The organism is Calidifontimicrobium sp. SYSU G02091, from assembly GCF_022631395.1.
GTDB lineage: Bacteria > Pseudomonadota > Gammaproteobacteria > Burkholderiales > Burkholderiaceae_C > Calidifontimicrobium > Calidifontimicrobium sediminis.
The window spans coordinates 1-52351 of record NZ_JALBGB010000015.1 but is presented as its reverse complement, the minus strand read 5'-3'; the positions used below and the strand labels follow the sequence as shown (position 1 = coordinate 52351).

At 68.6% G+C, this 52351-nt stretch carries 62 protein-coding genes and 1 tRNA gene (1 of these 63 cut by a window edge); 32 read left to right on the top strand and 31 right to left on the bottom strand.

All coding sequences use genetic code 11. The features are described 5' to 3' along the window. A protein-coding gene (locus tag MOJ79_RS10840) for a DUF3489 domain-containing protein (RefSeq protein WP_241924175.1) crosses the window boundary here: on the top strand, positions 1–191 show its final stretch. 403 nt of this gene lie to the left of the window's left edge; the window shows 191 of its 594 coding nt (coding positions 404–594); the start codon falls outside the window, past its left edge; it ends in the stop codon at positions 189–191. On the opposite strand, the gene MOJ79_RS10835 is transcribed toward MOJ79_RS10840, so the two are convergent. The 16 genes from MOJ79_RS10835 to MOJ79_RS10760 all read right to left on the bottom strand — a co-directional run bounded on the left by MOJ79_RS10835 (position 161) and on the right by MOJ79_RS10760 (position 12880). After that, positions 161–1411, bottom strand: a complete 1251-nt coding sequence (locus tag MOJ79_RS10835) for a site-specific DNA-methyltransferase (protein WP_241924174.1) — start codon at positions 1409–1411, stop codon at positions 161–163. The genes MOJ79_RS10840 and MOJ79_RS10835 overlap by 31 nt on opposite strands. 330 nt (positions 1412–1741) lie before the next feature. Further along, entirely contained in the window at positions 1742–2164 is a 423-nt protein-coding gene (locus MOJ79_RS10830; protein ID WP_019560056.1) for a DUF6362 family protein, read from the bottom strand. A 1-nt stretch (position 2165) separates the two neighbouring features. Then, on the bottom strand, positions 2166–2642 hold the full coding sequence (locus tag MOJ79_RS10825) for a crossover junction endodeoxyribonuclease RuvC (RefSeq protein ID WP_019560057.1): 477 nt from the start codon (positions 2640–2642) through the stop codon (positions 2166–2168). Between the two features lie 139 nt (positions 2643–2781). Then, positions 2782–5073 (bottom strand): phage/plasmid primase, P4 family, encoded by a 2292-nt coding sequence (locus MOJ79_RS10820; protein ID WP_241924173.1) that lies wholly within the window; start codon positions 5071–5073, stop codon positions 2782–2784. Beyond that, complete coding sequence (locus MOJ79_RS18965; RefSeq protein WP_019560059.1) at positions 5066–5662, bottom strand: sigma-70 family RNA polymerase sigma factor; 597 nt, start codon at positions 5660–5662, stop codon at positions 5066–5068. Before MOJ79_RS18965 ends, MOJ79_RS10820 begins: the two co-directional genes overlap by 8 nt. 201 nt (positions 5663–5863) lie before the next feature. Further along, positions 5864–6598 (bottom strand): PD-(D/E)XK nuclease family protein, encoded by a 735-nt coding sequence (locus MOJ79_RS10810; protein WP_019560060.1) that lies wholly within the window; start codon positions 6596–6598, stop codon positions 5864–5866. Next, on the bottom strand, positions 6595–7095 hold the full coding sequence (locus MOJ79_RS10805; protein WP_019560061.1) for a DUF6511 domain-containing protein: 501 nt from the start codon (positions 7093–7095) through the stop codon (positions 6595–6597). Before MOJ79_RS10805 ends, MOJ79_RS10810 begins: the two co-directional genes overlap by 4 nt. Next, positions 7092–7949, bottom strand: a complete 858-nt coding sequence (locus MOJ79_RS10800; RefSeq protein WP_026330034.1) for a P63C domain-containing protein — start codon at positions 7947–7949, stop codon at positions 7092–7094. Before MOJ79_RS10800 ends, MOJ79_RS10805 begins: the two co-directional genes overlap by 4 nt. A gap of 11 nt (positions 7950–7960) precedes the next feature. Beyond that, positions 7961–8587 (bottom strand): hypothetical protein, encoded by a 627-nt coding sequence (locus MOJ79_RS10795; protein WP_241924172.1) that lies wholly within the window; start codon positions 8585–8587, stop codon positions 7961–7963. Positions 8588–8592: 5 nt separating this feature from the next. After that, on the bottom strand, positions 8593–9435 hold the full coding sequence (locus MOJ79_RS10790) for an ATP-binding protein (protein WP_241924171.1): 843 nt from the start codon (positions 9433–9435) through the stop codon (positions 8593–8595). Then, on the bottom strand, positions 9432–9914 hold the full coding sequence (locus MOJ79_RS10785) for a hypothetical protein (protein WP_241924170.1): 483 nt from the start codon (positions 9912–9914) through the stop codon (positions 9432–9434). Before MOJ79_RS10785 ends, MOJ79_RS10790 begins: the two co-directional genes overlap by 4 nt. Next, the gene (locus MOJ79_RS10780) at positions 9911–10237 is read right to left on the bottom strand and encodes a helix-turn-helix transcriptional regulator (protein WP_241924169.1); all 327 of its coding nucleotides are present in this window, start codon (positions 10235–10237) and stop codon (positions 9911–9913) included. Before MOJ79_RS10780 ends, MOJ79_RS10785 begins: the two co-directional genes overlap by 4 nt. Positions 10238–10396: 159 nt before the next feature. Continuing rightward, positions 10397–10873 carry a hypothetical protein gene (locus MOJ79_RS10775; protein ID WP_241924168.1) on the bottom strand — a complete coding sequence of 159 codons (477 nt, stop codon included), beginning with the start codon at positions 10871–10873 and terminating at the stop codon, positions 10397–10399. After that, a complete protein-coding gene (locus MOJ79_RS10770; RefSeq protein WP_241924167.1) occupies positions 10870–12237 on the bottom strand; it encodes a recombinase family protein in 1368 nt (455 codons plus the stop codon). The genes MOJ79_RS10775 and MOJ79_RS10770 overlap by 4 nt, the downstream gene beginning before the upstream one ends. Then, the gene (locus MOJ79_RS10765) at positions 12234–12695 is read right to left on the bottom strand and encodes a DUF2924 domain-containing protein (protein ID WP_026330036.1); all 462 of its coding nucleotides are present in this window, start codon (positions 12693–12695) and stop codon (positions 12234–12236) included. The genes MOJ79_RS10770 and MOJ79_RS10765 overlap by 4 nt, the downstream gene beginning before the upstream one ends. Beyond that, complete coding sequence (locus MOJ79_RS10760) at positions 12692–12880, bottom strand: hypothetical protein (protein WP_146126055.1); 189 nt, start codon at positions 12878–12880, stop codon at positions 12692–12694. The genes MOJ79_RS10765 and MOJ79_RS10760 overlap by 4 nt, the downstream gene beginning before the upstream one ends. A 124-nt stretch (positions 12881–13004) precedes the next feature. On the opposite strand from MOJ79_RS10760, the gene MOJ79_RS10755 reads away from it, so the two are divergent. The 4 genes from MOJ79_RS10755 (at position 13005) to MOJ79_RS10740 (ending at position 16753) form a co-directional block, all read left to right on the top strand. Next, entirely contained in the window at positions 13005–13502 is a 498-nt protein-coding gene (locus tag MOJ79_RS10755; protein ID WP_241924166.1) for a thermonuclease family protein, read from the top strand. 89 nt (positions 13503–13591) lie between these two features. Continuing rightward, positions 13592–13825: a LexA family protein gene (locus MOJ79_RS10750; protein WP_241924165.1), complete on the top strand. Its 234-nt coding sequence runs from the start codon at positions 13592–13594 to the stop codon at positions 13823–13825. Positions 13826–13860: 35 nt separating this feature from the next. After that, on the top strand, positions 13861–14649 hold the full coding sequence (locus tag MOJ79_RS10745) for a hypothetical protein (RefSeq protein ID WP_241924164.1): 789 nt from the start codon (positions 13861–13863) through the stop codon (positions 14647–14649). Then, positions 14639–16753 carry a 7-cyano-7-deazaguanine synthase gene (locus tag MOJ79_RS10740; protein WP_241924163.1) on the top strand — a complete coding sequence of 705 codons (2115 nt, stop codon included), beginning with the start codon at positions 14639–14641 and terminating at the stop codon, positions 16751–16753. The genes MOJ79_RS10745 and MOJ79_RS10740 overlap by 11 nt, the downstream gene beginning before the upstream one ends. 258 nt (positions 16754–17011) lie before the next feature. Here the strand turns inward: MOJ79_RS10740 and MOJ79_RS10735 are convergent. Then, positions 17012–17087: transfer RNA gene (locus tag MOJ79_RS10735), tRNA-Ala, on the bottom strand. Between the two features lie 246 nt (positions 17088–17333). Here MOJ79_RS10735 and MOJ79_RS10730 point away from each other — a divergent pair. From MOJ79_RS10730 to MOJ79_RS10720, 3 genes are all read left to right on the top strand, one after another. Further along, on the top strand, positions 17334–17753 hold the full coding sequence (locus MOJ79_RS10730; protein WP_119293462.1) for a rubrerythrin family protein: 420 nt from the start codon (positions 17334–17336) through the stop codon (positions 17751–17753). Between the two features lie 84 nt (positions 17754–17837). Then, the gene (locus tag MOJ79_RS10725; protein ID WP_241924162.1) at positions 17838–19181 is read left to right on the top strand and encodes a (Fe-S)-binding protein; all 1344 of its coding nucleotides are present in this window, start codon (positions 17838–17840) and stop codon (positions 19179–19181) included. Between the two features lie 34 nt (positions 19182–19215). Next, positions 19216–19794, top strand: a complete 579-nt coding sequence (locus tag MOJ79_RS10720; RefSeq protein WP_241924161.1) for a DUF3501 family protein — start codon at positions 19216–19218, stop codon at positions 19792–19794. Positions 19795–19806: 12 nt separating this feature from the next. Here the strand turns inward: MOJ79_RS10720 and MOJ79_RS10715 are convergent, their stop codons facing one another. Next, positions 19807–21186, bottom strand: coding sequence for a M48 family metalloprotease (locus MOJ79_RS10715; RefSeq protein WP_241924160.1), 1380 nt, complete (start codon positions 21184–21186; stop codon positions 19807–19809). A gap of 215 nt (positions 21187–21401) precedes the next feature. Between MOJ79_RS10715 and MOJ79_RS10710 the strand changes: the two genes are divergently transcribed. Continuing rightward, positions 21402–21935 (top strand): hypothetical protein, encoded by a 534-nt coding sequence (locus MOJ79_RS10710; protein WP_241924159.1) that lies wholly within the window; start codon positions 21402–21404, stop codon positions 21933–21935. A 12-nt stretch (positions 21936–21947) separates the two neighbouring features. Here the strand turns inward: MOJ79_RS10710 and MOJ79_RS10705 are convergent, their stop codons facing one another. Further along, positions 21948–22337, bottom strand: coding sequence for a YchJ family protein (locus tag MOJ79_RS10705; protein ID WP_241924158.1), 390 nt, complete (start codon positions 22335–22337; stop codon positions 21948–21950). Positions 22338–22409: 72 nt separating this feature from the next. Here MOJ79_RS10705 and MOJ79_RS10700 point away from each other — a divergent pair, with 72 nt between their 5' ends. After that, positions 22410–23348, top strand: a complete 939-nt coding sequence (locus tag MOJ79_RS10700; protein WP_241924157.1) for an alpha/beta hydrolase — start codon at positions 22410–22412, stop codon at positions 23346–23348. Positions 23349–23445: 97 nt separating this feature from the next. Here MOJ79_RS10700 and MOJ79_RS10695 read toward each other — a convergent pair whose 3' ends face one another. The 4 genes from MOJ79_RS10695 to MOJ79_RS10680 form a co-directional block, all read right to left on the bottom strand. After that, positions 23446–23676 carry a hypothetical protein gene (locus MOJ79_RS10695; protein WP_241924156.1) on the bottom strand — a complete coding sequence of 77 codons (231 nt, stop codon included), beginning with the start codon at positions 23674–23676 and terminating at the stop codon, positions 23446–23448. A gap of 167 nt (positions 23677–23843) precedes the next feature. After that, entirely contained in the window at positions 23844–24158 is a 315-nt protein-coding gene (locus MOJ79_RS10690) for a c-type cytochrome (protein WP_241924155.1), read from the bottom strand. A gap of 111 nt (positions 24159–24269) precedes the next feature. Then, entirely contained in the window at positions 24270–25202 is a 933-nt protein-coding gene (gene argF, locus MOJ79_RS10685; protein WP_241924154.1) for an ornithine carbamoyltransferase, read from the bottom strand. Beyond that, positions 25199–26416 (bottom strand): aspartate aminotransferase family protein, encoded by a 1218-nt coding sequence (locus MOJ79_RS10680; RefSeq protein WP_241924153.1) that lies wholly within the window; start codon positions 26414–26416, stop codon positions 25199–25201. Before MOJ79_RS10680 ends, argF begins: the two co-directional genes overlap by 4 nt. A gap of 172 nt (positions 26417–26588) precedes the next feature. On the opposite strand from MOJ79_RS10680, the gene MOJ79_RS10675 reads away from it, so the two are divergent. Next, positions 26589–26915 carry a DUF3579 domain-containing protein gene (locus MOJ79_RS10675; RefSeq protein WP_241924152.1) on the top strand — a complete coding sequence of 109 codons (327 nt, stop codon included), beginning with the start codon at positions 26589–26591 and terminating at the stop codon, positions 26913–26915. 77 nt (positions 26916–26992) lie between these two features. On the opposite strand, the gene rpsT is transcribed toward MOJ79_RS10675, so the two are convergent. Next, positions 26993–27295, bottom strand: a complete 303-nt coding sequence (gene rpsT, locus MOJ79_RS10670; RefSeq protein WP_119292686.1) for a 30S ribosomal protein S20 — start codon at positions 27293–27295, stop codon at positions 26993–26995. A 181-nt stretch (positions 27296–27476) separates the two neighbouring features. Here rpsT and murJ point away from each other — a divergent pair, with 181 nt between their 5' ends. From murJ to MOJ79_RS10630, 8 genes are all read left to right on the top strand, one after another. Further along, a complete protein-coding gene (gene murJ / locus MOJ79_RS10665; protein ID WP_241924151.1) occupies positions 27477–29033 on the top strand; it encodes a murein biosynthesis integral membrane protein MurJ in 1557 nt (518 codons plus the stop codon). A 33-nt stretch (positions 29034–29066) separates the two neighbouring features. Next, a complete protein-coding gene (locus MOJ79_RS10660) occupies positions 29067–29936 on the top strand; it encodes a SirB1 family protein (RefSeq protein ID WP_241924150.1) in 870 nt (289 codons plus the stop codon). A gap of 184 nt (positions 29937–30120) precedes the next feature. Next, complete coding sequence (locus MOJ79_RS10655) at positions 30121–31182, top strand: AI-2E family transporter (RefSeq protein WP_241924149.1); 1062 nt, start codon at positions 30121–30123, stop codon at positions 31180–31182. 10 nt (positions 31183–31192) lie between these two features. Then, positions 31193–31885, top strand: a complete 693-nt coding sequence (locus tag MOJ79_RS10650) for an HdaA/DnaA family protein (protein WP_241924148.1) — start codon at positions 31193–31195, stop codon at positions 31883–31885. Further along, a complete protein-coding gene (locus MOJ79_RS10645) occupies positions 31882–32550 on the top strand; it encodes an HAD family hydrolase (RefSeq protein WP_241924147.1) in 669 nt (222 codons plus the stop codon). The genes MOJ79_RS10650 and MOJ79_RS10645 overlap by 4 nt, the downstream gene beginning before the upstream one ends. Then, positions 32547–34127 (top strand): polynucleotide adenylyltransferase PcnB, encoded by a 1581-nt coding sequence (gene pcnB / locus MOJ79_RS10640; protein ID WP_241924146.1) that lies wholly within the window; start codon positions 32547–32549, stop codon positions 34125–34127. The genes MOJ79_RS10645 and pcnB overlap by 4 nt, the downstream gene beginning before the upstream one ends. After that, positions 34124–34612 (top strand): 2-amino-4-hydroxy-6-hydroxymethyldihydropteridine diphosphokinase, encoded by a 489-nt coding sequence (folK, locus tag MOJ79_RS10635; protein ID WP_241924145.1) that lies wholly within the window; start codon positions 34124–34126, stop codon positions 34610–34612. The genes pcnB and folK overlap by 4 nt, the downstream gene beginning before the upstream one ends. Positions 34613–34700: 88 nt before the next feature. Then, positions 34701–35330, top strand: coding sequence for a deoxynucleoside kinase (locus MOJ79_RS10630; protein WP_241924144.1), 630 nt, complete (start codon positions 34701–34703; stop codon positions 35328–35330). On the opposite strand, the gene MOJ79_RS10625 is transcribed toward MOJ79_RS10630, so the two are convergent. After that, entirely contained in the window at positions 35285–35737 is a 453-nt protein-coding gene (locus MOJ79_RS10625) for a hypothetical protein (RefSeq protein ID WP_241924143.1), read from the bottom strand. The genes MOJ79_RS10630 and MOJ79_RS10625 overlap by 46 nt on opposite strands. Beyond that, a complete protein-coding gene (locus MOJ79_RS10620; RefSeq protein WP_241924142.1) occupies positions 35734–36270 on the bottom strand; it encodes a GNAT family N-acetyltransferase in 537 nt (178 codons plus the stop codon). Before MOJ79_RS10620 ends, MOJ79_RS10625 begins: the two co-directional genes overlap by 4 nt. 197 nt (positions 36271–36467) lie before the next feature. On the opposite strand from MOJ79_RS10620, the gene rpsP reads away from it, so the two are divergent. The 6 genes from rpsP to MOJ79_RS10590 all read left to right on the top strand — a co-directional run bounded on the left by rpsP (position 36468) and on the right by MOJ79_RS10590 (position 40358). Then, positions 36468–36716, top strand: a complete 249-nt coding sequence (gene rpsP / locus MOJ79_RS10615; RefSeq protein WP_119292744.1) for a 30S ribosomal protein S16 — start codon at positions 36468–36470, stop codon at positions 36714–36716. A gap of 49 nt (positions 36717–36765) precedes the next feature. Beyond that, the gene (gene rimM, locus MOJ79_RS10610) at positions 36766–37332 is read left to right on the top strand and encodes a ribosome maturation factor RimM (RefSeq protein WP_241924141.1); all 567 of its coding nucleotides are present in this window, start codon (positions 36766–36768) and stop codon (positions 37330–37332) included. A gap of 16 nt (positions 37333–37348) precedes the next feature. Next, positions 37349–38128: a tRNA (guanosine(37)-N1)-methyltransferase TrmD gene (gene trmD / locus MOJ79_RS10605; protein WP_119292710.1), complete on the top strand. Its 780-nt coding sequence runs from the start codon at positions 37349–37351 to the stop codon at positions 38126–38128. Between the two features lie 128 nt (positions 38129–38256). Beyond that, positions 38257–38610: a 50S ribosomal protein L19 gene (rplS, locus tag MOJ79_RS10600; protein ID WP_119292712.1), complete on the top strand. Its 354-nt coding sequence runs from the start codon at positions 38257–38259 to the stop codon at positions 38608–38610. A gap of 24 nt (positions 38611–38634) precedes the next feature. Continuing rightward, positions 38635–39336, top strand: a complete 702-nt coding sequence (locus MOJ79_RS10595) for a CoA pyrophosphatase (RefSeq protein WP_241924140.1) — start codon at positions 38635–38637, stop codon at positions 39334–39336. 32 nt (positions 39337–39368) lie between these two features. Further along, positions 39369–40358 carry a CobD/CbiB family protein gene (locus MOJ79_RS10590; protein WP_241924139.1) on the top strand — a complete coding sequence of 330 codons (990 nt, stop codon included), beginning with the start codon at positions 39369–39371 and terminating at the stop codon, positions 40356–40358. Positions 40359–40650: 292 nt separating this feature from the next. Here the strand turns inward: MOJ79_RS10590 and MOJ79_RS10585 are convergent, their stop codons facing one another. Then, entirely contained in the window at positions 40651–41853 is a 1203-nt protein-coding gene (locus tag MOJ79_RS10585; protein WP_241924138.1) for a GGDEF domain-containing protein, read from the bottom strand. Between the two features lie 139 nt (positions 41854–41992). On the opposite strand from MOJ79_RS10585, the gene MOJ79_RS10580 reads away from it, so the two are divergent. The 6 genes from MOJ79_RS10580 (at position 41993) to ntrC (ending at position 48595) form a co-directional block, all read left to right on the top strand. Then, positions 41993–42883, top strand: a complete 891-nt coding sequence (locus MOJ79_RS10580) for an EI24 domain-containing protein (RefSeq protein ID WP_241924137.1) — start codon at positions 41993–41995, stop codon at positions 42881–42883. Continuing rightward, positions 42880–43677, top strand: a complete 798-nt coding sequence (locus tag MOJ79_RS10575; protein WP_241924136.1) for a competence/damage-inducible protein A — start codon at positions 42880–42882, stop codon at positions 43675–43677. Before MOJ79_RS10580 ends, MOJ79_RS10575 begins: the two co-directional genes overlap by 4 nt. 191 nt (positions 43678–43868) lie before the next feature. Next, complete coding sequence (glnA, locus tag MOJ79_RS10570) at positions 43869–45284, top strand: type I glutamate--ammonia ligase (protein ID WP_241924135.1); 1416 nt, start codon at positions 43869–43871, stop codon at positions 45282–45284. Positions 45285–45436: 152 nt separating this feature from the next. After that, a complete protein-coding gene (locus MOJ79_RS10565; RefSeq protein ID WP_241924134.1) occupies positions 45437–45961 on the top strand; it encodes a hypothetical protein in 525 nt (174 codons plus the stop codon). A gap of 8 nt (positions 45962–45969) precedes the next feature. After that, the gene (gene glnL, locus MOJ79_RS10560; RefSeq protein WP_241924133.1) at positions 45970–47067 is read left to right on the top strand and encodes a nitrogen regulation protein NR(II); all 1098 of its coding nucleotides are present in this window, start codon (positions 45970–45972) and stop codon (positions 47065–47067) included. Positions 47068–47083: 16 nt separating this feature from the next. Continuing rightward, positions 47084–48595, top strand: a complete 1512-nt coding sequence (ntrC, locus tag MOJ79_RS10555; RefSeq protein WP_241924132.1) for a nitrogen regulation protein NR(I) — start codon at positions 47084–47086, stop codon at positions 48593–48595. Between the two features lie 27 nt (positions 48596–48622). On the opposite strand, the gene MOJ79_RS10550 is transcribed toward ntrC, so the two are convergent. From MOJ79_RS10550 to MOJ79_RS10540, 3 genes are all read right to left on the bottom strand, one after another. After that, a complete protein-coding gene (locus MOJ79_RS10550; RefSeq protein WP_241924131.1) occupies positions 48623–49399 on the bottom strand; it encodes an exodeoxyribonuclease III in 777 nt (258 codons plus the stop codon). 104 nt (positions 49400–49503) lie between these two features. Continuing rightward, complete coding sequence (locus MOJ79_RS10545; protein ID WP_241924130.1) at positions 49504–50031, bottom strand: AAA family ATPase; 528 nt, start codon at positions 50029–50031, stop codon at positions 49504–49506. Positions 50032–50084: 53 nt separating this feature from the next. Continuing rightward, positions 50085–50417: a DUF2568 domain-containing protein gene (locus MOJ79_RS10540; protein WP_241924129.1), complete on the bottom strand. Its 333-nt coding sequence runs from the start codon at positions 50415–50417 to the stop codon at positions 50085–50087. Between the two features lie 96 nt (positions 50418–50513). Here MOJ79_RS10540 and MOJ79_RS10535 point away from each other — a divergent pair, with 96 nt between their 5' ends. Next, positions 50514–51503, top strand: coding sequence for an IS5 family transposase (locus tag MOJ79_RS10535; protein WP_241924128.1), 990 nt, complete (start codon positions 50514–50516; stop codon positions 51501–51503). Positions 51504–51732: 229 nt separating this feature from the next. On the opposite strand, the gene MOJ79_RS10530 is transcribed toward MOJ79_RS10535, so the two are convergent. After that, positions 51733–52107: a hypothetical protein gene (locus MOJ79_RS10530; protein ID WP_241924127.1), complete on the bottom strand. Its 375-nt coding sequence runs from the start codon at positions 52105–52107 to the stop codon at positions 51733–51735. Positions 52108–52351 lie beyond the last annotated feature (244 nt).

The following is a 52351-nucleotide window of genomic DNA, read 5'->3' as shown; positions in this document are numbered from 1 at the left end:
TGATCGCGATGCTGCGACGTCCTGGGGGCGCCACGATTCGTCAGATCATGGACGTCACCGGCTGGCAGGCGCACACCGTGCGCGGCGCCCTGGCCGGAGCGCTCAAGAAGAAACTGGGCCTGAGCATCGCGTCGGACAAGCCCCAGGGCGGCGAGCGCGTCTACAGGATCATCGAGCAGGACGCCGCCTGATCGAACGCCACGCCATCCGCCTCGCGGGTGGCTTGCTGGCCGGTGAAGTCCTCCCACCGGCGCACGATCACGTCCACGTACTTCGGATCGAGCTCGATCAGCCTGGCGATGCGGCCGGACTTTTCCGCGGCGATCAGCGTCGTGCCCGAGCCACCGAAGGGGTCCAGTACGACATCACCAGGGCGGCTCGAGTTTCGGATCGCCCGCTCGACGAGTTCCACCGGCTTCATCGTTGGGTGCAAGTCGTTCTTCTGCGGCTTCTTGATCTGCCACACATCGCCCTGGTCGCGGTCGCCGCACCAGTGGCGACTCGCCCCTTCCGGCCAGCCGTAGAGGATCGGCTCGTACTGGCGCTGGTAGTCGGAGCGGCCCAGCGTGAAGGTGTGCTTGGCCCAGATGATGAAGGTGGACCAGTGGCCGCCGGCGGCGCGAAAGGCCGATTGCAGCACGTCCAGCTCGCTGGAGGACATGGCCACATAGATCGCGCCGCGGCAGTGAGCGATGGTGGGCCTCAAGGCCGCCAGCAGGAAGTCGTGGAAGCCGTCACCCAGGTTGTCGTTGAGGATGGCGCGGTCCTTGCCGCGCAGCTTGTCTTTCGCTGAGTTCGCGTAGTTGACGTTGTATGGCGGATCGGTGAACACCATGTCCGCCACCGCGCCTTGCATCAGCCGCTCAAAGCTCTCGGCCAGGGTCGCGTCGCCGCACAGCAGCCGGTGCGGGCCCATGATCCAGACATCGCCGGGGCGTGAGATGGGCGTCTCGCCGACCTCGGGCACCGCGTCCTCATCGGTCTGGCCCTCAAAGTCTGGCTCGTCGCCCGCGATCAGTTCGGCCAGCGCGTCGGCGTCGAAGCCGGTCAGGTCCAGATCGAAGCCCTCGGCCTGCAGGTCTTGCAGCTCGATGCGCAGCAGTTGCTCGTCCCAGCCGGCGTTCTCCGCGATGCGGTTGTCGGCGATCACGAGCGCCCGGCGCTGGGTCGGCGTCAGATGATCGAGCACGACCACCGGCACCCGCTCCAGCCCGAGCTTGCGGGCGGCCGCGAGCCGCCCGTGTCCGGCGACGATCACCCCGTCGCTGCCTACCAGGATCGGATTGGTGAAGCCGAACTCGGCGATGGAAGCGGCGATCTTGGCGATCTGCGCATCGCTATGCGTGCGCGGGTTGCGCGCGTAGGGGATCAGCGCCTCGACCTGGCGGTACTCGACGTGCAGCGTGTTCAAGGGAGAAGTCCAAAAGCAAAACCCGCCGGGCCTTGCCGCCGGGCGGGTCATGTGAGTTCGGGTTCGGGTGGAGCGGTCACCGTTCTGCGGGGTGGTAACCGGGGCCGGTAACCTGGCCGGGTGGTAACCTGCTTTGCGCCCTGACGCTAAAAAAGCGTCGCGCTCGCGCCCCCCGCATCGCGCTTGGGCCAGGAAGGACCCGTGGATGTCCGGGCGGCTTCCTCGACCGTCACTGCTGTCCAGAAGATAGCTGAAATACTACCCCTGATCGGCCTGCGTTGTTGCAGGGGCAAAAGTCGCTGCTGGTTGCCAATGGCAGCGCATGACAGCCTATCCACGCCCATTCGCGTTCAAACACGATCCCTTGACGATGTGGCGGTTGAGATGGTCGGCTACTGTCTGCAAGGCCTTCTGCCACCGCCGCCATGCAGTCGTCCTGTCGCAGGCAAAGCGGATTGTGATGTCGCGCCAGCCGTAGCGCTTGGCCCGCATCCAAACCAGGTGGCGCTGCTCGACTTCCAGCCACTGCACCCAGCGCATCGTCTCCAGCATCCGGTCGATGGCCTCGGGGCTCGGTGGGTACGCGCGGTAGACCTTCTCGTCGGCTGCGAATGCCTCCCACTCTTGGCGGACGAAGGCCGGCCAAGTGTTGAAATAGCCTTGTACCCGCACCGGGGGCAGGCGTCGCCCAGTGCTGGCGGCCTCTTCGAAGCGGGCTGCCACGTCCTCAATCGTCCAGTGGTTGCGGGCCACATCACACCTCCTGACCAACGTCGTGGTGATGGACAGCCCAGGACAGCAGGGCCAGCGCGTCGGCTTCGTTGTCGTTGGCCGGGGCATGACCGCGAGCACGGGCGGACGCCACCATCTCGTCCTTGTTCGCGTTGCCCTTGCCGGTGGCGTGCTTCTTGATCGTGCCCACCGGGACGCCTTGGTACGGGATCTGGTGGTGCTCGCACCATGCGGTGAGGTGAGCCATGAACCCGCCGTAGGTGTGTGCCGCATCAACCCCGGCATGACGACGGACCTCCTCGAAGTACACGGCGTCGATACCGTCACAGGATTGCTTGATCTCGGTGAGCCAGCGTTTGAAGCGCAGAAAGCGCATGCCGCCGCCCTCGAAACGTTGTGGCCGGAAACTTTCCGATCCGCTGGTGATGTGGCCGTCGCTGCCGCGCAGCGCCCAGCCGGTGGTGGTGCCCAGATCGAGGGCAAGGATGGTCGTGGTCATAAGGTCAGTCCCGGTTTCTTGCCGATCTGACGCAACTGGCGCAGTCGCACATAACTTCTCTACACGTGCGTGCGCGCGCGTGTAGAGCGATTTAGTGCAAATGTGTCGGTTGTGTCAGGCGGCATGGTTTTCAGAGGAGTCATTCGTCCGCATAGGGCGTATAGGCAGGCATCGGCGGATGCTTGAGGCCAATGCCCCGGAATCCGCGCACGCCCATGCCGTTGCGCCACTTCTCGATTCCGCGGGTGATCAGCAGATCGGAGAAACGTCGCTGCGAGCCAATGAACTCGCCCGATGCCTCGGCCCACTGCTTCCAATCCGTGAACAGCTCTGCGGTCAGTGACTTGGCGTTGACCTCCCGCACACAGCGCTCGTCGATCCAGCGGCCCAGCGCGTCCTCGGACTCGAAATACTCCTCGGTCGCGGCTTGCACGCTGGCGGGCGGCTTCAATCCCTCGCGCTGCCAGGCAAGGCATCCGGCCACGGCCCATGCGAGGATGCCGTCCCGTTCGGCCAGCAGCTTTTCCGTCAAGCGCGGATCGCGCCGATCCGGCGGGATCGTCACCGTGAACGGAATCATGTGCAGCCGCCTGCGCATTGCCTCATCGATGTTGCGAATGGCGGGCTTGTGGTTGCCCACGATCACGGGCTTGAATTGCGGCGTGTATTCGAAGAAGTCCTTGTGCATGAAGCGCGCGGAGATCTTGTCGCCGCCGGTGATGGCCTTGACCTTGGATTCGTTCAGGCGTCGGCCTTGCTCGGTCTCGATGGCGGTCACGAAGCGCGCGCCACGTAGGCCTGCCAGATCGGTCGGATGGCGGTCTCCACGGGTTTCGACGAAAGTCTCCATCGATGCCGTGGCGGCGTAATTGCCGAGGATGGTGCTGATGACGTTGGCGAACACACTCTTGCCATTGGCTCCCGTGCCGTACAGGAAGAACAGCGCGTGGGCGCTGGTCACGCCGGTCAGGCAATAGCCGACCATGCGCTGCAAATACGACTGCAGATCAACATCGCCGCCCGTGATGTCGGACAGGAATGCCATCCACTGCGAACATTCGCCGTCCGGGGTGGCCGTGGTGATCTTGGTCATCCGGTCAGAGCGCTCATTTGGCCGCTTGCGTCCGGTCTTGAGATCGACCACGCCACCGGGCGTATTGAGCAGCCACGGATCGGCATCCCACTCGTCGGTGGTGGCCGCATGCCTGCGGTCGGCACGCGCCAGTCGCTCGACGCCGCCAACCGTACTGGCGCTGGCCAACTTGGCCGCGACCTTGGGGTTTTCAGCGCGCACGGCGGTCTGGCGGCAGACACTGCGGATCAGATCGGTGGCGGCCAGCGTGTCCTCGGTGCGCCAACGTTGGCCATCCCACACCAGCCAACGACCCCACGCCGCGACATAGCGCCAATCCCGGTGGTAGCGGCGGGTGAAGGCCAGCGCCAGCGCATCCTCCGTACCCCATACGGACTCATCGCTGCCGACCACCGGTTCGTCGACATCGGCCACGTCGTGCATCTGCAGACGCGGGCCGTGGGTGAGGAAGGTGGCGACGTCGAAGCTTTCGGCGATGGCGTCCGCCGCGTCCCAGCCCTCGGCGGCATCCTCGGGCGGGTAGAGGATGTGGCAGGACTTGGCACCGGCGGCCAGGATGGCCTGGGCCGCCTGCACGGCGTACTCCCAGCCCGGCTTGTCGCGGTCGGGCCAGATCAGCACAGCCTTGTCTTTGAGCGGCGACCAGTCGGTCTTGTCGACCGGGGCATTCGCCCCGTGCATCGCGGTGGTGGCCACGATGCCGACGTCGATCAGCGCCTGCGCGCATTTCTCGCCTTCGACCAGCACCACCTGTGCGGCGCTGATCATCCCCGGCTGGTTGTACAGCGGGCGCGGCTCGGGCGGCGTCATCTTGCGCCGCTTGGCGTCCCAGGGCCGGAACTCCTTCTTGCGTCCCGGTGGGTCGTAGCGGTAGACGACGGCGATGAGACGGCCCGCCTCATCGAGGTAATCCCACTTGGCGGTGGCTGGGCCGAGTTCGTCCACCGGCGCATCCTTCTTGCGGGATCGGCGTACTGGCATCTCGCGGGCGCGACCGAGCAGATCAGCAGCCGCACCCAGAACAAGACTGAACTCGGTATGGATATTGAGGCCAGAATGCCCGGCGATTAGCGAAAAGATGTCGCCGCCATCGCCCGTCGCGCGATCCGTCCACAGTCCGGCCTTCTCGCCATCGAGCACCACCTCGAGGCTATCGCCAGGACTGCCCAGCACATCACCGATCAGGAATTTGCCACGGCGCTTCTTACCCGCCGGGAACAAGGTGGTCAGAACGGATTCAAGACGCGCGAGCAGTTCGGCACGCAGTTCTTCGCGTTTGCTGTCATCAAGGATGCGCGTGGGCTCGACTGGTTTTGGGGTGTCATTGAAGTCAAGCATCGGCAGCACCTCCGATCACATCGGCGACACCGGCCAGCTCCTGCGGGATGCGAGATTCGTGACGCAACTTGCGCAGTGCCTTCCCCTCGATCTGGCGGACGCGCTCGCGCGTGACCTTCATCTTCTCGGCGATCTCGTCGAGCGACGCTCCGGCAAAGAAGCGCTCGCGGATCACGTCCGCCTCACGCGGCGTTAGCGAATCGATGGCATCCTGAATGATGCGGCCTGCCTGCGCGTGGCTGGCCAGCCGCAGCGGGTCGGCAGACGCCGTTCCACAGGTCAGGGCTTGCACGCTGTCTGCATCCAGATCGATGCTGGAATGGTTCTTTTCCAGCGGCTGGAGCTGTGCATCCGACCACAGATCGGAGGGAGATGCATTCAGGAAGTCGCACAAAGCCCATGCGCACTCCCGCAACAGCCCATCCGGTGTCAGCGGAGAGCGCGTGAGATTGAGGTAGGGCAGCAGTGCGCCGTAGTAGCTGATGCCAACGGCAGCGGCGAACCGCGCGCCTGGTCGGTAGCCTGCCTGCTCGATGGCGCGCAATAGACGGGCATTGCGTACGGAGATGCGCACACGGTAGTCAGTCATGGGCTCCTCCTTCTGCCGCTGCCCACGCGGTGAGCTCTGACATTCGGAACCGAACCATCTGGCCGATCCGATAGTGCGGAATGCGCTTGGAGGCGCGGCACCGTGGCTTGGTGAAGTAGTACGTGGGCAGATTGAGCAAACGGGCGGCTTGCCGTGTCCCTACCATCGGTTCCGCCTCTGGTGCGTGTGATTCGATATGGTTCATTGCGTCCTCCAGCACCGGTCCTGCCAGGGGCACATCCGGCATTCGAAGTGGGTCGGATCGACAAAGGCGCGCGGCAGCAATTCGCCTGTTTCAGTCGCGGTGATGACTTTCACCGCCCGGTCGGACATGCGCTGCGCAAGCCCAGCGTCGAACGGCACCCGCTCGGCGTAGATCTCCATCGTGTCGGCATTGAGCGCCGTGAAGATCGCCGGATGCTCGTGCAGTTCGAGATAGGCTTGGTAAATCGCCACTTGCGCGGCATAGATGGGCTTGGCGATGGCCAAGCCCTTTTTCTCCAGCTCGCGCCAGGACTTGTTGCTTAAGGCTTTGCACTCCCAGAGCGCTGGATAGGCAAAGCCCTCGGGGCCAGCGACGATGACGCCGTCGATGTGGCCCTGCAGTCGGCCATCGGCCACCGAGAAGCCGAACTGCTCGCCGTCCGCCTTGCGCGTGCGCAGGTCGAAGCCTGCGCCCCGCAGCCACGCGACCATGCAGTCCTCCATGACGTGGCCACGTTCGAAGATGCGCAGCATCCGGCCATCGGACTCGCGGCCCTGGTCGACGGGTGCTTGCGCGTACTCGAACTGCAGCGCGCGCTCACAGGCCACCCCGAGGCGCGAGGCCCCGAGGTACTGGCGCTCAGACTGGCGGGCGCGGGCCAACTGCAACCCGGCGTCGACCAGGGCGGTGACCTGGCCCGCGATACTCGATGAGGAATTGAAGTCGATCATGGCTTCTTCCCCTTCGGTTCATCCCAAGGCAGGTCGTCCTCCAGATCCGCGAAGGGATTGGCGGCATCAGGTGACAACGGATCAGGCGTGGGCGGCAAGCCCCGCACGGGCGGAAACTTGGTTTCCTCGTGGTGCGCGACCATTGCGTCCGACCAGCAAGTGACGATGGCGTCGATTACCCGCAGAGCTTCGGCTTCGGAGTAGTCGCCCAGCGGCTTGGTGAAGCCGATCTCGCTCGCTGCCTCGCCGAAGGCCTTGAGGCAATGACGCATTGCGGCCAGTTCGACATCAGACGGATCAATCATGGCGACCTCCGTCTTGTCGATGCGACCTTCCTTGGCCCGCTGCCAGTTGCCGTACAGCGCGTGAAATGCGTCCTGGCAGCGACGCGAGCAGAACACCCAGTCGATGGGATAGCGCCGGGGATCGCCCACACTGTGGCGGTTGTCGGTGTGGCCGTAGCCCCGGGCCTGTCGTTTGCAGACCCAGCATTTCATGCCCCCTCCTCGAGTTCATCGAGCAGCAGGCCCAACTGCAGGGCAGCGCCAGCAAAGGCGGCCTCGCAGCGGCGCTTGAAGTCGGGATAGCTCATCGAGCTGCGCGCAATCGCCGTGACCGCGTGAATCTGCGATTCCAAATGCGCGAGTCCCTGATCGGACAGCCACTGGTGATGCTTCTGCGAGATGCCCTTGCGATTGCGGATCTCATCCAGCAGCTCCTCTGGCAGCACCGGCCCGTAGACCCAGCGCAGCGTGATCTGGCCAACGACGTGCGGTGGGTTCTGGTCGTGGCCCTGGTACTTCCAGCCGAACAACCGATAGATGGCGCGGTAGTAGTCCGGGTGGAAGCGGCGCTCCCACGATGCGCAGGACTGGCGCAGCAACTTGGAGATCAGCTCCTGCAGCGCGTCCGGCGCACGGTGGTGCTGGTAGCCCGTGGCCTCGTCGATGAGAGCGACTTCGCCGGTGGTGGCCAGCGCCGAGAGAATCTTTCGGCAGTTGGGGATGATGTGCTGCCGCTTGGCATGCAAACGCCCCTGCAGCGCCGCGTCGATGATGCCCAGCGCCACATCGCTCAGGATGCCCGCCGGGAAGAACGTGCCGATCTGGCCGGACGGCAGGCGCACCTTTGCGTACCCTTTTTTTTCGAATACTGACAATGAGTTAGCGGAAAATTCGCGGATCAAAGCGCCGATTTGCGTACCCGGACTTTTGTCCCGCAGACCCAAGGCACGCGCCAGTTGGCGCTGGACATAGCCGCGCTCGCCGGTGGTGAGCACGACCGCCTCGCAGTCGAGATCTCCGAAATGCACGACGCCGTAGTGGCTGGCAGTGAGCATGGATGCGTTCATGACGGCCTCCCTCACTGTGCCCAGGACGGTTTGCCCGTCACGGGTGCGCGTTGCGTAGCCGAGGTCTGATACGCGGGTGCTGCCTGCGCCGGAGCGCCCGAGGTGCCGCCGCCGGTCTTGGCCTTGGGCGGCACGCCCATGAGCTTGGCGTACTCGGGGTGGTCGGGTTCGACCGCGAGCTTGACCACGTTGCGGTCCTGGCCCTTGGCGTCCTTCTCGATGTCCATGCGGGCCAGAAACTCGATGCCGTCCAGTTCATGGAAGCCCTGGATGCGCCGCGCGGCGGCGGCCTGCGGACTCATGTCCTGCGGGTGGACGTTGCGCGCGCTGTTGAGCACGGCGCGGATGAAGCTGCGGCCCATCTGGCCCCAGGTCGGGCCCTTCTTGGAGTGCAGGCCGATGTTCGACCACATCTTGCGCTTGGCGTAGTCGCCTGCCGTGACCACGAACTCGGCGGCGAGGTAGATCGAGCCGGTCTCGAAGGATTCGGTGGCGTAGCCGCCCGTCCATCCCTGCGACGGGTCGTCATAACCGCCTGGCTTGAGAGTCATGCGCACCGGCACCAGCGTGCCCTTGGGAATGAGGTCGAAGCCCTGTTGCTGTTCCGCATCGTTGAAGTCGTTCCAGTTGGTGGTCATGGCGATTACTCCTGAGATTCGATAGGGGTGGCGGCGCGTGCAGGCGTGGCGGTTGCGCCCGCGCACTTGGCGATCAGCGCGCCGAGATGCGGCGGCTCCAGCAGGTCGAGGCGACCACTGCGGTCTTTGGCCGGAAAGCCGTAGGGGTTGACGGTGTGGGTGACGAACGCGCGGTAGGCGCTACCGTCCTCGGCCTTGATCTCGGCCAGCGTCACGACCTCATCGACGATGCCGGGCAGTTCGAGGGCGGTCTTGCTGCCCTCGATCTGGGGCACGAACACCTTGCGGTTGTAGTCATCGAGGCGTTCGTCGAGGATGGCCACGAACACCACGTTCTTGCCGCGTGCGTGCTGAAGGTGGGTCAGCGCGGCGATCATTTCCTGACCAAGCAGGCCATAGGCTGCGCGCAGGTCTGTCTTGCCGGTGCGGTCGCTGACGGAGCCCGGCTGCGTCTTGCACCACGCGAAGCACTGACGCGAGAGCTGCGTGATCGAGTCGAGGAAGAAGGTCTGGTAGCGGTCGAGTTGCGCCGGGTCGCCAAACTTCTCGACGACGTGGTCGTAGTGCGCCTGCGAGAACGCGGCCTCCGGCGGCAGCGACTTGTCGGGACCCGCGAGGAACACGAAGAAGTCGCGGCTCTCCGGCCACGATGCCGGGCGGATGGTGTCGCCCGGCCAGTCAGCCACGGCAAGATCGCCCGCCTCGATGTCGAGGAACAGCGTGGTGGTCGGGTCGAGGTCCTTGAGCCGGGTGGTCTTGCCAATGCCGGACTTGCCCAGCATCAGCAGCTTCACGCCCTTGCGCTCGGCCATCCGCTCGATAGCGGACACGATGGGGAGCTTTTTCATGCGGCCTCCCCATCGAGCGTCAGGGTGATGACCGGCTTGCCTTCCTCGACCGTGCGGGCAGCCGCGAACTGCTGCTGCAAGGCCTGCGGCCAGTTGCTGTAGCGGGTCTCGGACACCGAAAGCTTGATGTCGATGTAGTCCTCGACCTTGTCGCCCGCAGCGACGATGCGCTCGGCCATCTCCTTGAGGATGATCTGGTTCCAGGTCACCCTTTTGGGGAGTTCGTACTTGATGTGCAGCGCCCCGTCGCGAATGTGGGCGGTGCCGAAATCGCGGCCAGATGCGCGCAGGGCCGCTCGAGCCTGCTCGCCGTACCGCTGGAGCTTGGCGGCATCCAGCTTGGCGCGCAGGTTCTTGAGGTAAGCGACGGCCTCATCGACATTTCGTTCGGCTGCGACGAAGTCGCTGATCGGTAGCGCTGCCAACTGGGGCGTGCTCATGGCCGCGAGGTCGGCTGGGTAGAGGGTCAGTTCTTTCATGACTGACCTCCCTTCACCGGCACACGTTCGGACGTCGAGGCGTAGACGTGGCGTTTCTCGTAATCGAGCACCCCGTTCTCGCCATCGAGGGGGTAGGCCACCTTCTTCGAGAACTTGACGAAAAAGGGGCCCTTTCCCATCCCGCGCCACCTGGTGAGGGTCTTGGGGGACATGCCCCAACGATTGGCGAGCTCGACCTCGCTCAGGAATCGGCGCTGGGACAGCGCCGTGCTTTCAGGGGTGGGCGTCGAACTGAAGCCGACGCCGGAATTGAGGGCCGGTGTTCCACCGGAGCCCCCAGCCAATGCCATGGAATAGGCCATTGCCGTGCTCCTTCCCGCTCAGGGATTCGGGCGCGACCGGTGGCCAGTCCTGTACTGGCCGTTGATGACCGATGCACGCCTTCATCGGGGAAGGCGCTACATCCGGCGTAGCAACAGCTACATTTGGCGTAGCGGAAAATTTTTTTGCTGGACCCTCTGCTACCCGAGGGACGCGATCAGACGGCGTTGCTCATTCCAGTCCAGGGGCACCTTGGCCCGCAGCAGGGCCTCCAAGGACACCGCCCGGGGCAGGCGTCCTTCGTATGCAGCCTGGACAATGTCAGGGGCGAGAAGCGCCAGCCGCAGCAGATCGTTGACCGTGGAACGGTGGATGCACTCCCGCTCGGCAATTTCGGCGCTGCTGGCCACCGTTCCGTTGTCGATCAACTGCTGCCAGTAGATACCGCGTCCCAGCGCCTTGAGCAGTGGGCGATCCTGTTCGGGGGTCAGTACCGGGGTACTGGTGATGGCAATTGGCTGGGTGACGCCTTCCGGGGCAACGATTACCTTTTTGATACCGCGCTTCTTGAAATGGAAGGGCACGAAAGTCGTGATCCGGACACCTCCCCCCTCCAGCGGATGGCGGCGCTCGTGGGGTATGCCATCGCCGATCAGCTTCTTGGACGTGCGGTTCATGGGGTCATCTCCATTTCCAGCAGTTCGCCGCCGATGCTGTCCGCCTGCAACTCACCGGCCAGTTCCCGCCATCCCGACTCGCGCCAGACGATATCGACGCCATCGGAGAGAAGCTGGACGCGCTCGATCAGCAGATTGACCAGCCGCACCTGCTCAGCGGGGAACAAGGCTTTCCAGACCTCTCCGAGACGGCGCATGGCCAGCAAGGTCGTGGGCTCATCGATCTCCGGGTACTTGCTGCGCACCGCGTTCCAGACTCCCTGGATGCTTTCTGGCGACTGGAGCGCCCCCACAATCAGGTTCACCACCACCTCCTCGATTTGGTCGGCCGGGATCATCCCGGTGGCGCTGCTGCGGTAGCCGTAACGGCTGTCTGCCTTGGGGATGTAGTAGCGGTACTTCTTGCCGGATGGCTTCTTGCTGTAAGTGATGTGGTATTTGCCGCCATCAGGGCCGAACATCAGGCCACGCAACAAGGCATCGGTCTTGTGCCGGGTCTGGGTCTTGCCCATGCGCTGATGGGCATCTTCGGCAAGGATGGCCTGCACTCGGTCCCACAGCTGGCGCGTGATGATGGGCTCGTGTTGCCCGGCAAACACCGCTCCCTTGTGGCGAATTTCGCCGACGTAGATCGGGTTGCGCAGTACCTTGGAGATGTACTTCTTGTCCATTGGCGTGCCGTTACGCACGCAGCCATCCTTCAGGCGGTTGGGCTTGGTGGTGATTCCCTCCAAGGCCATTTCGCGGACGATGTCTGTGATGGAGCGTGTCTCGGTAAATCGCATGAAGATTCGCCGGATGACCTCCGCATCTTTTTCCACAACAACGAGCTTGCGGTCTCTGACCTCGTAGCCCAGCGGCGTGTATCCCCCCATCCATAGACCCTTGCGCTTGCTGGCGGCGATCTTGTCGCGGATGCGCTCGCCGGTGACCTCGCGCTCGAACTGGGCGAAAGACAGCAAGATGTTCAGCATCAGCCGCCCCATCGACGTGGTGGTGTTGAATTGCTGTGTCACCGACACGAACGACACCTTGTGGCGCTCGAAGAGCTCCACCAGCTTGGCGAAGTCGGCCAGGCTGCGTGTCAAGCGGTCGATCTTGTAGACGACCACAATGTCGATCTGGTCGGCCATGATGTCGGCCATCAGCCGTTTCAATGCCGGGCGTTCCATGTTGCCGCCTGAGTAGCCGCCGTCGTCGTAGTCATCGGCGACCGGCAACCAGCCCTCGGCACGCTGGCTCACGATGTAGGCATGGCCTGCTTCGCGCTGGGCATCAAGAGAGTTGAAGGATTGATCCAGGCGCTCGTCGGTGGAGACACGGGTGTAGACGGCGCAGCGCTTTTTGGTCACAACGCTATTCATTTCCCGCCTCCTCGCCGCTTGTTCTTGATAAGCCCAAAAAACAGGGGGCCCGACCACTGGGTGCCGGTGATGTGGCGGGCAACGGCTGACAGGCTTTTGAACCGGCGGCCTTCGTATTCGAAAGATCCGTCTGCCAGCGCGGTGACGCGATGTTCGCGGCTGTCAAACTCCCGCACCAACACAGTGCCGGGGATGACCTGAACTTCGACGCCGCGCTGCGTCTTGATCTTGGATTGGGCTTCGCCAATCCGCGCCATTTGTTTTTGGACAAGTAGCGTAGTGCACAGCGCTTCCTCTTGAATTTTGTAGGCGACGCGGCCTTCGACATAAGCCCGGTTATGGTGCGGCGGTCGCTGCGGGAAATACTTGTCCCAGATAGCCCACAGAGCTTTCATGGGCAGCTTCGGCAGATTAGCGATTTGCGCCGCCAGCGAGAGGGGTGTTGCGGGTGCGTTCATTTCAAAACTCCTTTTGTAGAGGGGTTCGTATGAACGCGCTCGGGTGCCGAGAAGCCAAGAGGAATGTCGCCATCTTTGGGGCGCGTGGAATGCAAGCGCGCGATGGCGGTTGCGATGATTTCCGCGGCCTCGCGCGCCCGTTGGCGAGGGGACATCAATTCAGGGAGTGTTTGTTCGACGGTCATTTCGGTAGCCAGTAAAGTTGTCAGACCGTTACGAAGAATATGCACACAGGGCGGTCGGGGTATCCCGTTTCAGCGTGCATCAGATAGGGAGAGCGAGATTTCGAGGAGATTTTTCTGGGCGACGTTGATCGCCCTGGCTGCGTGGAGTGCCAGCGCGGAGACCATCACGGGCAGAGTGGTTGGCGTGGCCGACGGGGACACGGTCACCGTGCTTGATGCTGATAGGACGCAGCACAAGATCAGGGTGGCTGGGATCAATGCGCCGGAGAAGAATCAGGCGTTCGGGCAGAGATCCAAGGCGTCAATGTCCGACCTCGTATTCGGCAAAGACGTCGTCGTGAAGAGCAACAAACGCGACCGCTACGGACGCCTGGTTGGCAAGGTACTGGTCGCCGTTCCCTACTGCGCAGTGAGTACGTGTCCGAAGACCCTGGATGCAGGGTTGGCTCAGATCACCGCCGGGATGGCTTGGTGGTACCGCCAGTACGCACGGGAGCAGTCCGCCGAAGACGCCAGCACCTACGAGGTCGCAGAGCAAGCGGCACGGGACCGTCGCGTCGGACTCTGGCGTGATGCCCATCCGGTAGCCCCTTGGGACTGGCGTCGCGCCGCGCGCCCATAGTCCTGGCAAAGATTTTGCGCGTCGGGTCGCCCCATTTGACCTGATGTTTATCAGGTCATATATTCTCGAAATCGGCGAGGAGGAATGCCATGAGCAAGCACAAGACAGAAGGCATCACTGAGCCGCAGACCAGAACGCTGAGGGCGATTTGCCAAATCTTCGACAGCACAGGCCTGCCGCCTACCGTCAAGGAGTTGGCCGACGCGCTGGGCATCAGCCACGCCAGCGCCCATGAACAGATCGCGCAGTTGGTACGCAAAGGGTATTTGAGGAAAGAAGAAAAAAAAGCCCGGAGCATCGTGATCGTGAAACGGCACGAGTGATCGCGATGTACTGATCTCAACAAGGGGAATCCTGAATGGGGCACGTTCGGCTCGGGGTACTGCCAAGGACGAAAGCGTGGAAGGAGGTCGTCGGCCTGATCGCCGCTGGCGCAGACGTGTCCCAAGTTGCCAACGCCACCATCGCCGCCGCAGAAAAGGCGTTCTCGTTCGTGATGGATGACAAGGGGTACACGGAGGCCGTGTGGCTGATGACGCAATTGGCCATTGCCGCCAAAAAGGATGATCTCTACGCCCATCTTCGATCCGTCGGCATTTCCTTGCCTGACGACGCAACACTGCCCGATGTGACGGCGAGTCTCACCGAGGCCTTGGATCGTGCCGTCGACCATTCCCGCAGGCGTTCCGATCTCGCCGAGATCGCCGGACGCGCGCTGGTCGGCGCGGTGGCCGACGCACTTCAGCCTCACTTGAACGGTCTATTCCCGAACGACAAGGACACGATGCGCGCGGCGCTTTCTAGGCTGGGAACGCAAAAGGAATTTGGCGAACTTTCACGCTCGTTCTTCGACCGGCTCGCCAACCAGAGCCTCCAATATTTCCTGTCCAAGACGCTGGCGACCCATGTGGGCGACGGGATGCGCTTTGCGACGATGAACCAGAAGGCGCTTTTCGATCAAGCGCTGGATACTCATACGAGGGAGGCATCGGTGATCGTACGCGAATTTTCGTCCCAATGGTTCTCAAAACACCGCTACGAGGAAGGCGGTGACATTTCAAGAAAATCGTCCGACGGCTTCGCTGGCTTCGCGCTGAAGAAGATGAAGGATGAATTGAAGATGGGGGCGCGCACCGGTGCAAACTAAGAAATTCGTCATTTGCGGAAACGCCTCGGCCAAGGGGATCAGCGACGATCCGAAGAACGATCTTCGCCTTCGGCTCTCCGGCGTGAACGGAGAAGGCAACGTCACGCTGCGTATCGAGGACATCCACAGCAAGATGTTCGGTACGGTGCCGACCAAGTTCCATGACCTGCTGGAAATCGCCACCTACGTCTACAGCGCCGATCAGGTGATTCTGCGGGGTGCAGACGACGTTGACAGCTTCGGCGATGGATGGCGGCGCGACCTGCATTTCGTCGTGCCGGTGCGCAACCCGGATTTCTGGAACGGCGAGGAGGTGAAGAACGCGCTCACCTCGACGTTGGGCTTCCTCTCGGACGACAACTACGCGTTCAGCTTCGTCAAGCTGGAACAGGATCATTCGTTCCAGGACTATCTGGAGTTCAACGACGCACAGACCATGTATGGCAAACCGGAGCAGGTGGTGATGTTTTCCGGTGGTTTGGACTCACTGGCAGGCGCGCTGGACGAAGTGTTGGGCCAGAGGCGGCGTGTGGTGCTGGTTACTCATAAGGCCACGCCTAAGCTCAACACCCGGCACAAGACGCTCCAAGATCTGCTGGCGCAGAAAGCGGGAGACAACGCGCCGCATCAGATCAGCGTGCGCGTTCACAAGAAGAAGCCGCTGAACCGGGAATACACGCAGCGCAGCCGCTCGTTCCTGTTCGTCTCGATTGGCGCGACCATCGCCAAGATGCTCGGCCTGAGCAGCGTGCGCTTCTACGAAAACGGCGTGATCAGCCTGAATTTGCCGGTGTGTGCTCAAGTGGTCGGCGGCCGCGCCACACGGACGACACACCCAAAGGTGATGAAGGGTTTCCAGGACATCATCACAATGGTGGCTGAAGCGCCATTCACGGTCGAGAACCCGTATATCTGGAAGACCAAGGCCGAAGTCGTCGAGCAGATCGTCAAGCTGGGCTGCGCCGACCTCATCAAGCACTCGATGACCTGCACCCACACGTGGGAGATGACGAATCAGCATACCCACTGCGGCCTATGCTCGCAATGCATCGACCGGCGTTTTGCGCTCATCGCTGCCAAGGCCGACCAGTACGATCCGATTGAGCATTACAAGACGGACGTGTTCACCCAGAGCCGGAACAAGGACGACGACAAGATCATGTCCGCATCCTACTTGGAGCGGGCCAACCAAGTGAGCTCGCTGGAGAACGTGGGGCAATTCCTCGCGAAATACGCCGAGGTGAACAGGGTGTTGCGCTACCTCGGTGGCAGCACTGCGCAGGCTGCCCAGCTCGTTTTCGATCTCTACAAGCGGCACGCCAGCGAAGTGAATGCCGCGCTAGACGAGATGGTTCGCCGCCATGCTACAGCGATCCGGGAACGCACCATGCCAGGCGATGCCTTACTTCGCACGGTACATGAGTCCGCATCGGTGATCTCGGTGCCAGCGGTGTCGCCGAAGGAAAAGCAGCCAGATAACTTCTTTCGCAAGCGCGGTGCGGTCTGGGAGACGCGATTCGAGGGCCGCAACACCATCTGTCTGGTTGGAGTCGACAAAGGGGCTGAGTACATAAACATTCTGCTGGCCTTCCCAGACAAGGAGACCTCGGTGTACGAGATTGCCTGCGGCAGCGCAGTCAATGCCATCGACATACCCGACAACGTAGGCGTAGCACCCGAAGAAATTGAAGACGGTTTCCAAGTGACCCAAGGCATACCGTTGGGAGACGCGGGCGACGTCGTGGACAAGAAGGCACTGCGGGAGTGTAGGCAACTGGCCCAGGAACTTTTCAGCGAGATGGAAGAGGCGCGAGAGATTGGCGATCACGCCAGGATCGAGGAGATTGAGAAGGAGATGGCCGCCCTGACCAAGTACATCGAAAGCGGCAAGGGCCTCGGAGGACGGCAACGCAGGACAGGGGACAAGCGCAAGAATGTCCGGGACGCTTTCCGCAACGCGGTTGACCGTACCATCAAGCAGATTGAGAGGTACGACAAGCCGCTGGCTGAGCATCTGAAGGCCAGCATCAAATTCGGCAACGAGGTCGTATACCGGCCAGGGATGCCAATCACCTGGGACGTCCGTCCTATCGTGAACGGGTAGCCCATTTCAGTGCCGGGTCGCCTGCGTGAAGGCGGCTTCCGCGACGAACAAGCAGCCGGAAACCCGCGCAGTTACAGGGTCAGGTGCGAAGTCCCCCTTCGCAGAAACAGAGAATAGGCGGGAGCAGAGAGAGAAAAAACGCCCGGAACCGGGCTGTCCGGGGCGGTGGCGTCCGTCGCAGCAAGGCCCGAAGCCCCGCCAACTCTGGCGTTCCGGGTAGAAAAAAACCCAACCGAGAGCGGTTGGGTTTTAGGTAAGTGGTGGAGACGAGGAGGATCGAACTCCCGACCTTCGCATTGCGAACGCGACGCTCTCCCAGCTGAGCTACGTCCCCGAAAGACTGACAGTATAGCAGGCGGCGCGCGCAACCTTGTCGCCCGGCTTCTGGTTCAACAGCCCCGCGGACGACCAACGGGCCAATGAGATTAATTATCACTAACAGGTGGATAGCGCCGGTCTATCTGACGCATAGCCGATTCGTATTGGAAGTCGTCACACCAGTGCGGTAACTTTCACCCGTGCTGCCGCGGAGCGACGCCGTCCGGCAGCCGTTCTTGTCACGCCAACCAAGGAGCAAGAGATGGGTTTGAAAGGATCGAAGACCGAGCAGAACCTGAAGGACGCCTTCGCCGGTGAGTCGATGGCGAACCGTCGCTACCTGTACTTCGCCAACAAGGCCGACGTCGAAGGCCAGAACGACGTGGCCGCGCTGTTCCGCTCGACCGCCGAAGGCGAGACGGGCCACGCCCACGGCCACCTCGAGTTCCTCGAGCAGGTCGGTGACCCGGCCACGGGCCTGCCGATCGGCGCGACGCGCGACAACCTGAAGGCCGCCGTCGCCGGCGAGACGCACGAGTACACCGACATGTACCCGGGCATGGCCAAGACGGCGCGCGAGGAAGGTTTCGACGAGATCGCCGACTGGTTCGAGACGCTGGCCAAGGCCGAGCGTTCGCACGCCAACCGCTACCAGAAGGCCCTCGACGCCCTGGTCGACTGACGCTGATCGACGTGCGCTCGGACAAGGGGCCTTCGCGCCCCTTGTTCGCTTCAGAACAACGACGACACCCCCACACGGCACACCATGCGCGAAGGCAACCTCGAGGCCCCGACCCGGCATCCCATCGACTGGAAGAACCCGTCGTTCTATGACGAGGCGGAGACGTTCAAGGAACTCGAGCGGGTGTTCGACATCTGCCACGGTTGCCGGCGCTGCGTCAGCCTGTGCCACAGCTTCCCGACGCTGTTCGACCTGGTGGACGCCACCGACGACGGCGAGCTGCACGGCGTCAAGAAGGAGGACTACTGGAAGGTCGTCGACCAGTGCTACCTCTGCGACCTGTGCTACATGACGAAGTGCCCCTACGTGCCGCCGCACGAGTGGAACCTCGACTTCCCGCACTTGATGCTGCGCGCGAAGGCGATCAAGTTCAAGAAGGGCGAGGTCAAGGCCAGCGAGAAGTTCCTCGCCAGCACCGACGTGCACGGCCAGTTCGCCGGCATCCCGATCGTCGTGCAGGCCGTCAACGCGATCAACAAGACCAAGTTCGCGCGCAAGCAGATGGACTCGGTGCTCGGCGTGCACCCCGACGCATGGATGCCCGGGCTCGGCACCAAGCGCTTCCGCTGGAGCGCCCCGAAGGCGGCGGCCACCGTCGTCACCAACGGCGAGCGCACGCCGGGCAAGGTCGCGATCTTCTCGACCTGCTACGTCAACTACAACGAGCCGGGCATCGGCTTCGACCTGCTGAAGGTCCTGCAGCACAACGAGATCCCGTACGTGATCGTCGAGAAGGAGAAGTGCTGCGGCATGCCCAAGCTCGAGCTCGGCGACCTCGACGCGGTGGCCGCGCACAAGGAAGTCAACATGCCCGTGCTCGCGAAGTACGCGCGCGAGGGCTACGCGATCCTGTCGGCGGTGCCGAGCTGCACGCTGATGTTCAAGCAGGAGCTGCCGCTGATGTTCCCCGACTGCGCCGACACGCAGGCGGTCAAGGAGGCGATGTGGGACCCGTTCGAGTACCTCGTCGCGCGCCACAAGGACGGTTTGCTGAAGACCGACTTCAAGACGGCACTCGGCAAGGTCAGCTACCACATCCCCTGCCACGGCCGCGTGCAGAACATCGGCAAGAAGACCGAGGAGATGCTCAAGCTGATCGGCACCAAGGTCGAGGTCAAGCTCAACACCGTCGAGCGCTGCTCGGGCCACGCCGGCACGTACGGCGTGAAGACGCCGTACCACAAGATCGCGATGAAGATCGGCAAGCCCGTCTTCAAGGCGATGGCCAAGGACGAGCCCGACTACATCGGCAGCGACTGTCCGATGGCCGGTCACCACATCGACCAGGGCATGCGCGAGGCCGGCACGCCGCCGAAGGCAGTGCAGCATCCGCTGAGCCTCGTGCGCATCGCCTACGGCCTGAGCTGAGGCGAACCCCCGCAACCCCGAAAGGAGACCTCCGATGACGCTGACCCGCGACAGCCTCCTGACGCTGGAGGCCTACGCCAAGATCCGCAAGTCCAGCCGCGCGCAGGCGATCGCGCACCGCAGGCTGCGCAGCGTCGCGCTCGGCGACCACGTGACGGTGCAGTTCGAGGACGAGCAGACGATCCGCCGCCAGATCCAGGAGATGCTGCACATCGAGAAGATCTTCGACGAGGAAGGCATCCAGGGCGAGATCGACGCGTACGCGCCGCTGATTCCCGACGGCACGAACTGGAAGGCGACGATGCTGATCGAGTACCCCGACGTCAACGAGCGCAAGCGCGAGCTCGCGCGGCTGATCGGCATCGAGGACCGCATGTTCGTCGAGGTCGAGGGCCACCCGCGCATCTACGCGATCGCCGACGAGGACCTCGACCGCGAGACCGAGGAGAAGACGTCGTCAGTGCACTTCCTGCGCTTCGAGTTCCCGAAGGCGGCGCGCGAGGCGGTGCGTGCCGGCGCGAGCGTCAAGCTCGGCTGCGACCACACCAACTACCCCGCGCACGTGACGATTCCGCCCGAGACGCTGGCCAGTCTGGCCGGCGATTTCAAGTAAACGCGGCGCGCATCAGCGCAGATAGCCCCAGGCGCGCAGCCGCGACGCGGCATACTGCGCCGCCTGGCCCTGCTGCGTGGCGCGCAGGTAAGCGGCGTACTGCTCGGCGGCCGGACGCTGCTGCCCCATCGCCTCGAGCGAGACCCCTTTGAGGAACGTGATGCCCGGGTCGCCGGGCAGCACGCGCTCGTAGGCCTGCAGCTCGTCGAGGGCCGCGGCCGGCTCGCGCTGCGCGAGCTTGAGCGTGGCCGACAGCTTCATCGCCTGGCCCTCGGTCGGGTAGATGCGGCGCGCCGCCTCGGCGTAGCGGCGCGCCTCGGTCAGCTTGCGCTGCGCCTGCAGGCACTGCGCCATGCGCAGGTTGGCCGCGTAGTCGCCGGGGGTGCGGCGCAGCGCCGTGGTGAACTGCTCCTGCGCCGCGCCCCAGTCTTTCCTGGCCATGGCCGTCTCGCCGCGCTGGCAGGCTTCGATCGTCGGCTTGAGCGCGCGCAGCGACGCCGTGCGATCCATGAAGCGCTCGCGCTGCGCACTGGTGCCGCGGGTGGCGGCGTAGCGCGTCTCGGCCAGGCGCTGTGCCGTCTGCACGCGCTCGGCGCTCATCGGGTGCGACGAGAACATCGTCTCGAGCAGGCCGGGCTGGCGCGCGTTCTCGTCGAGCAGCTTGCGGTGCAGTCCGACCATGCCGTCGGCCGGATAGCCGGCGCGCACCATGTATTCCTGCCCGAGGGCGTCGGCCTCGCGCTCGTGCGAGCGCGAGTAGCGCGCCAGCAGCGCGCTGGCGCCGATCTGGCTGCCCAGACCGATCAGCGGCGTCCAGTCGGAATCGGTGGCGGCCGCGCCGATCGTCAGTCCCATCACCGCGGCCTGCGCCAGCAGCGCCTGACCCTGCTGCTGCGCAGTGTGGCGGGCATTGACGTGCGCGAGCTCGTGGCCGAGCAGCGCGGCGAGCTCGGCCTCGCTGTCGAGCTCGACGAGGATGCCGCGCGTGACACCGACCGACCCGGCGGGGAAGGTGTACGCGTTGACGTAGTTCGCGTTGAGCACGCGGTAGCTGTAGGACACGTCGCGCCGGTGCGCCTGCGCGTCGAGCCGCGCGCCCACGTCGGCGACGTAGGCGTTGACCGGCGTATCCTGGATCGCGCCGAGGTCCTGCGAGAACTGGTGCGGCGACTGCCGGCGGTCGATCTCGCGTTCGTCGTCGGGCGTCAGCCCGGCCAGGATGCGCTCACCGGTGACCGGCGACGTCGCGCAGCCCGTCAGCGCCGGCGCGGCCACGGCCGCGCCGAACAGCCACAGCGAGTCGCGCCGCGTGAGCCGCCCCTGGCGCAGGCGGCATGCGAAGGCTTCGGCGGGCGGGGCGCGCCGTGCGGATCGGGCGGTGCGCGGGGCCATGGACGCAGATCGGGGAGGGCGGCGGTGGCGGTCTCGTCGGCCGATTCTAGGCAGCGGTGCGGGTCTGGCACGTGTCGGCGCTGCAGTGGCGGCCGCGCCACATCTTCACGGTCCGCCACCCAACCGAGGGACTGACGGCACATCCGGTGCGCTCGAAAAATGCATGACATGTTCGCGCGGCACGATGCCGAAGCGGCAAGCGCAGGAGATCGGCGATGACGCACACCCTCAACGTCGGTGCCCCGTCCCGGTTCGTCACCGTGACGGCCTGGGTCTTCATCGTGCTGGCAGGGCTGGCCAGCGTGTGGGCGCTGCTGCAGCATGCGGCGGTGATCTCGCTGGCGACGGGGACCGTGCCCGGCAGCGCGACGCCGTGGATGACCGGCTGGCTGCTCGCGTATGCGCCGTGGGTGCTCGGTGCCGGTCTGGTGCTGTCGGTGGCCACGCTGGCGGCAGCGGTCGGCCTGCTGTGGCGCCTCGACTGGGCGCGGCGTGTCTTCATCGGGCTGCTCGTGCTGGCCGCGGTCGCGAACGTGCTCGGGCTGTGGATCCAGCACGAGGTGGTGGAGTCGCTGGTGCAGAGCACGCTGCAGCGTGCGCCGCTGCCGCCACAGGCGGCCGACGTGTTCGGCGGCTTCGTCACGGCGGCGCGGCTGCTCGCCGCGGCGCTGACGCTGGGCGCGTGCGCGCTGCTGGTGTGGATCATCCGCCGCCTGATGTCGCCGGCGGTGCGGCAGGAATTCGCCTGACGCGTCGCAGCGTCAGCGCACGTCGCCGTCGACGTAGTACCAGCGCCCGTCCTCGCGCACGAAGCGGCTCGTCTCGTGCAGGCGCTGGCCGCGCCCGTGCAGCCGGCTGCGCGCGACGAACTCGACCGTCGCGTGATCGGCGTCGAGCACCGTGTGGCGGCGTACCTCGAGACCGAGCCACTTGACCTGCGGTTCGGGCAGCGGGATCGGGTCGGGACGCCGGCTCGGGTGCCAGGTGGCGGCGAGGTAGTCCGGCAGGCCGAGCACGTAGGCGCTGTAGCGCGAGCGCATCAGCGCCTCGGCGGTGGGCGCCTGCAGGTGCTCGGCGCCGGCATGCCAGCGGCCGCAGCAGCGCGCGTAGGGCAGCGCACTGCCGCAAGGGCAGGGGGCGTGGGGATCCATCGCCCGCGATCATCGCCGAAGCGACACCGCCCTACACTGTGTCGCGCCCTTCGCCACCGCCAGCGACCCGTCATGCTCGACCCGCAAGCCCGTGCCTTGATCGACCTGCTGACCGCCCGCGCGATCCCGCCCGTGCACACGCTCACGCCGGCCGACGCGCGCCGCTATTACCGCGAGCGGCGCTTCTTCACCCAGCCCGATCCGCCGCCGGTCGCGTCGACACAGGACCTGCAGGCCGACGGGCCGCACGGTGCGATCCCGCTGCGCGTCTATCGCCCGGCCGGCACGGCGCCCGACGCCGTGCTACCGGTGCTGGTGTACTTCCACGGCGGTGGCTGGACGATCGGCGACCTCGACACGCACGACGTGCTGTGCCGCGACCTCGCCAACGGCAGTGGCTGCGCCGTCGTCTCGGTCGACTACCGCCTGGGGCCGGAGTACCCCTTTCCGGCTGCGGTCGACGACTGCGTCGCGGCCACGCGCTGGGTGGGGGCGAACGCGGCGGCGCTGCGCGTCGACGCGCGCCGGCTCGCGGTCGGCGGCGACAGCGCCGGCGGCAACCTGGCCGCCGTCGTGTGCCTGGTGCTGCGCGACGCCGGCGACGCGCTGCCGGCGTTCCAGCTGCTGATCTATCCGGCCACCGACATGCGCGCCGTCGCGCCGTCGCACACGACGAACGCGCAGGGTTACGTGTTGACGGCCGACAGCATCGCGTACTACCGCGGCCACTACATCGCCGATCCGGCCCAGTGGAGCGACTGGCGCGCTTCGCCGCTGCTGGCCGGCGACCACAGCCGGCTGCCGCCGGCGCTCGTCATCACCGCCGGCTTCGACCCGCTGCGCGACGAGGGCCGGCAGTACGCCGATGCGCTGTCGGGGGCGGGCACGAAGGCCGAGTACGTGTGCTTCGAGCGCCAGATCCACGGCTTCATCACGATGGGGCGGGTGATCGACGAGGCGAACACGGCGGTGGCGCTCTGTGCCGCCGTGTTGCGGCGCGCGCTCGCCTGAGGGTCGCGGCGGCGCGCAGCCGCTGAGCGGGCGCTACGGACGGCGAGGGCGGCTGGTGGCTGCACGGCCGGTTCGGCTGAACCGGCGCGCCACCGGCTCAGGCCGGGCGCTCGATGTCGCCGCCTTCGCTGCGGTCGGCGTCGGTCTCGCCGGCGTCAGGGGTGTCGGCGCGTTCGTCGCTGTCGTCGTCGGTGGCGTCGCCGGGCAGCGTACCGCCCGCCGCGCCCGCGGCCTTGCGTGCGCGCTTCTCGGCTTCCTTTTCTTCCTTCTTCTTCTTCTTGGCCAGTTCGCGTTGCCGCTTCTCGAATGAATAGTTGGGCTTGGCCATGCAGCGGGTGTTCCTCGTGGTCGGTGAAGGGATCGACGACCGGATGCCGCCGAGCCCTATTGTGACGGCAGCGCCGCCGCTGGCGAGTCCCGGCGGCGGCACGCCCGCGTGAACCCCCGCTGGTCGCGCCGAGACCGCCGCTGCACGGCGTCCCTTGGCGGCCGCCGTCAGCGCGTCGCGGGGGCGGGCGGCAGCACCGCGACGGGACGCTCGGGCCGCTTGAAGCGGTAGAAACGCTCGTTGAGGAAGCGCGCGACTTCGTCGATGTCGTCGTCGCTCCAGTTGAGCTGGTTGTTGCCCTGCCACAGACGCACCTGCGCACGCAGGCTCGCCCAGTCGGTGGCGCGGCGGTTCGCGCGCCAGTGCATCTGCGTCGTGTGGCAGCCGATGCAGTGCAACTCGTACAGCGCCTGGCCGCGCGAGGGTGCCGCTGCGGACTGCGCGAGGCTCGTACCCGCAGCGAGCGCGAAGGTCATGGCCATCAGGGGGCAGCGCAGCTTCATCGTCGAGGCGAGGTCAGGCAGGCCCACAGGCTAACCGAACGTCGCGGCACCGTCCACGCGCGCGCTTGCGCAGGATCAGCGAATGCACTGTCAGCCGATGCGTCCGAGCAGCAGGTACTCCATCAGTACCTTCTGCACGTGCATGCGGTTTTCGGCCTCGTCCCAGACGACGGACTGCGGGCCGTCGATCACGTCGGCGGCGACTTCCTCGCCGCGGTGCGCCGGCAGGCAGTGCATGAACAGCGCGTCGGGCCGCGCGACGGCCATCATCTCGGCGTCGACGCACCAGTCGGCGAAGGCCTTGCGGCGTGCCTCGCTCTCGGCCTCGAAGCCCATGCTGGTCCACACGTCGGTCGTCACCAGGTGCGCGCCGCGGCAGGCGTCCATCGGGTCCTTGAACACCCGGAAGCACGACGTGTCGCGGATACCGGCCACCTGCGGGTCGACCTCGTAGCCGCTGGGCGTGCTCACGTGCACCGTGAAGCCGAGGATCTCGGCCGCCTGCAGCCAGGTGTTGGCCATGTTGTTGCCGTCGCCGACCCACGCGACGACCTTGCCGCGGATGTCGCCGCGGTGCTCGATGAACGTGAACACGTCGGCCAGGATCTGGCACGGGTGGAACTCGTTGGTCAGCCCGTTGATGACCGGCACGCGCGAGTGCGCCGCGAAGCGCTCGAGCTTGGCCTGCTCGTAGGTGCGGATCATCACGAGGTCGACCATGCGGCTGATCACGCGTGCGGTGTCCTCGATCGGCTCGGCGCGGCCGAGCTGGCTGTCGCCGGTGGTCAGGTGCACGACCGAGCCGCCCATCTGGTACATGCCGGCCTCGAAGCTCACGCGCGTGCGCGTGCTGGCCTTCTCGAAGATCATCGCCAGCGTGCGGTCGGCGAGCGGGTGGTACTTCTCGTAGTTCTTGAAGCGCTGCTTGATGATGCGCGCGCGCTCGAACAGGTACGCGTACTCCTCGGCGCGGAAGTCCTTGAACTGCAGGTAGTGCTTCATCAGGCTCGGCCCGGGCTTCATGCGGCGGTGGACGAGAGGAAGGCGCGCACCAGCGGCGCGAGGATCGCAACGACCTGCGCCGCCTCGGCCTCGGTCATGACGAGCGGCGGCACGAGGCGGATCACGCGCTCGGCGGTCACGCTGATCAGCAGGCCGGCCTCCATCGCCTGCTGCAGCAGCGCGCCGCACGGGCGGTCGAGCTCGACGCCGATCATCAGCCCCTGGCCGCGGATCTCGACGACGCCAGGCTGCGCGCCGAGCTCGCGCTCGAGCGCGGCCTTCAGCGCGGCACCGACGCGCGCGGCGTTCTCCAGCAGGCCGTCCTCTTCCATGATGCGCAGCGTCTCGACGCCGGCGCGCATCGCCAGCGGGTTGCCGCCGAACGTCGTGCCGTGGTTGCCCGGCTGCAGCACGTGGGCGGCGCGCGGGCCGCAGACGACGGCGCCCACCGGCACGCCCGAGCCCAGCCCCTTGGCCAGCGGCATCACGTCGGGGCGGATGCCGGCCCACTGGTGCGCGAACCACCGGCCGGTGCGCCCGATCCCGCTCTGTACCTCGTCGAGCATCAGCAGCCAGTCGTGCCGGTCGCACACGGCGCGCAGCTGCTGCAGGTAGTCGGCGCGCGCCGGGTTGATGCCGCCTTCGCCCTGGATCGTCTCGAGGAACACGGCCACCACGTTCGGCCGCGTGCGCGCGACCTGCTCGATCGCGGCGAGGTCGTTCAGCGGCACGCGCACGAAGCCCTCGACGAGCGGGCCGAAGCCGGCCTGCACCTTCGGGTTGCCGGTGGCCGACAGCGTCGCGAGCGAGCGGCCGTGGAACGCCTTCTCGTAGACGACGATCTCGGGCCGCTCGATACCCTTGTCGTGGCCGAACTTGCGCGCGATCTTCAGCGCCGCCTCGTTGGCCTCGAGCCCGCTGTTGCAGAAGAAGACGTTGGTCAGCCCCGACAGCTGCACCAGCTTCGCCGCGAGCTGCTCCTGCAGCGGGATGCGGTAGTAGTTCGACGTGTGGATCAGCTTGCCGATCTGGTCCTGCAGCACCGGCACCAGCTTCGGGTGCGCGTGGCCGAGCGTGTTGACGGCGATGCCGCCGAGCGCGTCGAGGTACTCGCGGCCCTCGGTGTCCCACACGCGGCAGCCGCGGCCGTGCGTGAGCGCGATCGGCAGCCGGCCGTAGGTGTTCATCAGCGGCGAGACCGCGGCCGGGGCCGCGACGGACTCGGGGGCGTTCATCGGCGCTCTCCAGAAAAGACAAGGGCCGGACGCGTCGACGAAAGTCGCCTCGCGTGCCGACCTGTGCGCATTCTAGGCGAGCGCTGTCGCGCCGGCGGCATGCTGCGACGCAGCACTTCGCGGGCACAATCGCGTTCGCCGCGCGAGCGCGTGCGGCCCGATCACCCCGTCGATGTCATCCCCGCCATCCCGACCCCGTCAGCTCATCATCCGCGGCATCACGCGCGGCGGACGCGCGTTCCGTCCGAGCGACTGGGCCGAGCGGCTGTGCGGCGTGATGTCGCCGTACCGCCCGGGCGGCGCGCGCACCGGTGTCGGCGCGCACATCGGCTATTCGCCGCTGTGCATTCCGCGGGTGATCGACGGCGTGAAGTGCGTGATCGTCAGCGAGGCGCTGCGCGACGTCGAGCCGATGGCGTGGGACTTCGTCGTCAACTTCGCGCGCGACAACGAACTGCAGACCGTCGAGGGCCCGCTGCCGCCCGACGTGGCGGCGTAGGCGACGCCGTCGGGCGCCGAAAAGGCGAAGGGCCTGCAGCGCAGGCCCTTCGTCGTTTCCACCGGTCGTCGAGCGGATCAGGCGGCAGTCGCCAGCGCCTTGACCTTGGCCGCCAGGCGGCTCTTGTGACGCGCCGCCTTGTTCTTGTGGAAGATGCCCTTGTCGGCGATCTTGTCGATCACGCTCTGCGCCGTCTGGAACAGCTCGGTGGCCTTGGCCTTGTCGCCGGCGGCGACCGCCTTCTGCACGTTCTTGATCACGGTGCGAAAGCGCGAGCGCAGCGCCGTGTTCGCGGCGTTGAGCTTGACGTCCTGGCGGGCACGCTTGCGCCCCGAGGCGATGCGTACCGTCTTCTTCTTGGCGCGGGAGGAGGTGGCCATGCTGCAGGGGGTCGATGGTGGAAAGCCGCGTATTCTAGCACGACGCCGAGCGGCCGCCGCGGGGCCCGCCAGCGGCGCCGCTGGCGCTTCCTATAATCCGACGCCGCCCGCCACGATCTGCCGCCTTGCCGCCGCCTGCCCGCGATTGCGCCGACCGCCCGTGCCCGCGCGGTGCATCGCGATGAACCTGCTCAAGGCCGCCTCCACCGTCTCGCTGCTCACGCTCGCGTCGCGCGTCACAGGGCTGGTGCGCGAGCAGCTGATCGCGGCCACGTTCGGCGCCAGTGCAGGCACCGACGCGTTCAACGTCGCGTTCCGCATTCCCAACCTGCTGCGCCGCCTGTTCGCCGAAGGCGCGTTCTCGCAGGCCTTCGTGCCGATCCTGGCCGCGGCGCGCGAGCGCGACGGCGACGCGGCCACGCACGCGCTCGTCGACGCGGTGGGCACCGTGCTGCTGTGGGCGCTGCTCGCGACGTCGATCGTCGGCATCGTCGCCGCGCCGGTGTTCGTGTGGCTGATGGCCGCCGGGCTGGCGCGCTTCGACGACGCCGTCGTGATGACGCGCATCATGTTCCCGTACATCGCGTGCATGTCGCTGGTGGCACTGTCGGCGGGGATCCTCAACACGTGGAAGCGCTTCGCGGTGCCGGCGGCCACCCCGGTGCTGCTGAACCTCGCGGTCATCGCCGCCGCCTGGGGGCTGGCGCCGCGCTTCGCCGGCTGGGGGTGGGAGCCGATCCACGCACTGGCGGTCGGCGTGATGGGCGGCGGCGTGCTGCAGCTGGCGGTGCAGTGGCCGGCGCTCAGGCGCATCGGCGTCGTGCCGCGCTTCGGGCTGACGGTCGGGCGGCTGCGTGCCGCTTGGCACCACCCCGGCGTGCGGCGCGTGCTGCGCCAGATGGCGCCGGCCGTGCTCGGCGTGTCGGTGGCGCAGCTGTCGCTGCTGATCAACACGCAGATCGCGTCGCATGTCGGCGTCGGCGCGGTGTCGTGGCTGACCTACGCCGACCGGCTGATGGAGTTTCCGACCGCGCTGCTCGGCGTTGCGCTCGGCGTCGTGCTGCTGCCGCAGCTGTCGGCGGTGCAGGCGCGCGACGACATGGCCGGCTACTCCGATCTGCTCGACTGGGGCCTGCGCCTGGTGCTGCTGCTCGCGCTGCCGAGCGCGGCGGCGCTGCTCGTGTTCCCGCAGGCGCTGATCGCCGTGCTGTACCACTACGGCCAGTTCACGCCGCGCGACGTCGAGCAGACGGTGTGGGCGCTGCGCGGCTATGGCGTCGGTCTGCTGGGGCTGATCGCCGTCAAGGTGCTCGCGCCGGGCTTCTACGCGCGGCAGGACATCCGCACGCCGGTCAAGATCGCCGTCGTCGTGCTCGTCGCGACGCAGGCGATGAACGCCGTGTTCGTGCCGCTGTTCGGCCACGCCGGGCTGGCGCTGTCGATCGGGCTGGGGGCGCTCGTCAACGCGACGTGGCTCTTCGTCGGCCTGCGGCGGCGCGGGCTGTACCGGCCGGCGCCGGGGTGGGGCGTGTTCGCGCTGCGCGTGGCGGTGGCCACGGCGCTGCTCGCCGCGGCGCTGGCCTGGGCCGCGCACGGCATCGACTGGATCGCGCTGCGCGCGCAGCCGTGGCAGCGCGCCGGGGCACTCGCGCTCGTGATCGGCGGCGTCGCGGCCTTGTACTTCGCGACGCTGATGGCCACCGGGCTGCGGCTGCGGGCCTTCCTGCGTCGCGGCTGACGGCACCCGCCGCTCCCGCATAGACTGCGCGCAATGAGCGAGCCGATCCGCTTCGAGGCGCCCACACCGCTGGGCTACTTCGCCAGCCTCGTGGCCGACGACGCGGGCTTTGCCCTGTTCGAAGCCGCGGTCTCGATCGCGCAGGACGAGTACCCGCAGCTCGACCCGCTGGCCGTGATGGCGGAAGTCGACGCGCTGGCCGAGCGCGTGCGCCGGCGCCTGCCCGCCGATGCGTCGGCGCTGCAAAAGCTGCGCGTGCTCAACCGCTTCTTCTTCCAGGAGCTGGGCTTCGCCGGCAACGTCAACGACTACTACGACCCGCGCAACAGCTACCTCAACGACGTGCTCGCGCGCCGGCGCGGCATCCCGATCTCGCTGGCGGTGCTGTACATCGAGATCGCGACGCAGGTCGGCCTGGTGGCGCGCGGCGTGTCGTTTCCCGGGCACTTCCTCGTCAAGCTGCGCATGCCGCGCGGCGAGGTCGTCATCGACCCGTTCAACGGCCGCTCGCTGTCGCGCGAGGAGCTCGACGAGCGCCTGATGCCGTACCGCCGCCAGCACGGGCTGGTGGGCGACGACGACGTGCCGCTGGGCCTGTTCCTGCAGGCCGCGCCGCCGCGCGACGTCGTCGCGCGCATGCTGCGCAACCTGAAAGAGATCCACCGCACCGCCGAGGACTGGCCGCGGCTGCTCGCGGTGCAGCAGCGCCTCGTCGTGCTGCTGCCGCAGGCGTGGGAGGAGCGGCGCGACCGCGCGCTGACGCTGGCCGAGATCGGCCGCTACGCCGAGGCGGCCGACGACCTCGAGGTCTACCTCGCGCGCTGCCCGCGCGCCGACGACGCGCGCGCGTTGCGCGCGCGCCTGCTCGAACTGCGCCGCCAGGGCCAGCCGCGGCTGCACTGAGGGTCGCACTGCCGACGGCAGCGCCGGTCGCGGCCGCGGCGCGAGGGAGCACGCGGGGCATCGTGCCCCGCCGCCTACACGCACGCGGGGCATCGCGCCCCGCCGCCTACAATTTGGGCGCACGCGCTCTGCGTGCGCGCGCCGCCTGCCGCATGCCACTTCCGCGACGCCACCGTCGCCGCCGATGACCCCGAGCCCGTCCCGTCGCCAAACCCTCAGCTGGATCGCGCTGGCCGCCGTCGCGGCCGCGCTGCTGTGGCTGCTGGCGCCGGTGCTGACGCCGTTCATCGTCGCCGCGGTGCTCGCCTACGCGCTGCAGCCGCTCGTCGAGGCGCTGGCCGCACGGCGCTGGCCGCGCGTGCTGGCGGTGCTGCTCGTCGAGACGCTGGCCGTCGTCGCGGTGCTCGCGCTGCTGCTGCTGCTCGTGCCCGTGATCGCCAAGGAGGTGCCGCTGCTGCGCGAGCAGATCCCGCAGCTGGCTGCGCGCTTCAACGAGCACGTGACGCCGTGGCTCGCGCAGTACGGCGTTGAGTTCCGCCTCGACACGGCCAGCGTGAAGGACCTCGCGGCGCGCCTGTTCGGCGGCCAGGTCGAGGACTGGGTCGCCACGCTGCTCGAGTCGGCGCGCATCGGCGGCAGCTTCTTGCTCACGCTGGTCGGCAACGCGGTGCTGATCCCGGTCGTGCTGTTCTTCCTGCTGATGGACTGGCCGCAACTCGTCGAGCGCGTGCGCCAGCTGATCCCGCCGCGGCTGCGGCCGCAGGCGATCGACTTCGTCGCCGAGTGCGACGCGCTGCTCGGCCAGTACCTGCGCGGCCAGCTGCTGGTGATGCTGATCCTGGCCGTCTACTACTCGGCGGGGCTCGCGCTGTTCGGCTTCGACCTCGCGCTGCCGGTGGGCGTGTTCACCGGGCTCGCGGTGTTCATCCCGTACCTGGGTTTCGGGCTCGGGCTGTTGCTGGCCCTGCTCAGCGGGCTGCTGCAGTTCGCCGGCTGGCACGCCGTCGTCGCGGTGGCGGTGGTCTACGGGCTGGGCCAGCTGATCGAGAGCTTCCTGCTCACGCCGTACCTGGTCGGCGAGCGCATCGGGCTGAACCCGCTGGCGGTGATCTTCGCGCTGCTCGCGTTCGGTCACCTGTTCGGCTTCGTCGGCGTGCTGGTCGCGCTGCCGCTGAGCGCGGTCACGCTCGTCGCGCTGCGGCGGCTGCGCGGCATGTATGTCGCGAGCCGCCTGTACACCGGGTGAGGGTCGCGCGGTGAAGCAGATCCCGCTGCCGATCGCCGCGGCCGCCAAGGCGCGGTTCGACGACTTCGTGCCCGGTGCGAATGCCGCCGCGCTCGCGCACCTGCGCGCGCTGGCGGGCGCGTCGGCGCCGGTGCCGTCGGTGTACTTGTGGGGGCCGTCGGGCAGCGGCAAGACGCACCTGCTGCGTGCGCTGGCCGCGGCACGCGCCGCGCGCGGCGCCGTCGCGTGGTTCGACGCCGCGGCGCCGCTGCCGTGGACGATCGACGGCGGCGTCGCACTCGTCGTCGTCGACGACGCCCACGCGCTCGACGCCGCGCGCCAGCACGCGGCGTTCGCGCTGTTCGTCGAGGCGGCCGTCGCCGGCTGGCCGCTGGCCGCCGCCGGGCGGATGCCGCCGGTGGACCTGCCGCTGCGCGACGACCTGCGCACGCGCCTGGGCGGCGGCTTCGTGTTCGCCCTGCAGCCGCTCTCCGACGCCGAGGTGCGCGCCGCGCTGCGTGCGCGCGCCGACGCACGCGGTATCGCGCTCGGTGACGACGTCATCGACTACCTGCTCAGCCGTTTCGCCCGCGACATGAAGCACCTGACACGCCTGCTCGACCGTCTCGACGACCAGGCCTGGGTCGACAAGCGTGCGCGCGTCACGCTGCCGCTGCTCAAGCGCGCGCTGGCCGACGGCGGCGCCGAGGTGGACGCGCGATGAGGCTCGCGCTGTTCGACCTCGACGGCACGCTGCTGCCGACCGACTCCGACCACGCCTTCGGCGAGTTCATGGTCGCGATCGGCTGGGCCGATGGTGCGCAATGGCGCGCGCGCAACGACGCCTTCTACGCCGACTACCAGGCCGGCCGGCTCGACCTCGACGCCTACGTCGACTTCGCGACGTCGGCCTGGCGCACGCGCCCCGAGGCCGAGGCGCTGGCCGCGCGCGAGCGCTTCATGCGCGAGGTCATCGCGCCGCAGCTGCACCCGCGCGCGCACGAACTCGTGCGCCGCCACCGCGACGCCGGCGAGCTGGTGGCCATCGTGACCGCCACCAACGAGTTCGTCACCGCGCCGATCGCCGCGGCGTTCGCCGTCGAGCACCTGATCGCCGTGCAGCTCGAGCGCGACGGCGACGGTCGCGTCACCGGCCGCGTGCGCGGCGTGCCCTCGTTCCGCGAGGGCAAGGTGCGCCGCGTCGACGACTGGCTCGCTTCGCTCGGTCACCGCTGGGCCGACTTCGAGCACGTGAGCTTCTACAGCGACTCCACCAACGACCTGCCGCTGCTCGAGCGCGCCAGCGACCCGGTGGCCACGAACCCCACGCCGGCGCTGGCCGCGATCGCGCAAGAGCGCGGCTGGCGCACGCTGCACCTGTTCGAATGATCAAGAAACTCATTGGCAAGCTGCTCGGCAAGCGCGACGAGGCACCGGGGTCCCCGCCGCCCGCACCGCCGGTGATCCCGCTGGGCCGGCGTGTCGAAGTGCCGGCGGCCGAGCACGGCATCGACCCGCGCCTGGTCGACGAACGCGCGCTCAAGGTCGTGCGCACGCTGCAGGACGCCGGGCACGAGGCCTACATCGTCGGCGGCGCGGTGCGCGACCTGCTGCTGGGCCTGCGTCCGAAGGACTTCGACGTCGCCACCGACGCGACGCCCGAACAGGTCAAGGCGCTGTTCCGCCGCGCGTTCATCATCGGGCGGCGCTTTCGCATCGTGCACGTGATCTTCGGCCGCGGCCGCGACCACGAGGTGATCGAGGTCTCGACGTTCCGCGCCTACCTCGATCCGTCGAGCGCCGAGGCGGTCGACGGCAACGAGAAGACGTCGAAGGCCGCGCTGGCCGACAAGCGGCACGCCGTCGATGCGAGCGGTCGCGTGCTGCGCGACAACGTCTGGGGTCCGCAGATCGAGGACGCCGCGCGGCGCGACTTCACGATCAACGCGATGTACTACGACCCGACGAGGCAGGTCGTCGTCGACTACCACGGCGGCCTCGCCGACTTGCGCGCACGCGTGCTGCGCATGATCGGCGAGCCGATGCAGCGCTACCGCGAGGACCCGGTGCGCGTCGTGCGCGTCGTGCGCTTCGCGGCCAAGCTCGGCTTCGAGGTCGAGGAGCGCACGCGCGCGCCGATCCCGCAGGTCGTGCCGCTGCTGGCCGCCGTGCCGGCGTCGCGGCTGTTCGACGAGATGTTCAAGCTGCTGCAGACCGGGCATGCGCTCAGGAGCGTCGAGGCGCTGCGCCGCTTCGGCCTCGTGCCCGGCGTGTTCCCGATCCTCGACGCGGCGCTGCTCGACACGGCGCACGAGCGCCGGCAGGCCTTCATCCGTCTGGCGCTCGAAGACACCGACCGGCGCGTCGCCGAGGGCCGCGCCGTGGCGCCGAGCTTCCTGCTCGCGTGCCTGCTGTGGCACGACGTGCAGGCGCGCTGGGCGCAGCGTCGCGCCGAGGGCGAGCACCCGGTGCCGGCGCTGCAGCAGGCCATCGACGCCGTGTTCGACGCGCGCATCGGCGACGTCTCGGGGCGCGGCAAGCTCGCCGCCGACATGCGCGAGATCTGGCTGATGCAGCCGCGCTTCGAGCGGCGCATCGGCAACACGCCGGCGTCGCTCGTCGAGCAGCCGCGCTTTCGCGCCGGCTACGACTTCCTGCGCCTGCGCGCCGACGTCGGCGAGGTCGACGCCGAGCTGGCCGAGTGGTGGGAGGACTACGCGCTGGGCACGCCCGAGGAGCGCGAGGCGCTCGTGGCGGCGGTGCGCGAGGCGCACCGGCGCGTCGTGCGCCAGCGCCCGGCCACCGCGACGGGCACGGCCGGGGCGCCGGCAGCCGAGGCCGCGGGCGAGCCGGCGGCCGGCGGCGACACGGCAGCCCCTGCGGCCAAGCGGCGTCGGCGCCGCCGGCGCAAGCCGGGCGGTGGTGGCGCGCCGTCCGAGCCGGCTGCAGGCGACGCATCGGCATGACGGCGGCGGTGCGCGCGGCCGTCGGGCTCGGGGCGAACCTGGGCGATGCGCGCGCGGCGGTGTGTGCCGCCGCGGCGGCGCTCGCGCGGCTGGCTGGCGTGCAGCGCTGCGAGCTGTCGCCGCTGTACCGCAGCGCACCCGTCGATGCCGCGGGTCCCGACTTCGTCAACGCGGTGGCGTTGCTCGAGACGACGCTGCCGGCGCCCGAGCTGCTGGCGCGGCTGCACGCGATCGAAGACGCGCACGGGCGCGAGCGGCCGTACCGCAACGCACCGCGCCGCCTCGACCTGGACCTGCTGCTCTACGGCGACGCCGTGATCGACGTGCCCGGGCTGCAGGTGCCGCACCCGCGCATGCACGCGCGCGCGTTCGTGCTCGTGCCGCTGCTCGACGTGTGGCCCGACGCCGTCGTCCCCGGCTGCGGCGCCGCGCGCGGGCTGCTCACGGCGGTGACCGACCAGGCGATCGAGCCGCTGCCGGCATGAGTCCAGTGAGCGCGCCCGCGCGGTCGCGGCACCGGCAGCACCTGCGGCTGGCGCGGAGGCGGCCCGCCGGCGCGCGGAGGGCGGCGCGGTGAGCGCAGCGCTGCGCCACATCGCGATCGAAGGGCCGATCGGGGCGGGCAAGACGACGCTGGCGCGCCGGCTCGCGCAGCGGCTCGGTGCGCACGCGCTGCTCGAGCGCCCGCAGGACAACCCGTTCCTCGAGCGCTTCTACGCCGAGGGCGCGCGCTACGCGCTGCAGGCGCAGCTGGCGTTCCTGTTCCAGCGCGTCGAGCAGGCGCGCGAGCTGGCGCAGCCGGGCATGTTCGCGCCGCGCGTGGTCAGCGACTTCATGTTCGACAAGGACGCACTGTTCGCGCGCCTGACGCTCACCGACGACGACCACCGCCTGTACGTGCAGGTGGCCCGCGCACTGGCGCCGGCGCTGCCGCCGCCCGACGTCGTCGTGTGGCTGCAGGCGTCGACGCCGACGCTGCTGGCGCGCATCGCACGTCGCGGCATCGCGATGGAGCAGGGCATCACGGCCGACTACGTCGAGCACATCCAGCAGGCCTACGTCGAGCACTTCGCACGCCACCCGCAGCTGCCGGTGCTCGTCGTCGACGCCGAGCACACCGACTACACGTGCGACGACGACGCGCTCGAGGCGCTGGTTCAGCGGCTGTCGGCGCGCGAGCGCTCGATCTGCCACTCGAAGTAGCGCTGGCCGCTGTAGGCGATCGTGCTCATCAGCGCGGCGGCGCCGAGCATCAGCGCGACGACGACGCCGAGCACCGGCCCCCAGCCGGTGGGCTGCACCGGCTCGCCCGGGTAGAAGCGCGCGGCCCACTTCTCGTCGGGAGTCAGGCCGTAGACGATGGCACTGAGCATGGCCACCGTGACCATCACGCCGAGCAGCGGCAGCAGCACCCACGCGAGGCGGTCGTCCTGGCCGTAGGTCTGCACGCGCAGCACGCCCCACAGCCCGAGCAGGGTCGGCAGCGGGTGCAGCCAGCCGACGACGTCGCGAAAGCCGTGCAGATAGAAGCGGTGCAGGCCGAGCGCGCCGCCGACGACGGCGATCCACGTGGCCAGCGTCTTCGAGCGGTGGTGGGTCGGCGCACTCATGCGCGCTCCAGAGGCGGGGTGCGGGCGCCTTCGCCGAGCGCGCGCTGCATCAGCACGACGTCGATCCAGCGGTCGAACTTCCAGCCCGCGGCCTCGAAGCGGCCGCAGTGCGCGAAGCCGCATGCGCGGTGCACGCCGATCGACGCGGCGTTGGCGCTGTCGCCGATCACGGCCAGCATCTGCCGCGCACCGGCGGCGGTGCAGCGCGCGACCAGCTCGGCCAGCAGCGCGCGACCGATGCCTCGTCCGGCGGCGTCGGGGTGCAGGTAGATCGAGTCCTCGACGCAGAAGCGGTACGCGCGCCGCGGCCGGAAGAGGTTCGCGTAGGCGTAGCCGACGACCCGCCCGGCCGATTCGGCCACCAGCCAAGGCAGGCCCTTGGCCAGCACGTCGTCGCGCCGGCGCGCGATCTCGCCGGCGTCGGGCGCGTCGAGCTCGAACGTGCCGGTGCCGTGCCGCACGTGGTGGGCATAGATCGCGGTGACGTGCTCGACGTCGTCGTCGCGGCTCGGGCGGATCAGCAAGGCGGGCATCGCTGGCGCAGTGAGGAAGCTGCGCGAGTCTATAATGTGCGGTTTCGGTGACGGCCCCGGCAGACAACGGCCGGCGGCGTATCTACGGCACCGAGCCTGCCCGCGAGCCGGCGTCGAGCGCCGGCTGCGGAACCGATCCGGCCGGCCTGCGTGTCTCCTGGCGCGGCGGATGCATCGAACACTTCGAGGTTTCGTTCATGGTCGTCATCCGACTCGCACGCGGCGGCGCGAAGAAGCGCCCCTTCTACAACATCGTCGTCGCCGACGCGCGTTCGCGCCGCGACGGGCGCTTCATCGAGCGCGTGGGCTTCTACAACCCGGTGGCTGCGGCCAACGAGGAAGGCCTGCGCGTGGCGATGGACCGCATCGGTTACTGGACCGGCGTCGGCGCGCAGCTGTCGCCCACCGTGGCGCGCCTGGTCGCGAAGGCCAAGGCCGCGGCCTGACCCCGACATCGAACGGCGATTCCCCCGCCGGCGCGGGCGCGAGCGGACGATGGCCGCGCCGACTGACGACGACATGCCCCCGTTTCCCGACGACGCGGTCGAAGTCGGCCGCATCGCCGGCGCGTGGGGCGTCAGAGGCGCCTTGCGCGTGCAGCCGTACGCGGCTTCGCCGCAGGCGCTGTTCGGCTCGCGGCGCTGGTTCCTGCGTCCACCCGAAGGGCCGCGCGCCGCGGCGCCGCTGCCCGTGCTGCTGCGCATCACGTCGGCGCGTGAGCACGGCCAGGCCATCGTCGCCAGTGCCGAGGGCGTCGCCGACCGCGATGCCGCCGAGGCGCTGCGCGGCGCACGCGTGTTCGTCTCGCGCGCCAGCTTCCCGACGCCGCAAGCCGGCGAGTATTACTGGGTCGACCTGATCGGCGCGCGTGTCGTCAACCGTGACGGCGTGGACCTCGGGCAGGTCCACGCGCTGATGGACCTCGGGCCGCACGCCGTGCTGCAGGTGCGCCCCGACGACCCGCAGGCCGAAGAGCGGCTGATTCCCTTCGTTGCGGCCTACGTCGACGACGTCGACGTCGCGGCCCGGCGCATCCGCGTCGACTGGTCGCTCGACTATTGAGCGGTGCCCCGCGCCGATGCGCTTCGACGTCGTCACATTGTTTCCCGAGCTGTTCGCGCCGCACCTGCAGCTCGGCGTCACGCGCCGGGCCTTCGACGCCGGGGGGCCGGTGCAGGTGCGGCTGTGGCCGCTGCGCGACTACGGCGAGGGCCCGTACCACCGCGTCGACGATCGCCCCTTCGGCGGCGGCCCGGGCATGGTGATGCTGGCGCAGCCGCTGCAGCGCGCGCTGGCCGACGTGCGCGCCGCGCGCAGTGCCGCCGGCGAGGCCGCAGCAGCGCCGGTGGTGCACTTCACGCCGACCGGCCGGCGGCTCGACCAGGCGCTGGTGCGCGAGATCGCCTCCGGTGCCGGCGCCGTGCTGCTGTGCGGCCGGTACGAGGGCATCGATCAGCGCCTGATCGACACCGAGGTCGACCTCGAGATCAGCCTGGGCGACTTCGTGCTCTCCGGCGGCGAGCTGCCCGCGCTGGTCCTGCTGGACGCCGTCGCGCGCCTGCAGCCGGGCGTGCTCGGCGACGAGCAGTCGCACGCCGACGACAGCTTCGACGCTGGCGGTCTGCTCGAAGGCCCCCACTACACGCGGCCCGAGGTGCTCGCGACCCGCCGCGGCGAGCTCGCCGTGCCGCCCGTGCTGCTGTCGGGACACCACGCGCGCATCGCGCGCTGGCGGCGTGAGCGTGCGCTCGAGACCACGGCGCGCCGCCGCCCCGACCTGATCGCCGCGGCGCGCGCGCAGGGCCGGCTCGACGCCGATGACGAGCGCTTCCTGTCGTCGCTCGGTTTGTCCCTATAATCGCGGGTTTTGCGATCCTCTGCGGGTCACCACGGTGCATGCCTGCAAAGAGGCGTGCGCCCGGTACCCGTCGTTGCGGTACCGAACGATCCATTCACAGCCGCCCGCACGATCGCCTCGGAGCCCCCATGGATCTGATCGCCACCCTCGAGCAGGAAGAAATCGCTCGCCTGAACAAGACCATCCCTGAATTCGCCCCTGGCGACACGGTGGTGGTCAACGTCAACGTCGTCGAAGGCAACCGCAAGCGCGTGCAGGCCTACGAAGGCGTCGTCATCGCCAAGCGCAACCGCGGGCTGAACAGCAGCTTCATCGTGCGCAAGATCTCCAGCGGCGAGGGCGTCGAGCGTACGTTCCAGCTGTACAGCCCGCTGATCGCGAGCATCGAGGTCAAGCGCCGGGGCGACGTGCGCCGCGCCAAGCTGTACTACCTGCGCCAGCGCAGCGGCAAGTCGGCGCGCATCAAGGAAAAGCTCGCCTGATGCCGCGGGCGGCGTGAGCGCGACGTGACCACGCCGCGCATCACCGACCCCGAAGCGGTGCCCGTCGTCGGCACCGACCACCACCTGCCTGCGATCCCGCCGCAGCGCCTGTGCGCGCCGGCGGTGCGTGCGCGTTTCGCCTGCGGGCGCGACTGGCAGCCCGAGATCGCCGGCGACGCGCGCGTGCTGCTGGACCGCGCGCCGGCACCGGCGGCGGTGCTGGTGCCGCTCGTCGAGCGCGACGAGCACCTGTCGGTGCTGCTGACGCGGCGCACCGCGCACCTGCGCGACCACGCCGGGCAGATCAGCTTTCCCGGTGGTCGCCAGGAAGACAGCGACGCCGACGCCGTGGCCGCCGCGCTGCGCGAGGCGCACGAGGAGGTCGGGCTGGCGCCGTCGCACGTCGAGGTCGTCGGCACGCTGCCGGTCTACACGACGATCACGGCGTTTCGCGTCACGCCCGTCGTCGCGCTGGTGCGCCCCGGCTTCGAACTCGCGCCGGACCCGTTCGAGGTGGACGAGGTGTTCGAGGTGCCGCTGCCGTTCCTGATGACGCCCGCGCACCACCGGCGGCATGCGTTCGAGTTCGGCGGGCAGCAGCGGCAGTTCCTGTCGATGCCGTGGACCGCGACCGGCGCCGACGGCGTCGCACGGCGCTACTTCATCTGGGGCGCGACGGCAGCGATGCTGCGCAACCTCTACCGCTTCCTCGCCGACGCGGCCTGAGCGCGACAGGCGCGCCGGTATCATCGCCTGCGATGAGTCTGCTGGCCGTCGTCATTGCGCTCGTGCTCGAGCAGCTCAAGCCGCTGCCGCGCGACAACCGCGTGCACGACGCGCTGATCGGATGGGTCGGCGGAACCGGTCGCAACTTCGACGCGGGCCGCGCCCACCACGCGGTGCTGGTGTGGACCATCGCCGTGGTGCTGCCGGCGCTGCTGGCCGCCGCGGTGCACCTGCTGCTCGCGTCGTGGAGCCTGCTCGCCGCGCTGGCGTTCGACGTCGCGGTGCTGTACGTCACGCTGGGCTTTCGCCAGTTCAGTCACTACTTCACCGGCATCCGCGACTGCCTCGAACGCGGCGACGAAGCCGGCGCCCGTGCGCTGCTGGCCGAGTGGCGCCACCTCGACGCGAGCGAGCTGCCGCGCACCGAGCTGCTGCGCCACGTGATCGAGCATGCGCTGCTGGCCGCGCACCGCCACGTCTTCGGCGTCTTCTTCTGGTTCGTCGTGCTGTCGGCGCTCGGTCTCGGCCCGGCGGGGGCGGTGCTGTACCGCATGGCCGAGTTCGCGAGCCGCTACTGGGCATTTCGCAGCCGCACCCTCGACGTGCCGGTCAACGAGCGGCTGCGCGAGCTGTCGCAGCGCCTGTTCGGCATCGTCGATCACGTGCCGGCGCGGTTGACGGCGTTCGGCTTCGCCGTCGTCGGCAACTTCGAGGAAGCCGTCGGCGGCTGGCGGCGCGATGCGATGCTATGGGCCCACCCCAACGAAGGTGTCATCCTCGCCGCCGCGGCCGGCGCCGTCGGGGTGCAGCTCGGCGGCAGCGCCGCGCCGGGCGTCACGCCCGACCGCTCGAAGACGTTCACGCGCGGCGCGGGCGTCGAGGCGGCGGGCGCCTCGGGCTCGACGCCCGGCGTGCCGCCGCAGCTGGGCCACCTGCAAAGCGTCGTCGCGCTGGTGTGGCGCGGTGTCGCGCTGTGGCTGCTGCTGCTCGCACTGCTGACCCTGGCCAACCTGCTGGGCTGAGCGCCGCGGCTCCAAGCCCGCCTGCGCGGGCTTGGACGGCGCGAAGGGGCCGAGCTCTGCGAGGCCCAGGGGCAAGCGCCGCGGCTCCACGCCCCGGCCCGCTGCGGGGACGCAGCGGGCCCTCGCCCGGTCCACGCCCGCGCAGGCGGGCGTGGAGCCGCCGGGCTTGGCCTGCGCGGGCTTGGACGGCGCGAAGGGGCCGAGCTCTGCGAGGCCCAGGGGCGAGCGCCGCGGCGCCAAGCCCCGGCGCCGTGCTCGGCGGGAGCACTGCCGGTGCTCGCCGTCTGCCGCGCTACACGAGGCCGAGCCGCCGGCTTTCGACGAATACCGGGTGCAGCTCGTCGCCGTCGGCGCTGACGGCGCGCCCGCGGCCCTGGCGCTTGGCCTCGTACAGTGCCTGATCGGCGCGGCGCAGCGCCTCGTCGAGCGACTCGTCGTCGCGCATCTGCACGACACCGAAACTCAGCGACAGCTGCGGCGTGCCGTGCTCGCGGGCCAGACGCTGCGCACGCTGCACGATGCGCGTGGCCACCGCCATCGCGTCGCGCAGGTCGGTGCGCGGCAGCAGCAGCGCGAACTCGTCGCCGCCGTGGCGGCCGGCGACGTCGTCGGCGCGCAGCGTCTCCTGCACGCAGCGCGCGACGAGGCGCAGCGCGCGGTCGCCCGCGGCATGGCCGAGCTCGTCGTTGATGCGCTTGAAATGGTCGATGTCGAACATCAGCACCGCCGCGCTGCGGCCGCCGGCCGACTGCAGCACGCGCCGCGCCAGCTCGCCGAAGTGGCGGCGGTTGGGCACCTGCGTGAGCATGTCGATGTTGGCCAGGTAGCGCAGCCGCCGGCGTGACTCGCGCAGTTCGTCGACGGTGCGCTCGTGCGTCAGCCCCATCGTCGCGAACGCCATCGCCGCGACGCTCAGCGCGCTGGCGAGCATCGACAGCGCGACGGGTGCGCCGGGCACCGCAGGGTCGTGGACCAGACTCGCGACCCACGTCGTGCCGTGCACGGCCGCCGCGCTGCCGACCAGGGCCACCAGCCGGCGCAGCGCCGCGCTGTGGCGACGTGCCGGTGCCCCGAACAGCACCCACGCGGCATGGGCGTGCACCACCGTCATCGCGCCGAGCCACGCGGTGCCGGGCGCGTGCGTGGCGCCGTCGGCCAGCGCCACCAGCAGCGCGATCGCGAGCACGCCGGCGTCGAAGCCCGGGTGGATCGGCGGGGGCTGACGGCCGTGGAAGCGGCGCACGCCGAGCACGACGAGCACCGGCCAGACGAGCAGCAGCACGGCGCCGAGTGTCGACGCCGGCATGCCGCCGCCGGTGAGCGCGAAGGCCGCGAGCCCGACCGCGGCGAGCCACTGCGCGGCGCTCCACGCACCGCGGCCACGGGCCTGCGGCTGTCCGGCCAGCATCGCGCTCGTCACCGCCGCGCACAGCAGTGCCACGCCGGCGGCGGCGAGCATCAGCGTGGGCAGGTGCACATCGGTGGCGACGAGCATGGCGCATTGTCGAGTCGCGCTCGGCAGTCGCGGTTCCGTCTTGAGGGTGCGGGATGCAACCAGATGCTGCGCGCCGCGCTGCGGCGTCACCGCCGGTCACAAGTGCGTGCGCCGGGGCGCGTGGCGTATCCTCGCGCCGATGTCTGCGCTGTTCGACGCCTTCTGGCGCGCCACCGCCTACTGCCTGCACCCGCGCGTGGTGCTGTGGTCGCTGCTGCCGCTGCTGCTGGCGTCGGCGGCGACGCTGGCGCTCGGTTACTTCTACTGGGAGGCGGCGGTGGCCGGCGTGCGCGCCACGCTCGACGGCTGGGCATTGACCGCGGCGCTGTTCCAGTGGCTCGAGTCGCTCGGTGCAGGCGGCTTGCGCGCGCTGCTGGCGCCGCTGCTCGTCGTCGCGCTGGCGGTGCCGGTGATCGTCGTCGTCGCGCTGCTGCTCGTCGCGGCGCTGATGACGCCGGCGCTCGTGTCGCTGGTGGCGCGGCGGCGCTTCCCGACGCTCGAGCGCCGCCACGGTGCGCCGCTGGCGCTGGGTGTCGCGCGTTCGCTTGCGCTGGGCGTGCTGGCGCTGGTACTGCTCGCCGCGAGTGTGCCGCTGTGGTTCGTGCCGCCGCTGGCGCTGCTGCTGCCGCCGCTGATCTGGGGCTGGCTCGCGTACCGCGTGCTGGCGTTCGACGTGCTCGCCGCGCACGCCAGCGCCGACGAGCGGCGCGCACTGCTGGCCGCGCACCGCTGGCCGCTGCTGGGCATGGGCCTGGTCACCGGCTACCTCGGCGCGGCGCCGTCGCTGCTGTGGGCGATGGGCGCGCTCGCGCTGATCTTCGCGCCGCTGCTCGCGGTGCTGTCGATCTGGCTGTACACGCTGGTGTTCGCGTTCTCGGCGCTGTGGTTCGCCCATTACGCGCTGGCGGCGCTGCAGGCGTGGCGCGCCGAACACGAACCCGTGCCCGACGTCGTGACGGTGAGCGCCGGCGGGGCCGGCGACGCGCCGCCCGCGCCCGAGCCACCGCTGCTGCCTCGACCCCAGCCATGAACTTCGGCCTCATCGTCATCGGCGACGAGATCCTGTCGGGCAAACGACAGGACAAGCACCTGTCCAAGGTGATCGAGCTGCTCGGCGCGCGCGGGCTGGCGCTCGCGTGGGCGCGCTTCGTCGGCGACGACCGCGCGCGCATCACTGCCACGCTGCGCGACGCGTTCGCCAGCGGTGACGTGGTGTTCTCGTGCGGCGGCATCGGCGCGACGCCCGACGACCACACGCGCCAGTGCGCCGCCGCCGCGCTCGGCGTGCCGCTCGAGCTGCACCCGCAGGCGCGCGAACTGATCCTCGAGCGCATGCGCGACGTCGCGGCGGAGCAGGGCGTGCCGTTCGAGCCCGACCGCCCCGACAACGTGCATCGCCTGAACATGGGCGTGTTCCCGCGCGGTGCGACGATCGTGCCGAACCCGTACAACAAGATTCCGGGCTTCTCGGTCGGCGACGTGCACTTCCTGCCGGGCTTTCCGGTGATGGCGTGGCCGATGATCGAGGGCCTGCTCGACGGCCGCTACGCCGCGCTGCACGGCAGCCAGCGCCAGACCGAACGCTCCGTGATCGTGATGGGCTCGATGGAGGCCACGCTCACGCCGCTGATGGAGGCCGTCGAGCGCGAGCACCCGGCGGTGCGCGTGTTCAGCTTGCCCAGCGTCGATCACCCGCAGTACGGCCGTCACATCGAGCTCGGCGTCAAGGGCCCGGCCGGCGAGGTCGAGGCGGCGTTCGCGCAGCTGCGCAGCGGCTTGCAGGTTCTGGGCGTCATGTTGGGCCCCGAAATGGTGCGCACTTGATCGGGGCGCGGCACCGCTTTGGTGTGCAGGCGCGGTGCGCACCCGTGCGACGACGTGCGGGTCGCGCCCCTGGATCGGGCATGCTTTCTGCTAGATTCTGGTGCGCCTTGGACGGCCGGTCACGGTCCTCCTCGAGCCGTCAAGTTTTTTCGATTCCACCCCACTGCAAGCGTCCCGCTAGGAGATTTCTGATGGCCAAGACCGTCGCCGACGTGATGAAGATGGTGAAGGACAACGAAGTCAAGTTCGTCGACTTCCGCTTCACCGACACCCGCGGCAAGGAACAACACGTCACCGTGCCCGTGGCGGCGTTCAACGAAGACAAGTTCACCGAAGGCCACGCCTTCGACGGCTCGTCGATCGCCGGCTGGAAGGGCATCGAGGCGTCGGACATGCTGCTGATGCCCGACCCGAACACCGCCAACATCGACCCGTTCTTCGAGGAGCCGACGCTGTTCATGACGTGCGACGTCATCGAACCGGGCGACGGCAAGCCCTACGAGCGCGACCCGCGCTCGCTGGCCAAGCGCGCCGAGGCGTACATGAAAGCCTCGGGCCTCGGTGACGCGGCGTACTTCGGCCCCGAGCCCGAGTTCTTCGTCTTCGACAGCATCCACTGGCACGTCGACATGTCGGGCTGCGGCGTGCGCATCGAGTCGGAAGAGGCGGCCTGGAGCACCGGCAAGGACTACGAAGGCGGCAACCGCGGCCACCGGCCGACCGTCAAGGGCGGCTACTTCCCGGTCCCGCCGATCGACAGCTTCCAGGACATGCGCTCCGAGATGTGCCTGCTGCTCGAGCAGATGGGCATCCCGGTCGAGGTGCACCACCACGAGGTCGCCACCGCCGGCCAGATGGAGATCGGCACCAAGTTCAGCACGCTGGTGCAGCGCGCCGACTGGCTGCAGCTGCAGAAGTACATCATCCACAACGTCGCGCACGCCTACGGCAAGACGGCGACCTTCATGCCCAAGCCCATCGTCGGTGACAACGGCAGCGGCATGCACGTGCACCAGTCGGTGTGGAAGGATGGCAAGAACCTGTTCGCCGGCGACGGCTACGCCGGGCTGAGCGAGTTCGCGCTGTACTACATCGGCGGCATCATCAAGCACGCGCGTGCACTCAACGCGATCACGAACCCCGGCACCAACAGCTACAAGCGCCTGGTGCCCGGCTTCGAGGCGCCGGTCAAGCTCGCGTACTCGTCGCGCAACCGCTCGGCGTCGATCCGCATCCCGTACGTCGCCAACCCGAAGGGCCGCCGCATCGAGTGCCGCTTCCCGGACCCGACGGCCAACCCGTACCTCGCGTTCAGTGCGATGCTGATGGCCGGTCTCGACGGCGTCGAGAACAAGATCCACCCGGGCGAAGCGGCCAGCAAGGACCTGTACCACCTGCCGCCCGAAGAAGACGCGAAGATCCCGACCGTGTGCTCGAGCCTCGACCAGGCGCTCGAGTACCTCGACAAGGACCGCGCGTTCCTGACCAAGGGCGGCGTGTTCACCGACGCCTTCATCGACGCCTACATCGAGCTGAAGATGCAGGAGGTCACGCGCTTCCGCATGACGACGCACCCGGTCGAGTTCGACATGTACTACAGCCTGTGACCGGTGGCCGCCGCTGCCGCGGCGCGCCGGCACAGCCCCGAAGGGACGGCCGCGGCCGTCCCTTTTCGTTCGGCTTTTCGGGCGATGCGCCGCCACCCCGTGCGCGACAATGCGCCAGCCGCGGCCCCTGTGCCCCGGACGGAGAACGACTCATGATGCGCTTGGGACCTGTGGCGCGCGGCGCCACGCTGGCGATGCTGTGGGCGCTGTCGTCGCTCGCTGCGGCGCAGTCCTCGGGCGTCGTCTACCGTTGCCCCGGTCCGCCCGACCTCTATACCGATGCGCTGACGCCCGAGGAAGCCAAGCAGAAGGGCTGCCGCACGATCGAGGGCGCGCCGATCACCGTGATGCGCTCGACGCCGCCACGCCCGCAGGCGTCGGCAGCGGCACCGGCGCCGGCGCCCGCCGCGCGCCCCGAGGGCAGCCGCGTGGATCCGGGCGAGCAGCGCGCGCGCGACAGCGAGCGCCGCGCGATCCTGCAGGCCGAGCTGCAGCGCGAGGAGCAGCGCCTGGCCGAGCTCAAGCGCGAGTACAACGACGGCCAGCCCGAGCGCCGCGGCGACGAGCGCAACTACGCGCGCTACCTCGAGCGCGTGGCCGGCATGAAGGCCGCGATCGAGCGCAAGGAAAGCGACATCGCGGCGATCAAGCGCGAGCTCGACAAGCTGCCGAACTGAGGCCGCCGATGGCGCTGCCGTTCGTCCGCCTGCCGGGCACGACCGGCCAGCCGCCGTACGATGCGTTCGACATGCTCGCGACGATGGTCGCCGTCGTGCGACCCGACGGCCAGTGCCTGTTCGTCAACGCCGCGTTCGAGACGCTGGTCGGGCTGTCGCGCAAGGCCGTCATCGGCAGCTCGGTGCTCGACTTCCTCGTCGACGGGCAGCCGCTGCGCGACGCGCTCACAGCCGTGGCGCGCAACGACTATGCGACCGGCCGCTTCGACGCCGTGGTCAGGCGCCCGCCCGGCTCGCACCCGGACCAGCTGCCGGTGCACGTCATCGTCAACCAGACCGAGCACGGCGACCGCATCGTCGTCGAGATGATCGAGATCGAGCAGCAGACGCGCCTGGACCGCGAGGAGCGCACGCTCGGCCAGGTCGAGGCGACGAAGGAGCTGATCCGCAACCTCGCGCACGAGATCAAGAACCCGCTGGGCGGCATCCGCGGCTCGGCGCAGCTGCTGCAGATGGAGCTGGGCAGCAAGGAGCTCACCGAGTACACGCAGGTCATCGTGCAGGAGGCCGACCGCCTGCAGGCCCTCGTCGACCGCCTGCTCGCGCCGCACCGCAAGGCGCAGGTGGTCGGCGACGTCAACATCCACGAGGTCTGCGAGCGCGTGCGTGCGCTCGTGCTCGCCGAGTTCCCGCAGGGGCTGGCCGTCGAGCGCGACTACGACATCTCGCTGCCGGAGTTCCGCGGCGACCGTGAGCAGCTGATCCAGGCGGTGCTCAACATCACGCTCAACGCGGCGCAGGCGCTCGAGCCGCGGCGCGCCGCCGGCGACGCGGTGATCTGGCTGCGCACGCGCGCCGCACGCCAGGTCACGATCGGCAAGACGCGCTGGCGTTTGGCACTGGAATTGCATATCGAGGACAACGGCCCGGGCATCCCGGCGTCGATCCGCGATCGCATCTTCTACCCGCTGGTGTCGGGGCGCGACGGCGGGTCGGGGCTGGGGCTGACGCTGGCGCAGACGTTCGTGCAGCAGCACCAGGGCACGATCGAGTGCGACAGCCAGCCGGGCCGCACGGTGTTCAAGATCACGATCCCCCTGCCGTAGCGGACCGCCCCACCGAATGAAACCCATCTGGATCGTCGACGACGACCAATCGATCCGCTTCGTGCTCGAGAAGGCGCTGGCGCGCGAGCAGCTGCCGGTGCGCTCGTTCACCAACCCGCGCGACGTGCTCGCCGCGCTCGACACCGACGAGCCGCAGGTGCTCGTCAGCGACATCCGCATGCCCGGCGGCTCGGGCATCGACCTGCTCGGCAAGGTCAAGGAACGGGTGCCGCGCGTGCCGGTCATCATCATGACCGCCTACTCCGACCTCGACAGCGCGGTGTCGGCGTTCCAGAGCGGCGCTTTCGAGTACCTGCCCAAGCCGTTCGACGTGCCCAAGGCCGTCGAGCTGATCCGTCGCGCCGTCGACGAGAGTCTGCGCGAGGCGGTGCAGGCCGAGCGCGCGGCCGAGACCCCCGAGATGCTCGGCCAGGCGCCGGCGATGCAGGATGTGTTCCGCGCCATCGGGCGGCTGAGCCAGAGCCACGTCACGGTGCTGATCACCGGGGAGAGCGGCACCGGCAAGGAGCTCGTCGCGCGCGCGCTGCACCGGCACAGCCCGCGCGCGGGCGGCCCGTTCGTCGCGATCAACACCGCCGCGATCCCGAAGGACCTGCTCGAGAGCGAGCTCTTCGGCCACGAGCGCGGCGCCTTCACCGGCGCACAGACGATGCGCCGCGGCCGCTTCGAGCAGGCCGAGGGCGGCACGCTGTTCCTCGACGAGATCGGCGACATGCCGTTCGACCTGCAGACGCGGCTGCTGCGCGTGCTCTCCGACGGCCAGTTCTACCGCGTCGGCGGCCACCAGCCGCTCAAGGCCAACGTGCGCGTGATCGCCGCGACGCACCAGAACCTCGAGGAGCGCGTCAAGCAGGGCGCCTTCCGGGAAGACCTGTTCCACCGCCTCAACGTGATCCGCCTGCGGCTGCCCGCGCTGCGCGAGCGGCGCGAGGACATCCCGATGCTCGCGCGCTTCTTCCTGGCCAAGAGTGCCCGGGAGCTCGGCGTCGAGGCCAAGCGCATCTCCGACGCCGCGCTCGCGCGGCTGATGGCGTTCGACTTCCCGGGCAACGTGCGCCAGCTCGAGAACATCTGCCACTGGCTGACCGTGATGGCGCCGGCGCAGGTCATCGAGCCGAAGGATCTGCCGCCCGAGTTGCAGCCCCCCGGCGAGGCGGCGCCCGCGCCGGCCGCGGCACCCGCCCCCGGCAGCGCCGAGGCGGCCGCCGTCGCGCCGTCGCCGGCGGCGCCGCCCGTCGCCGCGCCGACTCCGCTCCCCCAGCCGGCCGCGGAGCCTGCCGCCCCGTCGCCCGGCTGGCTGCACGACCTCGAGCGCGAGGCGCGCGCGATGCTGCACGCCGGCGCGCCCGAGGTGTGGGATGCGCTGACGCGCCAGTTCGAGGCGCGGCTGATCCGTACCGCGCTCGAGGTCACGCGCGGCCGCCGCATCGAGGCGGCGCAGAAGCTCGGCATCGGCCGCAACACGATCACGCGCAAGATCCAGGAGCTGGGCCTCGACGACGAGTGAGCCGGGCGCGCGCCCGGCGGCGTGCGTTCAGACGGCCAACTCGACGATCACCGGCGCGTGGTCGCTCGGCCGCTCGGCCTTGCGCGGCGCCTTGTCGATCGTGCACGCCGTCACCCGCGGCCGCAGCGCCTCGCTGACCAGCACGTGGTCGATGCGCAGGCCCTGGTTCTTGCGGAACGCGAGGTTGCGGTAGTCCCACCACGTCCAGCTCTTGGGCGGCTGCTCGAACAGGCGGAACGCGTCGACGAGGCCCACGCCGAGCAGCTCGCGGAAGTGCGCGCGCTCCTCGTCGGTGCAGTGGATCTGCCCGGCCCACGCGACGGGGTCGTAGACGTCGCGGTCCTCGGGCGCGATGTTGAAGTCGCCGAGCAGCACGAGCTGCGGGTGTGCGGCGAGTTCGGCCTTGACCCAGTCGCGCAGCGCCTCGATCCAGCGCAGCTTGTAGGCGAACTTGTCGCTGCCCGGCGCCTGGCCGTTGGGGAAGTAGGCGTCGATCAGCCGCACGCCGCCGACGGTGGCCGCGATCACGCGCGCCTGGTCGTCGTCGAAGCCGGGGATGTTGCGCACGACGTCGGTGGCGTCACCCGCGCCGGCCTTCGTCAGCAGCGCGACGCCGTTGTAGGTGCGCTGGCCGAACCACTGCGCGCGGTAGCCCGCGGCCTCGATCTCGGCGGCGGGGAACTTGTCGTCGGTGAGCTTGGTTTCCTGCAGCGCGATCGCGTCGACCGGGTTCGCGGCCAGCCACGCGAGCAGCTGCGGCAGCCGCACCGCGAGCGAGTTGACGTTCCAGGTGGCGAGCTTCATCGGCAGCGGCTTGTCGGGCGGGCGGTGGTGCGCATTGTCGCGGTTCCCCCGGTGGCGCGTTTGGCGCGCCGGGCACGACAGGGCGGGACTGCGGCCGCGGCGCGTCAGCCCGCCCGTTCCAGCAGCGTCGGCAACGGCGCGCCCAGATCGAGCGGCGCCGTGAACTCGCGCTTGGGCCCGGCGTAGCCGTCGAAGCAGCGCCGGTGCGCCGCCAGCGACAGCGGCCCCTCGCGCGTGTCGTAGGCGGCGACCCAGTCGAGCAGCAAGGGCAGGTTCGCGTCCTGCTCGGCCTGCGAGGCGTACTTGTGCGGCTCCCACGGCCGTGCGCGGCAGTGCGCGAGGCACGCCGCGGTGCCGGGGTTCAGGAACACGAGCCGCGGGCCGAAGGCCAGCGCCGCGTCGACGAGGTGCGCGTAGCAGCCCTCGACCACCCACTGCGCGTGCTGCCGGCAGAACGCGCGCACGTCGTCGATCGCCTGCGCGTCGGGCCGCGGCTGCGCCGGCGCGCCGGGCTGCCACGCGACGGTGTCGAGGTCCAGCACCCGCACGCCGTGCCGCGCGGCCAGGTGGCGCGCGAGGGTGGACTTGCCGGAACCGGCGTTGCCGAGGATCGCGATGCGAAGGCAATCCATGGTCGACACCTCAGCGAGACCGTGATCTGCCGTGCCAGCCGCTGCAGTGGCCATCAACCCGCGCGCCGACGCACCTCGGCGGCCCGCCAGCCCTCGTGCACGAGCACGACCGCTGCGAGCGCCGCTGCCATCTCGGGCAGGCCCGCAGCCGCGAGCCCGGCCACCGCGGCGCCAAAGACGGCGAGTTCGACGCCCAGTCGCACCGGCCAGCCCGCCGCGACCCACGCCTTTGGTGACACGAGCGCGCCCCATAGTACGGCCGCAGCGAGCGGTGCCGCGATGGCCAGCACGACAGCCGTCAACGGCGTGGCTCCGGCGCGCGCACCCCAGACCGCCAAGGCCGCCAGCGCGGCGAGTTCCAGCAGGAACCGCAGGGTGAGGTTCATCGGGCTCACGGAAGTTGGCGTCTGCTAAGGAAGGTCTGCATAACTCCCGGGCAAGTCTGCTACCGCGGGCGGTGAAGAGCGGCGATGATGGCGAGCATGCAGCAAGCTGAACTCGGACTGAACCTGAGCACCAAGCGCACACGCAGGCGCGAATTCCTGGCGCAGATGGAGCGCGTGGTGCCATGGGCGGCGCTGGAAGCGCTGATCGCGCCGCATGCGCCCGAGGGCCGCCGCGGCCGCCCGCCGTTTTCGGTGCGCACGATGCTGCGCATCCACTTCATGCAGCAGTGGTTCACGCTCAGCGACCCGGCGATGGAAGAGGCGCTGCACGACGTGCCGCTGTTTCGCGAGTTCGCAGGGTTGAACTTCGAGACGCGTCTTCCTGACGAGAGCACGATCCTGCGCTTTCGTCACCTGCTGGAGAAGCACAAGCTCGCCGAGCAGATCCTGCACACCGTCAACGAGATGCTGCACGCCAAGGGCCTGCTGCTCAAGGCAGGCACCGTCGTTGACGCCACGCTGATCGCCGCACCGAGCTCGACCAAGAACGACCGCGGGCAGCGCGACCCGGAAATGCACCAGACGAAGAAGGGCAACCAGTGGTACTTCGGGATGAAGGCGCACATTGGCGTGGACGCCGACAGTGGGCTGGTGCACACCGTCAAGGGCACGGCGGCCAACGTCAACGACGTGGTCGAGGCCAACGGCCTGCTGCACGGCGAGGAGACCCACGCCTTCGGCGACGCGGGCTACCAGGGAGCGGCCAAGCGGCCCGACGCGCGCGAAGACGTGCAGTGGCACGTGGGTATGCGCCCTGGCAAACGCCGCGCGCTGGACAAGACGCGCAAGGTCGATGCGCTGGTCGAGCAACTCGAGCGTCTGAAGGCCAGCATCCGAGCCAAGGTCGAACACCCGTTCCGTCTCATCAAGCGGCAGTTCGGGCACGTGAAGGTGCGCTACCGCGGTCTGGCGAAGAACACTGCGCAGCTGAGGACGCTGTTTGCGCTGTCGAACCTGTGGATGGCGCGCCGAGCCTTGCTGGTACTGGACGGACAAGTTCGCCCGAAAGTTGGCAATGTGGCCTGAAACGAGGCGCAAAGACCGCGCAGGCGGCTTGAATGAGGTCGGCGCACGGCGTCGACGGGTCGAAAACGCCCAATTCGCTTCTTTCGAGAGCGCGTCGATGCTGTGCAAGGTCACTTGTTCAGACCTTCCTTAGATCGAAATCCTGCAACGACACTATCGGCATCGCCCCCCCCCCCCCCCCCCCGAACAGCGAGTGTTCACGCGGGGCGGCGGATTTATTCGGGGCAAACTATTTCTTCCGACTCTTCTCTTGAAGTAGTGCCTCGGCAACCCAGAAGAATTCCGTGAGCGGATTGGCGCGACATAATTCATCAGCATAAGCCAGAAACTCATTCAATGGGAGTGCAACAGATAATTTGTTTGCGTTTGAAATATAAATATTTCTACCCGTTGCAAAACCAAGAAACCATTGGTGGTAAATAGTATCCAGCCAGCGGTCCTGCTTTCTCCTAGCTGCGAGATAGTCGCCGCAACCCTTGGCCCCAACACCCCATGTTCCGATCCCCTCTTGGTTCTCCTCAGCGGCGCTCGTCGGCGTCCATATGCTTAGCAAGATGACAACGAACAGGAAGAGAGTGACAGGTTTCAAAGCTTTCCTTTTCATCGATTTTCCCCTTGGCGATCACACGAAGAATTCTCGCCTCAAAGAGGTAATTAAAATAGCCGCCCCCTATCGACTCCGTCGCGGGCTCTCTTTTAAGGATTCCCAGCAGAAAAATCCGAGACCCCATCGGATGATCTGAACGGGCCCTTTCGCGGCTCTATGCCGTTTTGTGTGGAAACGCTTCGCGTCATGTTGGCATCGCCGGCGCGAACGGACTGGCCGGCAGGTGCTTGAGCTTGGACAT

Bases quoted from the DNA above. Each gene is read 5' to 3' on its own strand.
- MOJ79_RS10825 (WP_019560057.1), bottom strand. From the start codon at position 2,642: ATGACCACGACCATCCTTGCCCTCGATCTGGGCACCACCACCGGCTGG.
- MOJ79_RS10820 (WP_241924173.1), bottom strand. From the start codon at position 5,073: ATGCTTGACTTCAATGACACCCCAAAACCAGTCGAGCCCACGCGCATC.
- MOJ79_RS18965 (WP_019560059.1), bottom strand. From the start codon at position 5,662: ATGACTGACTACCGTGTGCGCATCTCCGTACGCAATGCCCGTCTATTG.
- MOJ79_RS10810 (WP_019560060.1), bottom strand. From the start codon at position 6,598: ATGATCGACTTCAATTCCTCATCGAGTATCGCGGGCCAGGTCACCGCC.
- MOJ79_RS10805 (WP_019560061.1), bottom strand. From the start codon at position 7,095: ATGAAATGCTGGGTCTGCAAACGACAGGCCCGGGGCTACGGCCACACC.
- MOJ79_RS10800 (WP_026330034.1), bottom strand. From the start codon at position 7,949: ATGAACGCATCCATGCTCACTGCCAGCCACTACGGCGTCGTGCATTTC.
- MOJ79_RS10795 (WP_241924172.1), bottom strand. From the start codon at position 8,587: ATGACCACCAACTGGAACGACTTCAACGATGCGGAACAGCAACAGGGC.
- MOJ79_RS10790 (WP_241924171.1), bottom strand. From the start codon at position 9,435: ATGAAAAAGCTCCCCATCGTGTCCGCTATCGAGCGGATGGCCGAGCGC.
- MOJ79_RS10785 (WP_241924170.1), bottom strand. From the start codon at position 9,914: ATGAAAGAACTGACCCTCTACCCAGCCGACCTCGCGGCCATGAGCACG.
- MOJ79_RS10780 (WP_241924169.1), bottom strand. From the start codon at position 10,237: ATGGCCTATTCCATGGCATTGGCTGGGGGCTCCGGTGGAACACCGGCC.
- MOJ79_RS10775 (WP_241924168.1), bottom strand. From the start codon at position 10,873: ATGAACCGCACGTCCAAGAAGCTGATCGGCGATGGCATACCCCACGAG.
- MOJ79_RS10770 (WP_241924167.1), bottom strand. From the start codon at position 12,237: ATGAATAGCGTTGTGACCAAAAAGCGCTGCGCCGTCTACACCCGTGTC.
- MOJ79_RS10765 (WP_026330036.1), bottom strand. From the start codon at position 12,695: ATGAACGCACCCGCAACACCCCTCTCGCTGGCGGCGCAAATCGCTAAT.
- MOJ79_RS10760 (WP_146126055.1), bottom strand. From the start codon at position 12,880: ATGACCGTCGAACAAACACTCCCTGAATTGATGTCCCCTCGCCAACGG.
- MOJ79_RS10750 (WP_241924165.1), top strand. From the start codon at position 13,592: ATGAGCAAGCACAAGACAGAAGGCATCACTGAGCCGCAGACCAGAACG.
- MOJ79_RS10745 (WP_241924164.1), top strand. From the start codon at position 13,861: ATGGGGCACGTTCGGCTCGGGGTACTGCCAAGGACGAAAGCGTGGAAG.
- MOJ79_RS10730 (WP_119293462.1), top strand. From the start codon at position 17,334: ATGGGTTTGAAAGGATCGAAGACCGAGCAGAACCTGAAGGACGCCTTC.
- MOJ79_RS10725 (WP_241924162.1), top strand. From the start codon at position 17,838: ATGCGCGAAGGCAACCTCGAGGCCCCGACCCGGCATCCCATCGACTGG.
- MOJ79_RS10720 (WP_241924161.1), top strand. From the start codon at position 19,216: ATGACGCTGACCCGCGACAGCCTCCTGACGCTGGAGGCCTACGCCAAG.
- MOJ79_RS10715 (WP_241924160.1), bottom strand. From the start codon at position 21,186: ATGGCCCCGCGCACCGCCCGATCCGCACGGCGCGCCCCGCCCGCCGAA.
- MOJ79_RS10710 (WP_241924159.1), top strand. From the start codon at position 21,402: ATGACGCACACCCTCAACGTCGGTGCCCCGTCCCGGTTCGTCACCGTG.
- MOJ79_RS10705 (WP_241924158.1), bottom strand. From the start codon at position 22,337: ATGGATCCCCACGCCCCCTGCCCTTGCGGCAGTGCGCTGCCCTACGCG.
- MOJ79_RS10700 (WP_241924157.1), top strand. From the start codon at position 22,410: ATGCTCGACCCGCAAGCCCGTGCCTTGATCGACCTGCTGACCGCCCGC.
- MOJ79_RS10695 (WP_241924156.1), bottom strand. From the start codon at position 23,676: ATGGCCAAGCCCAACTATTCATTCGAGAAGCGGCAACGCGAACTGGCC.
- MOJ79_RS10690 (WP_241924155.1), bottom strand. From the start codon at position 24,158: ATGGCCATGACCTTCGCGCTCGCTGCGGGTACGAGCCTCGCGCAGTCC.
- argF (WP_241924154.1), bottom strand. From the start codon at position 25,202: ATGAAGCCCGGGCCGAGCCTGATGAAGCACTACCTGCAGTTCAAGGAC.
- MOJ79_RS10680 (WP_241924153.1), bottom strand. From the start codon at position 26,416: ATGAACGCCCCCGAGTCCGTCGCGGCCCCGGCCGCGGTCTCGCCGCTG.
- MOJ79_RS10675 (WP_241924152.1), top strand. From the start codon at position 26,589: ATGTCATCCCCGCCATCCCGACCCCGTCAGCTCATCATCCGCGGCATC.
- rpsT (WP_119292686.1), bottom strand. From the start codon at position 27,295: ATGGCCACCTCCTCCCGCGCCAAGAAGAAGACGGTACGCATCGCCTCG.
- murJ (WP_241924151.1), top strand. From the start codon at position 27,477: ATGAACCTGCTCAAGGCCGCCTCCACCGTCTCGCTGCTCACGCTCGCG.
- MOJ79_RS10660 (WP_241924150.1), top strand. From the start codon at position 29,067: ATGAGCGAGCCGATCCGCTTCGAGGCGCCCACACCGCTGGGCTACTTC.
- MOJ79_RS10655 (WP_241924149.1), top strand. From the start codon at position 30,121: ATGACCCCGAGCCCGTCCCGTCGCCAAACCCTCAGCTGGATCGCGCTG.
- MOJ79_RS10645 (WP_241924147.1), top strand. From the start codon at position 31,882: ATGAGGCTCGCGCTGTTCGACCTCGACGGCACGCTGCTGCCGACCGAC.
- pcnB (WP_241924146.1), top strand. From the start codon at position 32,547: ATGATCAAGAAACTCATTGGCAAGCTGCTCGGCAAGCGCGACGAGGCA.
- folK (WP_241924145.1), top strand. From the start codon at position 34,124: ATGACGGCGGCGGTGCGCGCGGCCGTCGGGCTCGGGGCGAACCTGGGC.
- MOJ79_RS10625 (WP_241924143.1), bottom strand. From the start codon at position 35,737: ATGAGTGCGCCGACCCACCACCGCTCGAAGACGCTGGCCACGTGGATC.
- MOJ79_RS10620 (WP_241924142.1), bottom strand. From the start codon at position 36,270: ATGCCCGCCTTGCTGATCCGCCCGAGCCGCGACGACGACGTCGAGCAC.
- rpsP (WP_119292744.1), top strand. From the start codon at position 36,468: ATGGTCGTCATCCGACTCGCACGCGGCGGCGCGAAGAAGCGCCCCTTC.
- rimM (WP_241924141.1), top strand. From the start codon at position 36,766: ATGGCCGCGCCGACTGACGACGACATGCCCCCGTTTCCCGACGACGCG.
- trmD (WP_119292710.1), top strand. From the start codon at position 37,349: ATGCGCTTCGACGTCGTCACATTGTTTCCCGAGCTGTTCGCGCCGCAC.
- rplS (WP_119292712.1), top strand. From the start codon at position 38,257: ATGGATCTGATCGCCACCCTCGAGCAGGAAGAAATCGCTCGCCTGAAC.
- MOJ79_RS10590 (WP_241924139.1), top strand. From the start codon at position 39,369: ATGAGTCTGCTGGCCGTCGTCATTGCGCTCGTGCTCGAGCAGCTCAAG.
- MOJ79_RS10585 (WP_241924138.1), bottom strand. From the start codon at position 41,853: ATGCTCGTCGCCACCGATGTGCACCTGCCCACGCTGATGCTCGCCGCC.
- MOJ79_RS10580 (WP_241924137.1), top strand. From the start codon at position 41,993: ATGTCTGCGCTGTTCGACGCCTTCTGGCGCGCCACCGCCTACTGCCTG.
- MOJ79_RS10575 (WP_241924136.1), top strand. From the start codon at position 42,880: ATGAACTTCGGCCTCATCGTCATCGGCGACGAGATCCTGTCGGGCAAA.
- glnA (WP_241924135.1), top strand. From the start codon at position 43,869: ATGGCCAAGACCGTCGCCGACGTGATGAAGATGGTGAAGGACAACGAA.
- MOJ79_RS10565 (WP_241924134.1), top strand. From the start codon at position 45,437: ATGATGCGCTTGGGACCTGTGGCGCGCGGCGCCACGCTGGCGATGCTG.
- glnL (WP_241924133.1), top strand. From the start codon at position 45,970: ATGGCGCTGCCGTTCGTCCGCCTGCCGGGCACGACCGGCCAGCCGCCG.
- ntrC (WP_241924132.1), top strand. From the start codon at position 47,084: ATGAAACCCATCTGGATCGTCGACGACGACCAATCGATCCGCTTCGTG.
- MOJ79_RS10550 (WP_241924131.1), bottom strand. From the start codon at position 49,399: ATGAAGCTCGCCACCTGGAACGTCAACTCGCTCGCGGTGCGGCTGCCG.
- MOJ79_RS10545 (WP_241924130.1), bottom strand. From the start codon at position 50,031: ATGGATTGCCTTCGCATCGCGATCCTCGGCAACGCCGGTTCCGGCAAG.
- MOJ79_RS10540 (WP_241924129.1), bottom strand. From the start codon at position 50,417: ATGAACCTCACCCTGCGGTTCCTGCTGGAACTCGCCGCGCTGGCGGCC.
- MOJ79_RS10535 (WP_241924128.1), top strand. From the start codon at position 50,514: ATGCAGCAAGCTGAACTCGGACTGAACCTGAGCACCAAGCGCACACGC.
- MOJ79_RS10530 (WP_241924127.1), bottom strand. From the start codon at position 52,107: ATGAAAAGGAAAGCTTTGAAACCTGTCACTCTCTTCCTGTTCGTTGTC.